This is a genomic window from Pseudooceanicola profundi, assembly GCF_050897955.1.
GTDB lineage: Bacteria > Pseudomonadota > Alphaproteobacteria > Rhodobacterales > Rhodobacteraceae > Pseudooceanicola.
This window is the reverse complement of record NZ_JBPAXZ010000001.1, coordinates 167,296-223,585: the sequence shown is the minus strand read 5'-3', so window position 1 is coordinate 223,585 and position 56,290 is coordinate 167,296. Positions and strand designations below refer to the sequence as shown.

The 56,290-nt window shown below is 63.9% G+C and carries 52 protein-coding genes and 2 tRNA genes (2 of these 54 running past the window's edge); 25 read left to right on the top strand and 29 right to left on the bottom strand.

The features are described from left to right. From ACRARG_RS01105 to ACRARG_RS01075, 7 genes are all read left to right on the top strand, one after another. A protein-coding gene (locus ACRARG_RS01105; RefSeq protein ID WP_432688131.1) for a cation:proton antiporter crosses the window boundary here: on the top strand, window positions 1–644 show its 3' end. Its footprint begins 1,225 nt before the window's first position; only the last 644 of its 1,869 coding nucleotides appear in the window; its start codon lies off the left edge, out of view; it ends in the stop codon at window positions 642–644. A 149-nt stretch (window positions 645–793) separates the two neighbouring features. After that, a complete protein-coding gene (gene argS, locus ACRARG_RS01100) occupies window positions 794–2,539 on the top strand; it encodes an arginine--tRNA ligase (RefSeq protein WP_432691295.1) in 1,746 nt (581 codons plus the stop codon). 69 nt (window positions 2,540–2,608) lie between these two features. After that, complete coding sequence (locus ACRARG_RS01095; protein ID WP_432688130.1) at window positions 2,609–3,706, top strand: SPOR domain-containing protein; 1,098 nt, start codon at window positions 2,609–2,611, stop codon at window positions 3,704–3,706. Beyond that, complete coding sequence (nagZ, locus tag ACRARG_RS01090; protein ID WP_432688129.1) at window positions 3,703–4,707, top strand: beta-N-acetylhexosaminidase; 1,005 nt, start codon at window positions 3,703–3,705, stop codon at window positions 4,705–4,707. Before ACRARG_RS01095 ends, nagZ begins: the two co-directional genes overlap by 4 nt. Beyond that, window positions 4,700–5,494: a segregation and condensation protein A gene (locus ACRARG_RS01085; RefSeq protein ID WP_432688128.1), complete on the top strand. Its 795-nt coding sequence runs from the start codon at window positions 4,700–4,702 to the stop codon at window positions 5,492–5,494. The genes nagZ and ACRARG_RS01085 overlap by 8 nt, the downstream gene beginning before the upstream one ends. A gap of 1 nt (window position 5,495) precedes the next feature. Next, window positions 5,496–6,179 carry an SMC-Scp complex subunit ScpB gene (gene scpB / locus ACRARG_RS01080; protein ID WP_432691294.1) on the top strand — a complete coding sequence of 228 codons (684 nt, stop codon included), beginning with the start codon at window positions 5,496–5,498 and terminating at the stop codon, window positions 6,177–6,179. Between the two features lie 3 nt (window positions 6,180–6,182). Next, a complete protein-coding gene (locus ACRARG_RS01075; protein WP_432688127.1) occupies window positions 6,183–6,377 on the top strand; it encodes a hypothetical protein in 195 nt (64 codons plus the stop codon). Here ACRARG_RS01075 and ACRARG_RS01070 read toward each other — a convergent pair. After that, window positions 6,352–7,509 carry an MFS transporter gene (locus tag ACRARG_RS01070; protein WP_432688126.1) on the bottom strand — a complete coding sequence of 386 codons (1,158 nt, stop codon included), beginning with the start codon at window positions 7,507–7,509 and terminating at the stop codon, window positions 6,352–6,354. The genes ACRARG_RS01075 and ACRARG_RS01070 overlap by 26 nt on opposite strands. A gap of 52 nt (window positions 7,510–7,561) precedes the next feature. Further along, complete coding sequence (locus ACRARG_RS01065) at window positions 7,562–8,638, bottom strand: 2'-deoxycytidine 5'-triphosphate deaminase (protein ID WP_432688125.1); 1,077 nt, start codon at window positions 8,636–8,638, stop codon at window positions 7,562–7,564. Between the two features lie 136 nt (window positions 8,639–8,774). Between ACRARG_RS01065 and ACRARG_RS01060 the strand changes: the two genes are divergently transcribed. Both ACRARG_RS01060 and ACRARG_RS01055 read left to right on the top strand, forming a co-directional pair. Further along, window positions 8,775–9,923: a thiolase family protein gene (locus ACRARG_RS01060; RefSeq protein WP_432688124.1), complete on the top strand. Its 1,149-nt coding sequence runs from the start codon at window positions 8,775–8,777 to the stop codon at window positions 9,921–9,923. After that, the gene (locus ACRARG_RS01055; RefSeq protein ID WP_432688123.1) at window positions 9,920–10,309 is read left to right on the top strand and encodes a Zn-ribbon domain-containing OB-fold protein; all 390 of its coding nucleotides are present in this window, start codon (window positions 9,920–9,922) and stop codon (window positions 10,307–10,309) included. Before ACRARG_RS01060 ends, ACRARG_RS01055 begins: the two co-directional genes overlap by 4 nt. Window positions 10,310–10,427: 118 nt before the next feature. Here the strand turns inward: ACRARG_RS01055 and ACRARG_RS01050 are convergent. From ACRARG_RS01050 to ACRARG_RS01020, 7 genes are all read right to left on the bottom strand, one after another. Then, window positions 10,428–10,504: transfer RNA gene (locus ACRARG_RS01050), tRNA-Pro, on the bottom strand. A gap of 83 nt (window positions 10,505–10,587) precedes the next feature. Further along, window positions 10,588–11,631 (bottom strand): MerR family transcriptional regulator, encoded by a 1,044-nt coding sequence (locus ACRARG_RS01045; RefSeq protein ID WP_432688122.1) that lies wholly within the window; start codon window positions 11,629–11,631, stop codon window positions 10,588–10,590. Between the two features lie 11 nt (window positions 11,632–11,642). Beyond that, entirely contained in the window at window positions 11,643–11,945 is a 303-nt protein-coding gene (gene ihfA, locus ACRARG_RS01040; protein WP_432688121.1) for an integration host factor subunit alpha, read from the bottom strand. A 143-nt stretch (window positions 11,946–12,088) separates the two neighbouring features. Next, window positions 12,089–13,063, bottom strand: a complete 975-nt coding sequence (locus ACRARG_RS01035) for a beta-ketoacyl-ACP synthase III (protein ID WP_432688120.1) — start codon at window positions 13,061–13,063, stop codon at window positions 12,089–12,091. Then, the gene (gene plsX, locus ACRARG_RS01030; RefSeq protein ID WP_432688119.1) at window positions 13,060–14,190 is read right to left on the bottom strand and encodes a phosphate acyltransferase PlsX; all 1,131 of its coding nucleotides are present in this window, start codon (window positions 14,188–14,190) and stop codon (window positions 13,060–13,062) included. Before plsX ends, ACRARG_RS01035 begins: the two co-directional genes overlap by 4 nt. A gap of 27 nt (window positions 14,191–14,217) precedes the next feature. Then, a complete protein-coding gene (rpmF, locus tag ACRARG_RS01025; protein ID WP_432688118.1) occupies window positions 14,218–14,424 on the bottom strand; it encodes a 50S ribosomal protein L32 in 207 nt (68 codons plus the stop codon). A gap of 209 nt (window positions 14,425–14,633) precedes the next feature. After that, window positions 14,634–15,212, bottom strand: a complete 579-nt coding sequence (locus tag ACRARG_RS01020) for a YceD family protein (RefSeq protein WP_432688117.1) — start codon at window positions 15,210–15,212, stop codon at window positions 14,634–14,636. A 119-nt stretch (window positions 15,213–15,331) separates the two neighbouring features. On the opposite strand from ACRARG_RS01020, the gene ACRARG_RS01015 reads away from it, so the two are divergent. The 3 genes from ACRARG_RS01015 to ACRARG_RS01005 all read left to right on the top strand — a co-directional run bounded on the left by ACRARG_RS01015 (window position 15,332) and on the right by ACRARG_RS01005 (window position 18,738). Beyond that, on the top strand, window positions 15,332–15,811 hold the full coding sequence (locus tag ACRARG_RS01015) for an outer membrane protein assembly factor BamE (RefSeq protein WP_432688116.1): 480 nt from the start codon (window positions 15,332–15,334) through the stop codon (window positions 15,809–15,811). A gap of 114 nt (window positions 15,812–15,925) precedes the next feature. Beyond that, a complete protein-coding gene (locus ACRARG_RS01010) occupies window positions 15,926–16,663 on the top strand; it encodes a GNAT family N-acetyltransferase (RefSeq protein WP_432688115.1) in 738 nt (245 codons plus the stop codon). A gap of 251 nt (window positions 16,664–16,914) precedes the next feature. Then, a complete protein-coding gene (locus ACRARG_RS01005) occupies window positions 16,915–18,738 on the top strand; it encodes an ABC-F family ATP-binding cassette domain-containing protein (RefSeq protein ID WP_432688114.1) in 1,824 nt (607 codons plus the stop codon). Window positions 18,739–18,758: 20 nt separating this feature from the next. Here the strand turns inward: ACRARG_RS01005 and ACRARG_RS01000 are convergent, their stop codons facing one another. The 6 genes from ACRARG_RS01000 to ACRARG_RS00975 form a co-directional block, all read right to left on the bottom strand. Beyond that, entirely contained in the window at window positions 18,759–19,820 is a 1,062-nt protein-coding gene (locus ACRARG_RS01000; protein WP_432688113.1) for an AbrB family protein, read from the bottom strand. Window positions 19,821–19,879: 59 nt separating this feature from the next. After that, window positions 19,880–19,953: transfer RNA gene (locus ACRARG_RS00995), tRNA-Gly, on the bottom strand. A 243-nt stretch (window positions 19,954–20,196) separates the two neighbouring features. Continuing rightward, complete coding sequence (locus tag ACRARG_RS00990) at window positions 20,197–22,245, bottom strand: ASKHA domain-containing protein (RefSeq protein WP_432688112.1); 2,049 nt, start codon at window positions 22,243–22,245, stop codon at window positions 20,197–20,199. A gap of 87 nt (window positions 22,246–22,332) precedes the next feature. After that, entirely contained in the window at window positions 22,333–24,174 is a 1,842-nt protein-coding gene (locus tag ACRARG_RS00985; RefSeq protein WP_432688111.1) for a peptidyl-prolyl cis-trans isomerase, read from the bottom strand. 135 nt (window positions 24,175–24,309) lie between these two features. Beyond that, a complete protein-coding gene (locus tag ACRARG_RS00980; RefSeq protein ID WP_432688110.1) occupies window positions 24,310–25,476 on the bottom strand; it encodes an aminotransferase in 1,167 nt (388 codons plus the stop codon). 303 nt (window positions 25,477–25,779) lie between these two features. Then, window positions 25,780–26,184, bottom strand: a complete 405-nt coding sequence (locus ACRARG_RS00975; protein ID WP_432688109.1) for a hypothetical protein — start codon at window positions 26,182–26,184, stop codon at window positions 25,780–25,782. A gap of 241 nt (window positions 26,185–26,425) precedes the next feature. Here ACRARG_RS00975 and ACRARG_RS00970 point away from each other — a divergent pair, with 241 nt between their 5' ends. Further along, window positions 26,426–27,484 carry a PQQ-dependent sugar dehydrogenase gene (locus tag ACRARG_RS00970; RefSeq protein WP_432691293.1) on the top strand — a complete coding sequence of 353 codons (1,059 nt, stop codon included), beginning with the start codon at window positions 26,426–26,428 and terminating at the stop codon, window positions 27,482–27,484. A 341-nt stretch (window positions 27,485–27,825) separates the two neighbouring features. Here ACRARG_RS00970 and bmt read toward each other — a convergent pair whose 3' ends face one another. From bmt to ACRARG_RS00955, 3 genes are all read right to left on the bottom strand, one after another. After that, window positions 27,826–28,842 (bottom strand): betaine--homocysteine S-methyltransferase, encoded by a 1,017-nt coding sequence (bmt, locus tag ACRARG_RS00965; protein ID WP_432688108.1) that lies wholly within the window; start codon window positions 28,840–28,842, stop codon window positions 27,826–27,828. An 88-nt stretch (window positions 28,843–28,930) separates the two neighbouring features. After that, window positions 28,931–30,778 carry a phosphatidylglycerol lysyltransferase domain-containing protein gene (locus ACRARG_RS00960; protein WP_432688107.1) on the bottom strand — a complete coding sequence of 616 codons (1,848 nt, stop codon included), beginning with the start codon at window positions 30,776–30,778 and terminating at the stop codon, window positions 28,931–28,933. A gap of 260 nt (window positions 30,779–31,038) precedes the next feature. Next, the gene (locus tag ACRARG_RS00955) at window positions 31,039–31,350 is read right to left on the bottom strand and encodes a DUF1476 domain-containing protein (protein ID WP_432688106.1); all 312 of its coding nucleotides are present in this window, start codon (window positions 31,348–31,350) and stop codon (window positions 31,039–31,041) included. A gap of 157 nt (window positions 31,351–31,507) precedes the next feature. On the opposite strand from ACRARG_RS00955, the gene purC reads away from it, so the two are divergent. The 6 genes from purC to ACRARG_RS00925 all read left to right on the top strand — a co-directional run bounded on the left by purC (window position 31,508) and on the right by ACRARG_RS00925 (window position 39,754). Beyond that, a complete protein-coding gene (purC, locus tag ACRARG_RS00950; protein WP_432688105.1) occupies window positions 31,508–32,266 on the top strand; it encodes a phosphoribosylaminoimidazolesuccinocarboxamide synthase in 759 nt (252 codons plus the stop codon). A gap of 24 nt (window positions 32,267–32,290) precedes the next feature. After that, a complete protein-coding gene (gene purS, locus ACRARG_RS00945) occupies window positions 32,291–32,521 on the top strand; it encodes a phosphoribosylformylglycinamidine synthase subunit PurS (RefSeq protein ID WP_432688104.1) in 231 nt (76 codons plus the stop codon). Between the two features lie 210 nt (window positions 32,522–32,731). Further along, a complete protein-coding gene (gene purQ / locus ACRARG_RS00940) occupies window positions 32,732–33,400 on the top strand; it encodes a phosphoribosylformylglycinamidine synthase subunit PurQ (protein ID WP_432688103.1) in 669 nt (222 codons plus the stop codon). Window positions 33,401–33,460: 60 nt separating this feature from the next. After that, window positions 33,461–35,230: a sensor histidine kinase gene (locus tag ACRARG_RS00935; RefSeq protein WP_432688102.1), complete on the top strand. Its 1,770-nt coding sequence runs from the start codon at window positions 33,461–33,463 to the stop codon at window positions 35,228–35,230. Between the two features lie 18 nt (window positions 35,231–35,248). Continuing rightward, the gene (locus ACRARG_RS00930) at window positions 35,249–36,586 is read left to right on the top strand and encodes a sigma-54-dependent transcriptional regulator (protein ID WP_432688101.1); all 1,338 of its coding nucleotides are present in this window, start codon (window positions 35,249–35,251) and stop codon (window positions 36,584–36,586) included. Between the two features lie 513 nt (window positions 36,587–37,099). Further along, window positions 37,100–39,754, top strand: a complete 2,655-nt coding sequence (locus ACRARG_RS00925) for an Rne/Rng family ribonuclease (RefSeq protein ID WP_432688100.1) — start codon at window positions 37,100–37,102, stop codon at window positions 39,752–39,754. 72 nt (window positions 39,755–39,826) lie between these two features. On the opposite strand, the gene ACRARG_RS00920 is transcribed toward ACRARG_RS00925, so the two are convergent. Then, complete coding sequence (locus ACRARG_RS00920; RefSeq protein ID WP_432688099.1) at window positions 39,827–40,057, bottom strand: sulfurtransferase TusA family protein; 231 nt, start codon at window positions 40,055–40,057, stop codon at window positions 39,827–39,829. Window positions 40,058–40,150: 93 nt separating this feature from the next. On the opposite strand from ACRARG_RS00920, the gene ACRARG_RS00915 reads away from it, so the two are divergent. Genes ACRARG_RS00915 through ACRARG_RS00905 form a run of 3 tightly spaced genes read left to right on the top strand, consistent with a single transcriptional unit; the run spans window position 40,151 to window position 43,547 of the window. Next, window positions 40,151–40,900: a cytochrome c biogenesis CcdA family protein gene (locus tag ACRARG_RS00915; protein ID WP_432688098.1), complete on the top strand. Its 750-nt coding sequence runs from the start codon at window positions 40,151–40,153 to the stop codon at window positions 40,898–40,900. A gap of 59 nt (window positions 40,901–40,959) precedes the next feature. Continuing rightward, entirely contained in the window at window positions 40,960–42,198 is a 1,239-nt protein-coding gene (locus ACRARG_RS00910) for a hypothetical protein (RefSeq protein ID WP_432688097.1), read from the top strand. After that, window positions 42,195–43,547, top strand: coding sequence for a cytochrome P450 (locus ACRARG_RS00905; RefSeq protein ID WP_432688096.1), 1,353 nt, complete (start codon window positions 42,195–42,197; stop codon window positions 43,545–43,547). The genes ACRARG_RS00910 and ACRARG_RS00905 overlap by 4 nt, the downstream gene beginning before the upstream one ends. Here ACRARG_RS00905 and ACRARG_RS00900 read toward each other — a convergent pair. Next, window positions 43,544–44,848: an ATP-binding protein gene (locus tag ACRARG_RS00900; RefSeq protein ID WP_432688095.1), complete on the bottom strand. Its 1,305-nt coding sequence runs from the start codon at window positions 44,846–44,848 to the stop codon at window positions 43,544–43,546. The genes ACRARG_RS00905 and ACRARG_RS00900 overlap by 4 nt on opposite strands. 2 nt (window positions 44,849–44,850) lie before the next feature. Then, a complete protein-coding gene (locus tag ACRARG_RS00895; protein WP_432688094.1) occupies window positions 44,851–45,531 on the bottom strand; it encodes a response regulator in 681 nt (226 codons plus the stop codon). A 185-nt stretch (window positions 45,532–45,716) separates the two neighbouring features. Between ACRARG_RS00895 and ACRARG_RS00890 the strand changes: the two genes are divergently transcribed. Continuing rightward, the gene (locus tag ACRARG_RS00890; protein WP_432688093.1) at window positions 45,717–46,277 is read left to right on the top strand and encodes a L,D-transpeptidase; all 561 of its coding nucleotides are present in this window, start codon (window positions 45,717–45,719) and stop codon (window positions 46,275–46,277) included. 81 nt (window positions 46,278–46,358) lie between these two features. Here ACRARG_RS00890 and rsmA read toward each other — a convergent pair whose 3' ends face one another. Genes rsmA through lptF form a run of 5 tightly spaced genes read right to left on the bottom strand, consistent with a single transcriptional unit; the run spans window position 46,359 to window position 52,823 of the window. Continuing rightward, on the bottom strand, window positions 46,359–47,198 hold the full coding sequence (rsmA, locus tag ACRARG_RS00885) for a 16S rRNA (adenine(1518)-N(6)/adenine(1519)-N(6))-dimethyltransferase RsmA (RefSeq protein ID WP_432688092.1): 840 nt from the start codon (window positions 47,196–47,198) through the stop codon (window positions 46,359–46,361). 1 nt (window position 47,199) lies between these two features. Next, a complete protein-coding gene (locus ACRARG_RS00880; RefSeq protein WP_432688091.1) occupies window positions 47,200–48,432 on the bottom strand; it encodes a peptidylprolyl isomerase in 1,233 nt (410 codons plus the stop codon). A gap of 22 nt (window positions 48,433–48,454) precedes the next feature. Next, a complete protein-coding gene (locus ACRARG_RS00875) occupies window positions 48,455–50,590 on the bottom strand; it encodes an LPS-assembly protein LptD (RefSeq protein WP_432688090.1) in 2,136 nt (711 codons plus the stop codon). Continuing rightward, window positions 50,590–51,687 carry an LPS export ABC transporter permease LptG gene (gene lptG / locus ACRARG_RS00870; RefSeq protein ID WP_432688089.1) on the bottom strand — a complete coding sequence of 366 codons (1,098 nt, stop codon included), beginning with the start codon at window positions 51,685–51,687 and terminating at the stop codon, window positions 50,590–50,592. The genes ACRARG_RS00875 and lptG overlap by 1 nt, the downstream gene beginning before the upstream one ends. After that, window positions 51,684–52,823 (bottom strand): LPS export ABC transporter permease LptF, encoded by a 1,140-nt coding sequence (gene lptF / locus ACRARG_RS00865; RefSeq protein ID WP_432688088.1) that lies wholly within the window; start codon window positions 52,821–52,823, stop codon window positions 51,684–51,686. Before lptF ends, lptG begins: the two co-directional genes overlap by 4 nt. A 162-nt stretch (window positions 52,824–52,985) precedes the next feature. On the opposite strand from lptF, the gene ACRARG_RS00860 reads away from it, so the two are divergent. After that, window positions 52,986–54,455 carry a leucyl aminopeptidase gene (locus ACRARG_RS00860; protein WP_432688087.1) on the top strand — a complete coding sequence of 490 codons (1,470 nt, stop codon included), beginning with the start codon at window positions 52,986–52,988 and terminating at the stop codon, window positions 54,453–54,455. Continuing rightward, complete coding sequence (locus tag ACRARG_RS00855; RefSeq protein WP_432688086.1) at window positions 54,455–54,919, top strand: DNA polymerase III subunit chi; 465 nt, start codon at window positions 54,455–54,457, stop codon at window positions 54,917–54,919. Before ACRARG_RS00860 ends, ACRARG_RS00855 begins: the two co-directional genes overlap by 1 nt. A 15-nt stretch (window positions 54,920–54,934) precedes the next feature. Here ACRARG_RS00855 and ACRARG_RS00850 read toward each other — a convergent pair whose 3' ends face one another. The 3 genes in view from ACRARG_RS00850 to ACRARG_RS00840 are tightly spaced (at most 50 nt apart) and all read right to left on the bottom strand, a layout consistent with a single transcriptional unit that may run on beyond the window. Beyond that, on the bottom strand, window positions 54,935–55,495 hold the full coding sequence (locus tag ACRARG_RS00850; protein ID WP_432688085.1) for a retropepsin-like aspartic protease family protein: 561 nt from the start codon (window positions 55,493–55,495) through the stop codon (window positions 54,935–54,937). A gap of 50 nt (window positions 55,496–55,545) precedes the next feature. Next, complete coding sequence (locus ACRARG_RS00845; RefSeq protein ID WP_432688084.1) at window positions 55,546–56,163, bottom strand: MarC family protein; 618 nt, start codon at window positions 56,161–56,163, stop codon at window positions 55,546–55,548. Between the two features lies 1 nt (window position 56,164). Continuing rightward, window positions 56,165–56,290, bottom strand: partial view of an ABC-F family ATP-binding cassette domain-containing protein gene (locus ACRARG_RS00840; RefSeq protein ID WP_432691292.1) — the 3' portion only. Its footprint extends 1,731 nt past the window's final position; the window shows 126 of its 1,857 coding nt (coding positions 1,732–1,857); the start codon falls outside the window, past its right edge; its stop codon occupies window positions 56,165–56,167.

Sequence of the window (56,290 nt, the reverse complement as noted above, 5' to 3'; positions counted from 1 at the left end):
TCGGTGGCAGCCGCTTTTCAACCGCGCTCGGCAAGCTCTTGAAAGATCAGGAAATCCCCGTGCTCATCGCCGATCCCAACCATGGCAAACTCCGCGCCGCCCGCCGCGAAGGCGTGCCCACCTACTACGGCGATATCCTGGCGGAGGCCGCCGAACACCGGCTCGACCTTGTCAGCTATGCTACGCTGCTCGCCGCCACCGATAATGACGCCTACAATACGCTGGTCGCCACCGACCTCGCGCATCACTTCGGCCGCGACGCGGTCTACCAGCTGGCCCGCGAAAAGGATAACAACACCCGCCACGCGCTGCCCTCCACCCTCGGCGGCAAACCGGCGATCCAGTCACTGCCCCACGATGCGCTCGAACAAAAGCTCTACGAAGGCTGGCGCTTCCGCATCTCCCGCCTGACGGAGGAATTCACCCTCGACGACTGGCGCGATGAAAACCCCGACAGCCTGCTCATCGCCGCACAGCGCAAGGGTCAGTCCATCCGCATCCTCAATACCGGCGAGACGCTCAAAACCCAGCCCGACCTGCGCCTGATCCACCTCGCCCCCGCCAAAGACGCCTCCGAAGCCCGCGCCAATTCGCGCCAGGCCACAAGGGACGATCCCGCTGCCGAAGGCCCCTCCGCCAAATAACGCCGCTCCCCCCTTCATCTTGGCAAAAATACTCCCGCCGGAGGCATCTGCCGCTTTCGCCCGCGCCAATCCCCGGTGGGACAGCACCACAGCCGTTGACGCCCAAGTCCGCCGTGATAAACCCGCGCCAGATGAAAGGACCGGGACAGATGAACCTCTTCGCCGATATCCGCGCCACCGTGCTGGACGCGCTGACCGCCATGCAGGGCGAGGGCCAGCTGCCCGCAGGCCTCGACTTTGCCAATGTCACGGTCGAACCGCCGCGCGACAAGGGGCATGGCGATATGGCCACCAATGCCGCCATGGTCCTGGCCAAGCCCGCCGGGCTCAAGCCGCGCGATATCGCCGAAACCCTGGCGGTGAAGCTCGCCGCCGATCCCCGCATCACCTCGGCAGAGGTCGCGGGGCCGGGCTTTCTCAACCTGCGGCTCGATCCCGCTGTCTGGGGCGGCATTGTCAAATCCGTGCTGACCGACGGCACAGCCTATGGCCGGTCCGACATGGGGCAGGGGCTCAAGGTCAATGTCGAATATGTCTCCGCCAACCCCACCGGCCCGCTGCACGTGGGCCATACGCGGGGCGCCGTCTTCGGCGATGCGCTGGCCTCCCTGCTGGCCTATGCAGGCTATGACGTCACCCGCGAATATTACATCAACGACGGCGGTGCCCAGGTCGATGTGCTCGCCCGGTCCGTCTACCTGCGCTACCTCGAAGCGCATGGGCAGGAGGTCGTCTTCGAAGGCGGCACCTATCCCGGCGACTACCTGATCGCCGTGGGCGAGGCGCTCAAGGACAAGGTCGGCGACGCCTATGTCGACGAGCCCGAAGAGGTCTGGCTGACCGAGATCCGCGAATATGCCACCGAGGCGATGATGGCTCTCATCCGCGAGGATCTGCAGCTTCTGGGCGTCGAGATGGACCATTTCTTCTCCGAGAAATCCCTCTATGGCACAGGAAAGATCGAAGCCGCGATCGAGGACCTGAATTCAAAGGGCCTGATCTACAAAGGCGTGCTGGAGCCGCCCAAGGGCAAGGTGCCCGAGGATTGGGAGCCGCGCGAACAGACCCTCTTCAAATCCACCGACCATGGCGATGACGTCGACCGTCCGATCATGAAATCGGATGGCGCCTGGACCTATTTTGCCCCCGATATCGCCTATCACTATGACAAGATCAGCCGGGGCTATGATCTGCTGATCGACGTCTTCGGGGCCGATCACGGCGGCTATGTGAAACGGATGAAGGCGGCTGTCTCCGCGCTGTCGGACGGTAAAGTGCCCGTAGACATCAAGCTCTGCCAGCTCGTGAAGCTCTTCAAGAACGGCGAACCCTTTAAGATGTCCAAACGGGCAGGGACCTTCATCATGCTGCGCGATGTGGTGGAAGAGGTCGGCCCCGACGTCACCCGTTTCGTCATGCTGACCCGCAAGAACGACGCGCCGCTCGATTTCGACTTCGACAAGGTGCTGGAACAATCGCGCGAGAACCCGGTGTTCTACGTGCAATACGCCCATGCCCGCGTCTGTTCGGTCCTGCGCAAGGCCGGAGAGGCCGGAATCGCCCATGACGATTCCACACTCGCCGCCGCCGATCTGTCGAAAACGACCGATGAGGCAGAGATCGAGGTTGCCAAAAAGCTGGCCGAATGGCCACGGCTTGTAGAAATCGCGGCCCGCACGAACGAGCCGCACCGGGTGGCCTTCTTCCTCTACGATCTGGCCTCCGACCTGCATACATTGTGGAATCGCGGCAATGAGAAGCCGGAGCTCCGCTTCCTACAAGAAGATGACGCGACCACTAGCCAAGGTAAAATGGCCCTGGCCCGTGCCGTAAATGTTGTCATTTCCGCTGGTCTTGGTATCCTTGGCGTAACCCCGGCGGAAGAGATGCGATAAACGCGCCACCGTCTCGGGCTTGAGCAGTCTGAAAATACCGGCCCGACCCATGGCCGGCAGCGAGGCGAAATGGCACAGATACAGGCGGACTCCGCAGCCGAGCATTCCCCGATCCCCGTCGGCACGATTCTGAATGTCGTGGGCGGTCTGCTGTCGCTGGGGCTATTGGCGGGTGTCGGCGTCTGGGGATACCGCACCGTCACAACAGATGTCAGCGAAATCCCGGTGATCCATGCTGCCAAAGACCCGATGCGGGTCCAGCCCGAAGAACCGGGGGGGCGGCTTTCGGGCAATCTCGGCTTCGCGGTGAACCGCGTTGCTGCCGACGGGGTGGCCGAAAAACCTGCAGACAGGCTGATCCTCGCCCCGGCACCGATCGAATTGTCGAAAGAAGATATCGCGCCACTGACGCGGGCCGAACAGGAAAAAATCGCGGCTGAACATGCTGCAGCGGCCGGTCGTGCCGCGGCGGAGTTTTCGCTTGAATCCCGGACGGTCGAGGCGGTCCTGAATTCCGAGACGGGGCAGGACGGGATGGATCCGGCCCTGGCCCTGGCCGAAGAGCTGCTGAAGAACGCCAAGCCGCTGTCGGATGAGCTGGCGCCGATGCCGGATCAGAACAGCGCCATCGCCGTTGCATTGCTTCGCGCCCAGGAAGAGGTCGACGGCCGCCGCCGGGCTGCGCCTCAAAATGGGGCCGACAGCGCATCCGGGCCGGACGGTACAGCCTCTGCGGCGGAGGACGACGAGATTGTGACGATCACCCCCAAAGTGGCGCCCGGTACCTCCCTGCGCCCGCGCGCCCGGCCCGCAGCTGTCCGCGCCTTTGTCGAGGCGCGGGAGACGGTGGAAAAGGCGCTGACAACCTCTGCCCCGGCAGCCGATGTCATTGATGCCGATCCCGCCAGCATCGCCAGCGGAACCTTCCTGGCGCAGCTTGGCGCCTATGACAGCGTCGAGACGGCGCGCAAGGAATGGGACCGCACGGCCCTCCGGTTCCGCGATTTCATGACCGAGAAACAGCGGGTGATCCAGCAGGCAAGCTCTAACGGACGCGCGTTTTTCCGTCTGAGGGTCAAGGGCTTTGACGATATCTCCGATGCGCGGCATTTCTGCGCGGCGCTTGTGGCAGAAAATGCCGAATGTATCCCGCTGGAGACAAAATGAACTTTGGTGCGACGATCCTGGATGCCGAAGGGCTCCGTCTGACGCCGGACGAAAAGGCGCTGTTCCGCGACGGCAATCCTTTTGGCTTTATTCTGTTTTCGCGCAATATCGAGGACGGTAACCAGCTTCGCGCGCTCTGCGATGAGATGCGCGAGGCCGTGGGCCGCGACGCGCCCATTCTGATCGATCAGGAAGGCGGCCGGGTTCAGCGCCTGCGCCCGCCGCTGGCCCGCGACTGGGCTCCGCCGCTCGACTTCGCGCGTGCCGCCGGTGACCGTGCGACAGAGGCGATGTTCCTGCGCTACCAGATCATCGCACTGGAACTGCGCGACTACGGCATCGACGTCGATTGCGCGCCGATGGTTGACGTCCCGCGCCCGCAGACACACGAATTTCTGACCAACCGCTGCTACGGCAACACGCCCGCCGCCGCCGCCGGTCTTGGTCGCGCCGTCGCCATGGGGCTGATGGCGGGGGGCGTCCTGCCGGTGGTCAAACATATCCCCGGCCACGGCCTTGCTACAGCCGATAGCCACCATGACCTCCCGCGGGTGACAGCCCCCGTGACAGAGCTGGATCAGATCGACTTTGCCCCTTTCAAAGTCCTGAACGACCTGCCCATGGCGATGACCGCGCATGTTGTCTACGAGGCGCTGGATGACCTTCCGGCCACCCTGTCGCCGCGTATGATCCAGGTGATCCGCAATGATATCGGGTTCGACGGTCTGCTGATGACCGACGATATCTCGATGAAGGCGCTGACCGGCAGCTTTGGCGATATCTCGCGTGAAAGCCTGTCTGCGGGCTGCGATGTCATCCTGCTGTGCAACGCGACTTTGGCGGAGCGGGCGGAGACGATAGACGCCGCCGGCCTCATGTCCGACACGGCCCAGACACGGGCAGAACATGCGCTCAGCCTGCGCAATCAGGCCACTGCGGTTGACATTCGCGCCGTTGAGGAGAAGCTGGACGCTCTTCTCAACGGTGCCACGGATGTCTGACGAAACCCAGCAGGACAATGAACTCAGCGTTACGGAGCGGCTCGCCGCCGAGGCGCTGATCGTCGATGTCGACGGGTTCGAAGGCCCGCTCGACCTGCTTCTGACGCTGGCACGGACGCAGAAGGTCGACCTGCTCAAGATCTCCGTCCTGCATCTGGCCGAGCAATATCTGATCTTCGTCGAAAAGGCGCGGGAGCTGCGCATTGAACTGGCCGCCGACTACCTCGTCATGGCGGCCTGGCTGGCCTTCCTGAAATCCCGCCTCCTGCTCCCCCCCGATCCGGAGGAGGATGGCCCTTCAGGCGAGGAACTGGCGGCGCATCTGGCCTTCCAGCTCGAACGCCTCGCCGCCATGCGGGAGATGGCTGCGCGTCTGATGGCCCGTGACCAGCTGGGCCGCGATTTCTTTGCCCGTGGTGCCGCGCAGCATGTCGAACGGCTGCGCACCGTGGAATATTCAGCCAATCTGCTGGACCTGATGCAGGCCTATGCCCGCATCCGCACCCGCGACGAATTCCGCCCCTACGTCATGGACCGCGACAATGTCTTTACCATGGAGCAGGCGCTGGACCGGATGCGCCCCATGATCGGCTTTGCGGGCCAGTGGACCGATATCCTGTCCTATATGCCGCAGGGCTGGGACAATGACCCGGGCCGACGCCGCTCTGCCACCGCCGCCACCTTTGCCGCAGCGCTTGAACTGGTTAAGGAGGGCCATGCGGAGATCCGCCAGACCGGCACCTTCGAACCCATCCACCTCCGCAGCCGGACGCGCGACAATGAGTGATATGAGCAAGGCCCCCGGCGAGCCCGCGAACGAGCCGACCCGGCCCAAGAACGACACCCTCTTTGAAACGCCCCCCATGGCAGAGCAGGAGCGCATGGTGGAGGCGATCCTTTTTGCCTCGCCCGAACCTGTCACGGTGGCAGAGATGAACGCCCGCATGCCGCATGGCTGCGATGGGGCTGAGGCGGTGACCCTGCTGCGCCAGCGTTACGAGGATCGCGGTGTCCGCGTCGTGCAGGTCGGCGACGCCTGGGCCATCCGCACCGCGCCCGACCTTGGCCACCTCATGCAGAAGGAGATCGTGGAGCAAAGGAAACTCTCCCGCGCCGCGATCGAGACGCTGGCGATCATCGCCTATCACCAGCCCGTCACACGGGCGGAGATCGAGGAGATTCGCGGCGTCTCCGTCTCTCGCGGGACAATCGACCTGTTGCTGGAGATGGACTGGATCCGCTTTGGCCGCCGTCGCATGACCCCGGGCCGTCCGGTGACCTTTGTCGTGACCCCCGTCTTCCTTGATCACTTCGGGCTTGAAACCGCACGGGACCTTCCGGGGTTAAAGGAGCTGAGGGCCGCCGGTCTTCTCGACAACCGCCCGCCACCGGGTCTTGCCGGCGGGCTCGACACCTATGACGAGGTCGAAGACGGTGATGACGACACCCAGACCGAACTTTTCGAGGACTGAGTTATGAATATGGACCGACTGCTGCGCATGCTGTTCCGCCGTTTCTTCAATCAGGCGGTCAACAAGGGCATCGACACGGCCTTTGACAAGGCGGGCAAGGACAAGGGCAAGGGGCAGGGCGCCCATCCCCAATCCCGCCAGAATGCAAAACGCGCCAAACAGGCGCTGCGCGTCATGCGTCGGACGGGGCGCTTCTGATCGTCTCTTTCGGCGCGGTCAGGCTTTCGACAAAGGCCACCGTGACACAGAAGGTGGAGATCACGTTCACCAGCCCCAGCCCGCCTGCCTCATAGACCGGGCGGAAGGCCAGCGCCCCGCCCGAGACGGCGATATAGGTCACTGCCGAATTCAGCCCGAGGATCGCGCCCCGCTGCGTCACATCCAGCGCCGACAGGCGGGAGACAACGAAGTTCAGCCCCAGATGCTGCACGATCCCCCAGACAAAGGCCACGATGCAGAACAGCGCAAATTGCAGGCTTACCATGAAGAATGCGATGTAAGTTACTGCAAGACAAGCGAAACTGACCATGCCTGCATGTCGTTGTTCCAGTCGGTCAACGTATCGGTCGAAGAATGTTCCGACGCCGAAACCGACCCCGTAGAACAGCGTGATGATCCCCGCGCCATCCGTCCCCCGTTCCAGCGCGTCATGCACATGCGCCCCGATGAACCCGAAGGTGCCGTAGAAGCCCAGCATGAAAAGAAACGCGGTCAGCAACCCCCGGAAGATGCCCGGTACTTGCAATGCCGTCAGCGGTGTTGTCGCTTTCCGGGATTTGACTTCCACTGTAAGGTCGACCACGCGCATCCCGACGAAAACTACGCAAATCGCAATGAAAAGAATGGCATAGACCGCACGCCACCCGGCCCATTCCGCCAGGAACCCCGACCCGGCCACACCGCCGACCAGTGCCAGGGTCCAGCCCGACAGGACCAGCCCCATGGACTTTTTCTCCTGCCCCTTCGGCCCCAGCTGCGGCGCCAGCGCATAGATCGCCGGGATCGCCATGCCCGCGCCGATACCGCCCAACCCCTGCGCCCCGATCAGCGCCCATTTGTTCCACGCGAGGACCGAGGCGATCATCGACACCATCAGCACCAGAACCGCCTGATGCAGCGCCCTGTGGGCCCCGATCACATCGGCCCGGGGCGCCAGAAAGATCGCCGAAATGGCCGTAGTTACACCGTAAGCCGCTGCCGCCTGCATCATCTCCGCCGGGGTGCCGCCAAGGTCGAGCGACACCGCGCCGGTGATCGGCGCCAGCACCATACTATTGGCCCCAACCACGGCGATGGCGATGGTCAGGAGGGCGATCGGACGGGAGAGCATGTGAGGTATTACAATCTGTTAGGGATGAGAGTTAAAGTGACGGATGCGCCGCCTAACTGCCGCGGAAATGCTTCGCCAGTTTCAACCCCTGACCCTGGTAATTCGACGAAATCCCCGCGCCATAAAGTGTCTCGGGCACCTCAGCCATCCGCTCATAGACCAGCCGCCCCACGATCTGCCCATGTTCCAGCACAAACGGCGCCTCGTGACAGCGCACCTCCAGCACCCCGCGCGACCCGGCGCCGCCGGAGGCCGCATGCCCGAACCCCGGATCGAAGAATCCGGCGTAATGCACCCGGAATTCGCCGACCATCGCCACATAGGGCGCCATCTCCGCCGCGTGGTCGGGCGGGATCGTGACCGCCTCCCGGCTGACAAGGATGTAAAACGCGCCCGGATCAAGGATGATCCGCTCTTCCCTCGTCCGGACCCGGTCCCAGAATTCCGAAGGATCGTAATGGTTTATAAGGTCAAGATCGACCACCCCGGTATGCGGCTTCGCGCGGTATCCCACGACATTCTCGGCCCCCGGCCGCAGATCCACCGAAAACCCCAGCCCTTCGTCGATATGCGGTGCGCCATCGACCAGCGGCACCCGCGCATGCAGCGCCCGCAACGCGTCATCGTCCAGCGCGGCCTCACCGGCCCGAAACCGGATCTGGTTGAGCCGCATCCCCGGCCGCACCAGCACCGAAAAGCTACGCGGGCAAATTTCCGCATAGAGCGGCCCGGTATAGCCCGCCGGGATCCGGTCGAACTCCGTCCCGCCATCGACGATGCAGCGCGTCAGCAGGTCCAGCCGCCCGGTGGAGCTCTTGGCATTCGCCGTCGCCTGTACCCCCTCGGGCAGGGCCAGCCGCTCCATCAAGGGCACCACGTAGACACAGCCTTTCTCCAGCACCGCGCCATCGGTCAGGTCGATTTGATGCATGGTAAACTCTTGCAAACGATCAGAAACCGCCCGACCGCCGCCCGCCAGGAAAGACGCCCTTACCCTGTAAGCCACTGTCCCCAGACGCAGGTCGATGGAGGCCGGCTGGATCTGCGGCTCCGTGATCTCTGGCGTGCCGGAGATCTCTCCGCGTGCGATCATCTCGCGCAAGGTCTGGCTGGGTATGATGCCGGTCAAAGGGGCCTCCGTGGTCTTCGACCGGCACGTTAATCCGCGCGCGCGGGGAAGAAAAGAGAGGCCGCCAGATACATGCTCTGGACATGTTTTCAATGGACCGTAAGATGCATCCTGACAGCTATCAGGGAGGACCGTCTTGAGTATCAAAGGCGTGGCCAGCATCGTCGGCATCTATGAACATCCGCTGCGCAAGGCGCCGGACAAATCCACCCCGCAACTCCATGCCGAATGCGCCCGTGGTGCGCTGGCCGATGCGGGCCTGACATTCGATGATGTCGACGGCTTCTTCTGCGCCGGGGATGCTGGCTGGGCCATGTCGCTGGTCGACTATATGGGCCTGACAAACCTCACCTATTTCGACGCCACCGATATCGGCGGCTCCTCCTATATCGCCCATCTGAACGACGCCGCGACAGCCATCGCCATGGGCCGCTGCAAGATCTGCCTCGTCACCCTGGCGGGCCGCCCCAGGAACGACCCGCCTGCGCCGCGCCCCAAGGGCCCCGAAGCAGGCTGGGAAACCCCCTATGGCGGCTCCCCTCCCAATATCTACGCCCTCGCCGCGCATCGCCACATGTATGAATACGGCACCACCTCCGAACAGCTGGCCTGGATCAAGGTCGCGGCCTCCCATCATGCCCAGCACAATCCCCATGCCATGCTGCGCGACGTCGTCACGGTGGAGGAAGTGCTCGCCAGCCCCATGATCGCCGACCCGCTGCACCGGATGGACTGCTGCGTCGTCTCCGAAGGCGGCGGCGCCTTCATCGTCACCACGCCGGAGATCGCCAGAAGCCTCGGCAAGGCCGATGTCCGCCTGCAGGGCGCCGCCCAGGCGATCAAGGGCCAGAACGGCGGCAAGATCGACCTGACCTATTCCGGCGCCGCCATCACGGGGCCAAAAGCGATGGAGGAGGCAGGCGTCACACCTGCCGATTTCAAATATGCCTCCATCTACGACAGCTTCACCATCACCGTGCTGATGCAGCTGGAAGACTGCGGTTTCTGCGAAAAGGGCAAGGGCGGTGCCTTCGTTTCCGACGGCAACCTGATCTCGGGGCAGGGCAGCCTCGCCTTCAACACCGATGGCGGCGGGCTCTGCAACAACCACCCCGTCAATCGCGGCGGCCTGACCAAGGTGCTCGAAGCCGTCCGCCAGCTGCGCGGCGAAGCGCATCCCGCCGTGCAGGTCCCCGACTGCCACCTCGCCTTTGTCACCGGCATCGGGGGGACGCTCGCCGTCCGCCACGGCGCCGCCTCCGCCGTTCTGGAGCGTATCGCATGAGCCTCGACAAGATCGCCGCCCCCGACATCAATCCCGAATCGAAACCCTTCTGGGACGCCGCCGAAGAGGGCCGCTTCCTCCTCCGCCGCTGCCCCGCCTGTGGGGAGGCGCATTTCTGGCCCCGCACCATCTGCCCGCTCTGCCACAAGGCCGATACCGAATGGGAGGAAAGCCCCGGCGAAGGCACCATCTACACCTGGACCCTGATGCGCAAATCTCCCCGCGGCCCCTTTGCCCTGGCCTATCTGGAGCTTGACGAAGGCCCCCGCGTTTACGTCCAGTTTGTACCGGAGGACAACGAAAACCTCGCCATCGGCAAACGCGCCAAGATCACGTTTCAGAAGGTCCGCGACGACAGGCTGATGATGTTCGCCAAACTCATCTGACGCCGCGCCCCCCTTCATCTTTCCGAAAAATACTCCCGCGCGGCGCGCGTCGCAACACCGCCGTCGGCCCGTCACCGGGTCGGCATACCGTCGATCGACACAGATTTCAGAGAAGAAGTGGTCGGGCTAGCAGGACTCGAACCTGCGACCTTCCGTCCCCCAGACGGACGCGCTACCAGGCTGCGCTATAGCCCGACGGTCCGGCCTACATACCGCTTCCTGCGCGAGGAGCAAGAGCCAATCTGACCCTCGACAGATTTTCCGGGCATTCGGCAGGGTCAGCCGGCGTGCCGGTCAAGCCACCCCTGCAATCGCGCCGACAAGACCCGCACCTCGGCCAATTCAGCGCGCTCCAGCGGCGCGGTCCGGTCGCAGATCATCGCAAGAAGCGGTTTGTGCGGCTCCACCGGCACCGCCCTCGTGACCGAAGCCACGGGCGCCGGGCGCCGGGGCTGCTCGGGGGCGGTGGACGCATTGTCCTCACCCGGTCCGGCAGACGGCTCGGCCATCGGTGCATCGGAGGCGGAGACGGGTCCCTCTGCTGCCGCAACGGCCGCTTCTGCCGGTTTGACGTCGGATACCGCCATCAGGGGGCGCGGGACTTCGGTCACCGTGGCGGGCGCCATGTCGTCGCTGTCCTGGGGCACATCCACGGCCATCGGCGCCTCGGGGATATCCTCCTCCGACGAGGCGAAAAGATCGCCCGCGGCCGGTCTCTCGTCTCCGGTCAGCGCCTCTTGCGGCTCGGCCAGGTCGGCAGCGGGGGTATCAGCCCGCCGCTGCTCCGCGCTGACGTCCGCGAGAGGCTGTTCCGGCACGTCCTCCGCCTGGTGCGACGTCGCAGCCTCCACTGAAGGATGCGGCAGATTGGCATTGGACGGAATGGTTGGCGCAACCGCCGGCCCGGGCGCAGTGGTCGCAACGGGAGCAGGTTTAGGCTCCGGAGCCGGGACAGAGGTCAATTCAGGGGCAGGGGTCGGCGCAGGGTCCGCCTGCGGCTGCGAGGCTTTCGCCTCCATCGCATTGGCAACGGCCTGTGTGACATCGTCCAGAGGCTGGGACAGCGCGGCGACATGGCCGATGCCCTTGTCGCGCAACAGTTTCTGCACGCCCTTGATGGTCATCCCATCGTCGTGCAGCAGGCGTTTGATCCCACCCAGCAATTCCATATCGGATGGGCGGTAATACCGCCGTCCACCGGCACGTTTCACCGGTTTCACCTGGGTGAATTTACTCTCCCAGAAGCGCAGGACATGGGCTGGCGTATCCAGCCATTCTGACACTTCGGAAATGGTGCGGAACGCGTCAGCCGATTTCGCCATCAGGCAGCTCCTCAGCCTTTATTGCCCTTTGCGACGCGGTCCTTCATCAGATGCGACGGCCGGAAAGTCAGGACCCGGCGGGGGCTGATCGGCACTTCCTCGCCCGTTTTCGGATTGCGACCGACGCGCGCGGCCTTGTCGCGGACCGAAAATGTGCCGAAGGACGAAATCTTGACCTGTTCGCCGCTGACAAGCGCGTCGGACATATGCGTCAGCACGCTTTCGACAAGCTGGGCGGAATCGTTTCGCGACAATCCGACTTCCCGGAACACCGCTTCACTCAGGTCAAGCCTCGTCAAAGTCTTGTCGCTCATTCCCGTCCTCCGCTATGGCCACGGCTTTCACAGCCGCGTTATCTCCATGAAAATTCATCCTGCGGCAGGGAGGTCGCTGAGTCAATAACGAGCAATGGCGTCAATACCTTGCGCCGCGCAGCAGCAAAAACTGTGGTCGTGGTCTACCAGCGCAGAACAACCGCGCCCCATGCCAGACCGCCGCCGATCGCCTCGGCCACCAGCAGATCGCCGGTTTTTATCTTGCCATCTGCCACGCCCACCGACAGCGCCAGCGGGATCGAGGCGGCAGAGGTATTGCCGTGATCCTGAACGGTCACGATCACCTTCTCCATCGGCACGCCCATCTTCTTGGCCGTGCCCTGAATGATGCGGATATTTGCCTGATGCGGCACGATCCAGTCGACATTGTCGGAGGTCAGATGCGCCTTCGTCAGGGCCGCGTCGGCGGTCGAGCTCAGCTTTTCGACGGCCTGCCGGAACAGCGGATTGCCCTGCATACGAAGCTTGCCCGAGGTGCCGGAGGTCGACACACCGCCGTCGACATACAGCATGTCGCGATACCGCCCGTCGGAATTCAGATCGACCGAAAGAATACCCCGGTCGTCGCTATGCCCCGTGCCCGTCCGCGCCTCCAGCACCAGCGCGCCGGCCCCATCGCCAAACAGCACGCAGGTAGACCGATCGGTCCAGTCCATGATGCGGGAGAACGTTTCCGCCCCGATGACAAGCACCCGCTGCGCCTGTCCCGACAAGATCATGCCATTGGCATTGGCCAGTGCAAAAATGAACCCGGCGCAGACCGCCTGCACGTCAAACCCGAAGCCACGGGTCATGCCCAGCCCGTCCTGCACCATCGTCGCGACAGAAGGGAAGGTCAGGTCCGGCGTAGAGGTGGCGACGATGACGGCATCGATGTCATCGGGCCCGATTTCCGCCATCGCCAGCGCGTTCTTCGCCGCTTTGACAGCCATTTGACTGGTTGTTTCCCCATCCGCCGCAAAGTGCCGGCGTTCGATGCCGGACCGCGTCCGGATCCATTCGTCCGACGTATCGAGAGTCTGTTCGAATTCAGAATTTGGCACGATCCGGTCGGGCAGGTAATGCCCGATTCCGGTCGGCACGGCACGTGTCGTCATTCCGCCACCTTGGTCTCTGCCGAGGCATCCTGTGCCGGGAAAGCCGGGGATGCAACCCGCGCGGCGATCTTGTTGGTCAGGTCCTGCTGCGCCAGCTGAAACGCAAGTTTCACGGCAGCTGCCACGCCGGTGGCATCGGCAGAGCCATGCGATTTCACAACCGTTCCGTTCAAACCGAGGAAAACACCGCCATTCACCCGGCGCGGGTCAATCCGCTTTTGCAGCCGCCGCAGCGATGTCAGGGCCAGAAGGGCGGCGATCCGCGACAGCGGGGAATACTGGAAGGCTTCTTTCAGCAGGTCGCCGATCAGTTTCGCGGTGCCTTCGCCGGTCTTGATCGCAACATTGCCCGTGAACCCATCCGTGACAATCACGTCACAGGTATCCCCCGGAATGTCCCCGCCTTCGACAAAACCGACAAAATCGAAACCGGCGCCAGGGGCGGCTTTTTCGATCAGGTCATGCGCGGCTTTCAGCTCTGCCCGGCCCTTGTTTTCTTCGGTACCGACGTTCAGAAGCCCGATCCGGGGTCGATCCAGACCCATGCCATTGCGCGCGTAGGAGGCGCCCATCTGGGCAAATTGCAGCAGGTCTTCCTCATCGGCACGGACATCCGCCCCGACATCCAGCATCACATTGAACCCGGAGGCACTTCGCGACGGCCAGAGCACGGCAATGGCAGGCCGGTTCACACCGGGCAGCTTGCGCAGCCGGATCATCGACAGCGCCATCAGCGCGCCGGTATTGCCGCAGGAGACAGCCACGGTCGCCTCGCCGTCGCGCACCGATTCGAGACAGGACCACATCGAGGTGCCCTTGCCATGTCGCATGACCTGGCTGGGCTTGTCGGTCATTTCGACAACGCTCTGCGCATCCCTGATCTCGCAGCGCCCGCGCAGGTGCTTGCGACGCATGACAAGCTTTTTCAGCTGGGCCTCGGGCCCATGCAGGATAAAGCCGATATCGGGATTTTTCTTGGCAGAACGCGATATACCACCGACGACGGCGCCGGGTCCCCGGTCGCCGCCCATTGCGTCGACAGAAATGATGATCCGGCCTGCTTTATTCGGGGCCGATGGAGCCCCGGCAGTGGGTCCCGCCGGCGTCTTGATAGTCACGTCGCTCATGCGGGTATGCCCAGATCAATCGTCGTTTCAGGCCGCGTCTTCGTCCAGGTCGATCTCGTCGGCCATGGCGATCACTTCGCGATCTGCATAGGTGCCGCAGGAGGGGCACACGTGATGCGGACGCTTCAGCTCGCCGCAGGACGGGCATTCGTTGGGGTTTGCAGCCACGAGAGCGTCATGGGCGCGGCGGTTGTTGCGCCGGGACTTCGAGACTTTGTTCTGTTGGACAGCCATGTCGCAACCTTTGTTCCAGGGGGGCCGTGCGCGGGGCGCCGCATTGGGCGCCGGTCCGTATCAGGCCCGAGTTTCGTCTGATGCGAGGTCCATATTCGCACATGGACCGCTCGTTCAAGCTCAAATCGGATGAGCGCGCGAAAATACTCCACATTCGTGAAAGCGCAAGCGATTCGTTCCGGCCGGAACTCGGGGGCCGCGCGGGTGCCTCACCCCTCTGGATCGTTCTCGCCGGACAACTTGTCGCGCAGCGCCGAAAGCCCGGCGAAGGGCTTGAGATCGGCGTCGCTCAGCGGCGTGCGACCGGGTTCGGTTACGCTGATTTCACCGCTCCCGGCATCCTCTGCTCGCGGATAATCGGGCAGGGCGAGCGCCAGCGCCTCTATGATCACACTGTCCAGCTCCAGCACCGGGCGCAGCGGCTCCAGGCTGTCATCTTCCGGGATCGGCATGCCGTCGCTGTCCGGTTCCGCCGAAAGCGGCGTTGCGTCCACATCCTTTTTGTAACGACGCAGAACGTCTTCCTCAATGCGGGTGGTGACCGGGGCGAGGGTCACGACACAGGGCTGCACGACCGTTGCGCCCAGATGCGCGGTCAGCGCCCAGCCATCTGTCCCGTCGGGCCGGAACTGGCCGACGAACCGAAGCTTGCGCAGGGCCAATAATCCCAGATCCGCAGCCATGCGATCCAGATCCTCTTGCGGCAGGTGCAGCGAGAAAGAGGCGCCGCCGCTTCCGGCGAGATCCGTGATCCGGAAACGGCGAGGCGCGGCCATGTCGGAGGCCATGTCACGATCCTTTCTTGAACCGGAGGAAGAGTTTGATGTAATCGGGATAAAAGCCGTGGACCCGTGTGACAAGAGGGTCCTGAGGGAAGCATGTCTTCCTGGGGAATTTGGGGGCAGGAATGCGCACTACTATTTTGGCTGCTGCACGCACGGGCGGGGCCGTTCTACGCGGGGTGCTTGTGCTGACCGCTTTTCTTGCGCTCGCCGGTTGCTCTGAGCGGATCCGGAGCCATGGCTACGTGCCGCAGGACGATGATCTTGAGCAGATCACCGTCGGTGTCGATACCCGCGACACGGTGACCGACATTCTGGGGTCGCCGTCCACATCGGGGATGAGCGACGACAGTGGCCTCTACTATGTGCGCAGCCGTGTCCGGCATTACCTCTATCTTGAGCCCAAGGTGATCGACCGGGAGGTGGTGGCCGTCAGCTTTGACCCCGACGGCGTTGTCAGCAATGTCGAACGGTTCGGACTGGAAGACGGCCGGCCTGTTGTCCTGTCGCGACGTGTGACGACGAACGAGGCTGGCAATAACGGGCTTGTCGCGCAGCTCCTGCGCAATATTCAGAATTTCAATCCCGGCGCTTTCCTCGACTGACCGAAGCGGGCGCGCAGGCAGGGAATGCGGTCCGCCTTCATTAAAACGACACATCTTGTATGCAAAGCAGAGTCACCCTAGATTCTGGTCCGGGCGACCGGCGGAGGTGACGTGATGCTGTCGTTGAAAAAGGGTCGTTACGAGGTTCGCTTTGCCATGACGGCAGCGGATATCCGGGCGGCGCAGGAACTCAGAACGCTTGCCTTCCGCGGCACTCCGGATGCCGAGATTGACGCCGATGCCTTCGACGCGCGGTGTGAGCATGTGCTGGTCGAAGAAACCCGCACCGGCACCCTGGTCTGCTGTTTCCGGTTTCTTCCGATCGCCGGCGGGCGCGAGATTTCCAGCAGCTATTCCGCCCAGTATTACGAACTGTCCGGCCTGGAAGATTTCGCGGGCCCTATGGTGGAGATGGGCCGGTTCTGCATTCACCCGGCCTATCGGGATCCGGACATTCTTCGGGTCGCATGGGGCGCGATGACGGCCTATGTCGATGAGCAGGGCGTGGAGATGCTGTTTGGCTGTTCCTCGTTTCACGGGACAGACACCAGCGAATACCTCGATGCGTTTGCCGTTCTCAAACACCGTCACCTGGCCCCGAAACGGTGGCTGCCCAAGGTCAAGGCGCCAAGCGTGTTCCGTTTTGCCCAGAAGCTGCGCCGCAAACCGGATGCCAAAAAGGCGATGCTGAAAATGCCGCCTCTGCTGCGGACCTATCTGATCATGGGCGGCTGGGTCAGTGATCACGCCGTGGTCGACCGCCATATGAATACGCTTCACGTCTTCACGGGGCTTGAGATCAACGCAATCCCCAGTGCCCGCAAACGGCTTCTCAGGGCCGGGGCCGCCTGATCCGGGCGTTCTGGCTGCCTCGCGTGATACCAACGACCTGACTCGGACCTCTTCCCCCGGACCTGCGATAACTCCGGCAAAGCTCAGCCGAGGACACGCCGGTTCCGGACCCATCGCCCCCCGGCGGGCGCCCGGCTTGCACCGTCATCGACCCGTCTCTGCCCTAAACCCCTGTCAACTGTTGCAGGCGCAGCGCAGGCAATGAACGGCGGCGCTTGACGGCGATGAAACGGCGGCGTAGCGCATGCCGCATGGCACGCGCTCCTCTTTTACAACTGTCCGATATCTCCCTGACTTTTGGGGGCAACCCGGTTTTCGACGGCCTGTCCTTGGTCGTGCAGCCAGAGGATCGCCTCGCTCTGGTCGGACGAAACGGGTCCGGAAAATCCACCTTGATGAAGGTCATGGCAGCCCTGGTTGAACCCGACCGGGGCAGCCGGGTTGTGTCGCCCGGGCGGGCCGTGGGCTACATGGATCAGGATCCCGATCTGTCCGCCTTTGAAACCCTGCGCGACTTTGCTGTGGCCGGGCTCGATCTCGGCGAAGAATACAAGGTCGACATGGCGGGCGAGGGGCTGAAAGTCGATCTCGACCGGCCTGTGGCCACGGCGTCCGGCGGCGAACGCCGGCGCGCCGCGCTGGTCAGGCTGCTGGCCGCCGAACCCGATCTCATGCTGCTCGACGAGCCGACCAACCACCTCGATATCCAGGCGATCGCCTGGCTGGAGGCAGAGCTCAAGCAGACCCGCGCCGCCTATGTTCTGATTTCCCACGACCGTGCCTTTCTGCGCGCCCTAACGCGCGGCACGCTCTGGATCGACCGCGGGCAGGTCCGTCGTCAGGAAGAAGGCTTTGCCGGGTTCGAGGCCTGGCGTGACAAGATCTGGGAAGAAGAAGACATCGCCCGCCACAAGCTTGACCGCAAGATCAAGGCAGAGGCGAAATGGGCGGTGGAGGGCATCTCTGCCCGGCGCAAACGCAATCAGGGCCGTGTCAGGGCGCTGGCCGCGCTGCGAGAGGAACGATCCTCCCAGATCCGCCGCCAGGGTGTCGCGGCGATGGAGCTCGACTCAGGCCCGAAATCCGGGCGCCGCGTGATCGAGGCGCAGGCGATCACCAAAATCTTTGGCGACAGGCCCATCATCCGCGATTTTGACCTGCGCGTCATGCGTGGTGACCGGGTGGCCTTTGTCGGACCGAACGGCGCCGGGAAGACGACGCTCATCAAGATGCTGACCGGAGAGATCGCGCCCGACAGCGGCAGCGTCACGCTTGGCTCCAACCTGATGACGGCCGTTTTCGACCAGGCGCGTATGCAGCTCGATCCGGATCAGAGCCTGTGGGAGAACCTGCTGGGCGACCGCGAGATGCGCGTGTCGGGCCGCGCGGATCAGGTGCTGGTGCGTGGCCAGCCCAAACATGTCGTCGCCTATCTCAAGGATTTCCTGTTCGACGAGGCCCAGGCCCGTGCGCCGGTCCGGTCGCTGTCGGGTGGCGAAAAGGCGCGGCTGCTTCTGGCCAAGCTGATGGCGCGGGAAAGCAACCTGCTGGTGCTGGACGAACCGACCAACGATCTGGATGTCGAAACCCTGGACCTGCTTCAGGAGCTTCTCGACGATTACGACGGCACCGTGCTGCTGGTCAGCCACGACCGGGATTTCATCGACCGCGTGGCGACAACCACCGTGGCCCTCGAAGGGGGCGGGCGGGCGACGGCCTATGCGGGGGGCTGGTCCGACTACCAGTCGCAGAAATCGCCGGACATGCCAGAGGCGCCCCGGGACGGCCCCGACACAAGCATCAAACAGGTCCCTGCCAGCAAACCCGCGCCGGCCAAAACGTCGTCGTCTCTGTCGTTCACCGAAAAGCACCGGCTGGACGCATTGCCCGGCATCATCGACAGGCTGACCGCCGAGATTGCCAAGCTGGAGGAATTTCTGGCGCAGCCCGATCTCTATTCCAGCGAGCCGGTCAAATTCGCCAAGGGCACAGAGGCGCTGGCAGAGCGTCAGCAGGCCCTGACCGAGGCTGAAGAGGAATGGATGCAGCTGGAAGAAAAGGCCGAGGGCGCCTGACGGCCGCGGCGCCCGGCCTGTCAGCTTTTGCCCTGCCGGGCAGACATCCGCACGATCACGACCACTGTCAGAATGATCCGGTAGAGGTGATGCATTGTGACAAAGGCCGGATTGGCGTTCAGCGACAGGGCCACCAGCGCCATCTCCGTCACGCCTCCCGGCGCGAAAGATATCAACAGGACGTCAAAAGTCTCTCCCGTCAGCGGGATCAGGACAATCGCCATGAGCCCGCCCAGCACCAGCATGGCACCGACGCTCAGCAACCCGAGCCCCGCACCGCGCACAAGCATCCCGGGCCGGATGCCCGAAAACCGCGTGCCCAGCGTGGTGCCGATCACAAGCTGCGCGGCATTGATCACCCAGGCAGGCATATCGAGATTGGCCAGCCCCAGCACGGAGACCACCGCGCCGGCCACCAGCGGCCCGACCAGCTGCGGCGCCGGGAATTTCAGCCGGACCCCAAGGAACAGGCCTGTCATGGCCGTCAGGATCGCAAAGGGAATATGTTCAATACCAACGCCTTGCGGTGAAAAGCTCATGCCGCCTGATGACCCGACCGGATGTCCGACGTGAAAGGACAGACCAATCGGAAGCAGGGTGACGACGATGATGATCCGCAAGAACTGCGCCAGCATAAGCAGCCGCATATCGGCCCCGTACATCTCTCCGAAGGCAATGGATTCGTATAAGCCGCCCGGTGAGCCGGAGTAGAAGGCGGTCGCGCGATCATAGCCGCCGATCCGATGAAAAATCTGGTAATTCATCCAGAATGCGGCCGGGACGAACAGTGTAAGTCCGATGAAACTCGGGATCGCGGCGGGAATGCCGAGGATCACCTCCCAGGTGACCTGAGACCCGATCGCCATGCCGACAACAGCGATGAACAGGGCCCGGAATTTCTCATTGAACTTGAACCCGTCCGGCAGGCTGATACGGGCCGCCCGCGCGCCAAGCGCCTCGCAGGTCTGGACATATATCGCCACAGCCAGAAGGCTGCCGATGATATAGGGCAGCGGAAGGCCCAGAAGCTTTGCAACGGTGCCGCCCAGCGTCCCCAGGGCTATAAGTGCAAGGTGAATCAAGATCAGGCGCGGATTGAAGGCAGGTATCGGCAAAGCGCGAGATCGGGTCCGGTTTGGGATGGAGCGGGTGAAGGGAATCGAACCCTCGTCTTAAGCTTGGGAAGCTCCTGCTCTACCATTGAGCTACACCCGCAGTGCCGCGCTTGCTTACGGCAGCGCCCAAAACCCGTCAAGGCCCCTCTGCAATCCTGAGCGAATGCCCGACAGCACCGCGCCGCCGCCGCCGCCCCGCGCCGGCCGCCCGCTTCATCTTTCCCAAAATACTCCTGGGGTGAATTGGCCGCAGGCCAAGAGGGGGCAGCGCCCCCAAGACCAACCAGACCAACCAGACCAACCAGACCAGCCTCACCGGCCCTGAAACCCGGCAGGACAGCCCTCAGCCCTTTCGCCGCCGTCTCCGGCCGCCGCTCTCTGCACCGCCGGAATGAAACCGCACATCCGGCAGATCGACCACCGCAGACAGCTCCGGGAAATGGTCTGTCGCATGTGGTATGGCGTTGGCGGCGACGAAATGCTCCTGAAACCGTGGTGCAATTGCGGTTTCGATCTTGCTGATCCGTCCGACCTCGCGCTCGACCTGCCGCCTCGCGTCGACCGAACACAGGGCCATCCGCGCCCCGGTTCCCGCGGCATTCCCGGCCGACGTCACCTTCTCCAGCGGCGCATCGGGGATCATCCCCAGGACCATAGCGTGTTTGGCAGAGATATGGGCCCCGAAGGCCCCGGCCAGAACCACGCGATCCACCCGGTCGGCGCCACGTTCGTCCATCAGCAGCCGGGCACCCGCATAGAGCGCGGATTTTGCCAGTTGAATGGCGCGGATATCGCCCTGGGTCACACTGACACGGGCGCCGCCGGCCTCGGTCCCGTCATGCAACAGATAGGCATGCGTGCGCCCCTGCGCTTCGCAGCGCGGGCTGCCGGTCTGCTCTGCCGACCCGATCAGCCCGGTGGCATCAAGAAGCCCGGCCATGCGCATCTCCGCCACGGCTTCGATAATGCCAGAACCGCAGATGCCGGTGACGCCGGTTGCCGCGCTGGCCGCGGCAAAGCCCGGATCGTCGGACCAGAGATCGACGCCGATCACCCGGAACCGCGGCTCTTTGGTCACCGGATCGATCTCCACCCGTTCGATCGCCCCGGGCGCGGCCCTCTGACCGGAGGAAATCTGGGCCCCTTCAAAGGCCGGTCCGGTGGGGGAGGAGCAGGCCAGAACACGCGTCCGGTCGCCCAGCAATATTTCCGCATTGGTCCCGACATCGATGACCAGCATCAGCTCTTCTGACTGCTCCGGCGCCACGGCGAGCGACACAGCCGCCGCGTCTGCACCGACGTGACCTGCGATACAGGGCAGCATATAGACCTGCGCCCGCGGATTGATCCCGTTCAGGTCGAGCGTCGAGGCCGGGAACGACAAAGCCTCTGACACGGCCAAGGCAAAGGGCGCCTGTCCCAGTTCCGTCGGGTCGATCCCGAGCAGCAGATGATGCATGACCGGGTTGCAGACCACAGCGGCCTCGACAATCAGCGACGGATCGATCCCGGCCTCAGTCGCCAGCGCGTCTGAGAGCTGAGCCAATGCCTTACGCACCGCAGCTGTCAGCTCTTTCTCGCCGCCGGGGTTCATCATCACATAGGAGACGCGCGACATCAGATCCTCACCAAACCGGATCTGCGGGTTCATCAGCCCGGAGGCGGCGCGAACCTCGCCCGTCTCCAGATCGGTCAGATGCGCGGCGATGGTGGTCGACCCCAGATCGATGGCTAGACCGAACAGTCCAGCCTCATGCAGGCCTGGCCAGATCTCCAGCACGCGCGGCGCGGCGCCTGTGTGATCGGCGTAAACAGCCACCGTGACCTGCCACTCGCCCCGACGCAGCACCGACTGCAGCTTGGTCAGAAGCGACAGGTCGGCCACGACCCCCTCAACCTGCCACTGATCTTTCAGTGCCTGGGCCAGCCGTTCGAAATCACCCGAAGGTTCATGCATGTCCGGCTCGGCGACTTCGACGAAATAGAGACGCGTCGCCGGATCCATCACCATGGGCCGGCTGTCTGCGCTCTTCCGGATGACCTGCTTGTGAACCTGGCTCTCGGGCGGAACGTCCAGCACGATATCGCCCTGAATACAGGCCTGGCAGCCAAGGCGCCGCCCCTCTTTCAGACCACGCTTGTCATCATAGCGCTGCTCGACACTGTTCCAACCGCTCAGCGCATCCTCGCGTACGGTGATGCCATGTTTGGAGAATTCGCCGTAGGATGGCGTGACCTGGCATTTGGAACAGATGCCGCGCCCGCCACAGACCGAGTCCAGATCGACGCCCAGCTGCCGCGCGGCGGCCAGTACGCTTGTCCCCGGGGCCACGCGTCCGCGTTTGCCGGAAGGGGTGAAAACAACAAGCGGCTGAGGGGCTTCGCTGGTCATAAGAGCTCCGTCTGCATCTGGGCTGTCTGTCCGGTCAGGCCCCTGTCGGGCCACGCCAATGCGAACAGCCGCAGCAGGGGCACCGGATCACTGCAGGCTGGCATTGACCTGAGCGATCGCCTGCTGGTCGATATTCATACCGGCCCGGACCCGGGCATCCTCGGCATAAATCCGGAAAATGTCCTGCGAAATCGAATTCGACAGGTCCCGGGTAAGACCATCGCGCAACTGTTGCGTGGCACCATCCTCCAGGTTCGGAGGAAGGATTTCATCCAGCCGCATGATGACCACGGCCCCATACCCGTCCAATGTCCTGATCTCGCCCGGCTGCATGTCAAAGGCGGTCTCGGCAAAGGATTGCGGCGTACCCAGAACGGTGGCGGAGCGGGTCAGCGCCTCTTCGGTTTTGACCTCAAGACCCAGCGAGTCGAAATCGGCAGCCTCGGCCAGCCGGGCCTTGTAGGTGTCAGCCTCTGCCCGCAGCCGGTCCATATTGCGCCGTGTTTCCCAGATGCCAAGCACCCGGTCACGCACCTCGGCAAAGGGGATCGGCTCTGGCGGCAGGATCTCGTCCAGACGCATGGCGAAGATGCCGCCATCCGTCAGTTGCTTCACGGTTGGAAAATCGGAGTCCGTCAGCTCAGCTGCAGCGGCGTCGAATTCTTCATAGGCTGCGATCCCTTCGGTCTGTCCCGGGGCCCATTCGATGCTGCCCAGCTGCAGGTCCGTTTCTGCCGCCACTTCTTCCAATGTCGCACCGGAGGCAAGCAGATCCTCCACCGGCTCGGCCTGGGTGGCAGATTGCCGGGCGGCCCGATCAAAGGCCAGATCGTCGCGGATCATTGCCTCGGCATCCTCAAAATCGGTCACTTCCGCGGACAGGATCCCGTTCACCCGGAACAAGGCGGGGCCAAGATCGGTATCAACCGGCCCGACGACATCGCCGGTTTCGGCGGCAAACACAGCCTGTCCCGCCGCATCGCCCAGATCGGTCTGCGTCACGTCACCCATGTCCGTGTCGCTCAGCTGCAGGCCGCGCGCGCGCACCAGATCCTCGAAGGTGCTGCTGCCATCGTCGATCTGCCCGCGCGCCATGTCAGCCCGGCCCTGATCGGTAAAGACCAGCCGCTCGACCAGCCGGCGCTCGGGCTTGTTAAACTCGCCCTCGCGTTTCTGATATTCGGCCCGCAACAGCTCGTCGTCGAGCTCGACCTGATCGAGGATCATGGCGGGCGTCAGCCAGGCATAGGTGATAAGCTTGCGTTCCGGTCGCGTGAATTGGTCGATCTCTTCTTCGTAAAGCGCCTGCAGGTCTTCGTCCGACGCGCCCGTATCGAGGCCATCCGCAGGCGCGTTGTCCACCCTCACCCAGGTCACCCGGCGACGGGACGCGGCATAGTCGAGCATCGTATCGACATAGGTCTCCGGCACGATCCGGCCGGACAGAACCGCGCTCTGCAAGATTGCCCGCACGGTTTCCGAGCGCAGATCCTCTTCGAATTCGTTCTTCGTAAGCCCGGCCTGCTGCAGGGCAAAATTATAGGATTCGGGATCGAACTGACCGTCTATCCCGCGGAAGGCCGCAATACCGCGAAGCTGGTCTGCAAGCACCGGATCGCCGACGGACAGATCGGCCTGACTGGCCTCGTGATCCAGGGCCGCCTGAGTGATCAGCTCGCTCATCACCTGTTGCGACAGGCCAAACGCCTGCGCCTGTTCCATGGTAATCGCCTGTCCGGTCTGCTGCTGAAGAGAGCGCAGCTGCTGTTGCAGGGCGCGCACGTAATCATCAACCGAGATAGTCTCGTCACCGACGGAGCCGAGACTACGCAGCGAAGAGGAGAAACTGGTCGCGCCGAAGCCGCCCAGGCCAAGCACCAGCAGTGCCATCAAAATCCAGACCGCTGTCTTGCTGCCTTTGCTCGCCATGGATGCCTAACCTCCTGGGCCGCCCGGGCCCGTATCTGTGTCGGTTCTGTCTAGAGTGCACGCCGACCCGGGGCAAGAGCCGCCCAACCGGGATAACGGAGAACTGTAAAGGCCCCGGCAGGGCACCATCGCCTGTCAGGGACGCCACTCCGAAAGACGCTGTCCGAATTGCTGAATGCCGTCCTCGTTGAGGTTGGCAAAGGCCACGCGCATCTGCCTCTGTGCGGCAGCATCCGCCTCGGGGGCAAAAAAGCTGCCGGGCAACATGAGGATCCCGGCTTCGGCCACCAGACGCTTGGCCAGATCCTGCGATGTCAGGCCGAAATCATGTTCCAGATAGCCAAAATAGGCGCCCGACGATACCAGCCGCCAGCCCGCCGGGGGCGTTTCGTCAAACAGGCGGTGCAAAGCCTCGCCCCGCCGCAGGATCTCGGCCCGTTCGCCCGACAGCCACTGTGCCAGGTTCTGCATCCCCCAAAGCGCTGCATGCTGTCCGATCTGGGCCGGGCAGATGGTCACGGTATCGAGATATTTCTCGATCTCGACCAGCAGGGCAGGGTCGGCCACGATCGTGCCCAGCCTGTGACCCGTCAGCCGGTAAGATTTGGAAAAGGAATAGAGCTGGACCAGCGTCCCGCTCCAGTCGTCTTTTTGAAACAACCCATGCGCGCCAAGCTGGGCAAAATCGCGATAGGTCTCGTCCAGGATCAGCCGGATCCCGCGCGATTGGCACAGTGCATAAAACGCATCCAGCACGTCTGCGGGATATTCAACGCCCGTCGGATTGTTCGGGGAAACAAGGGCGATCGCCTTCACCCGGTCGGTCAGCAGCGCTTCGGCCCGCTCCGGATCGGGGATCATATCCGGGCCCAGAGGCAGGGGCAGGGCCTCCGCCCCGGCCATATCCAGCGCCATTTTATGATTGAAGTACCAGGGCACCGGCAGCATCACGGCATCGCCTTCACCCAGCAAGGCCGCGATGGTGCCGCAGAACGCCTGATTGCACCCGGCGGTGATCGCGACATTGGCCTGGCCTATCTGACCGCCATAGGATTGCGACCATTGCTGCGCGACCTCGGATCGCAGGGCGGGCAGGCCGAAGACCGGCCCGTACAGATGCGCCTCAGGCACATCCAGCGCAACGCGGGCGATTTCCTGCCTCATGGCTGTCGGCGGCGGCTCGACGGGGGCGGCCTGGCTTACATTGATCAGGGGCCGGCCGGCAGGCTGTTCGCTCTCCAGCAGCCATTTGCGGGATTCCACAATGGGCGAAGCAAAGGTCGAAGCGGTACGAGATGTCATGATGGCGGTCCGGAACTGGGTGTCACGTGGAGTATGCTGCCTGCCGGGCGGTCGTAAACCGGATTCTTCGGCGCCTCATCCCGTCGACATAAGGCTGTCTGTGCCGCGAGGTCTTGATTAGGTAATCTATGGCATGTTTGAAAAGTTAATTTAATACAGAGTGCTACAGTGCGAAGCTTATGCGAAGCTGAAACTCTTCAAAGGCTCGGACAGTAAACTTCCCGCACCTGACATTGGCCGGACCTATCTCAACTTACAAAGTAAGGTGACTGATCATTTCCGGGCACCATCCGGCATTCTCCGTCAAAAAATTATGCTGCAGCTAAGGAAACTGACAGTGGTCGCGTCAGGTGCGGACGGGTCGCGCGACACCAGCAGCGCGGCGCTTTCAGATAGGATCGTCAGGACGCGCTCTTGGCCAGACCGATCGGTCCAGACATAGGGGCCGGTTCTTGCGGTTCCCGTGGCGGGGCGTCGGTCGCCCCCATCGCTGCTGATGAGGTAATCCCCACGTCCATCCGCGTCGATCTCCTGTGGGGCCAGCGTAAACACGGTTTGCCCGTGGTCGGACTGGCAGGTTCCGTCTGACTGGCAAATGGCCGTCTCCCGGCAGTCAAAACGCAGGATCGCGCCCTCCGAAACAGCCGGCAGCACACTGACAGAGGCGAATATGAGGCCCTGCAGGAAGGTTACAAAGACGTGGCGCATTCAGAAGACCTTTCATCGTGCTGGACCCGATCTGGGTTTCGCGGCCCATTGGGCCCGGCCAAGAGTATTGCACCCTGCTATCCGCATGTCCCCCCTTGTGCCGCGCAGCGCCGGCGATTTGACCTGCGCCCACAGCAAAGTGATCTGGCTGTCATGTGGCCGTGCCCCCTGTTTCGGCTACCATCGGCCAAATCGCCAGGGGAGGAACGCCGTTTTGCGTAGATTTTTACTGACCATCCTCATGATTGGGGCAGGTATCGCAGCTTGGTCCGCAGCGCCTCTGACGGCGCAGACCTACAGGTTCCAGACCGTGGCAGAGGGGTTTCGCACCCCCTGGTCGCTGGGTTTTCTGCCGGACGGCAGCTTTCTGGTGACAGAAAAATCCGGCCGCCTACTTCTGGTCCGCGACGGCACGGTCCGGTCGGTCTCCGGTCTGCCGGAGGTTCATGTCGAAGGTCAGGGTGGATTGCTGGATGTGCTGGTTCCTGAGGACTTTTCACGCACAAGGGAGATCTATCTGACCCATGCAATCCGCCAGCCGGATGGGTCTGGAACAGCGCTGTCCCGGGGCAGGTTGTCCGCCGATGGTACGCGGCTCGAAGACACGAAAACCATCTTTCAGATGAAGCCGGGCAGTTCAGGCGGACGGCATTTCGGGTCGCGCCTGACCGAAGGGCGAGATGGCAAAATCTACATGACCATTGGCGAGAGGGGCGATCGCCCGGCCGCGCAGGACCTCAACCGGCACAATGGCTCGGTTCTGCGCCTGAACCGGGACGGGTCCGTGCCTGCGGAAAACCCGTTTGTCGGCAGAGCCGGAGCCCAGCCAGAGATCTGGTCCTACGGTCATCGCAATCCGCAGGGCATGGCGGTGGATGGCGACGGTCGTGTCTGGGTCAATGAACACGGCGCGCGCGGCGGCGATGAGGTGAACCTGATCCGCAAGGGCGCCAATTACGGCTGGCCGGTTATTGCTTACGGACGCCACTATTCCGGTGGCCGGATCGGGGAGGGCACGTCGAAAGCGGGGATGGAACAGCCGGTATTCTACTGGGACCCGTCCATCGCGCCCTCGGGCATGGCGTTTTACGACGGGCCTCTGGCGGCGTGGCAGGGCAGCGCCTTTGTCGGGGCGCTGAAGTTCGACTATATCGCCAGGCTGGCCGGTGATCCGCTGCGCGAGGTGGAGCAGATAAAGGGTGCTGAGACGCGGCGAGTGCGGGATGTCCGAATGGGGCCGGACGGGGCGATTTGGTTTGTTTCGGAGGATCGTGGGGCGGTGTATAGGATTTTGGAATAATTAGTAAATATTTATAGTTAAGTACCGTATTTAAAGTAAAACATTTACAGAGAGGCAGAGGGCGGTGCCTGACCGCGGGGAGACGCTCCGCATTCCGTGGTCGCCACTTTATCTACCCGTGAAAGCTCTAACTTTAATTCGCGCGCTAACGGTGACGAAGCGCCTGCCCGGGGGGCGGTCAGGCGCTGCCCGGCGGCCCTGCGGGCCTTGTTTCCGGGCGGGGTGAGATGGTTATTCGGTGCGCTGGCTTATAGCGTAAGTTTGGCCGGCTGTTCGGGTACGAAAAAAGCCCGGCACTTTCGCACCGGGCCCTAAACGTTCCAGACCTTACGCTGTAACCCTCAGCCGCGCTTGCGACGCCCGCCCCGCGACCGGCTCGGGCCGCTGTCCTCGCCTGTCCCGTCATGGGCCGACGAAAAACCGCCCAGCTTTGCCGCGATCTCCTCCAGCGTCGGCCGGGGGCCCGGCGCGCTCTTTTCCAGCGCCGCGTGCATCTTCTCCAGATGTTCGGGCATGGTGCCGCAGCAGCCGCCGATGATCGTGGCCCCGCAATGCCGCGCCATCACGGCATATTCGCCCATCAGCTCCGGCGTGCCGTCGTAATGGATATGGCCGTCGACATATTTCGGAATGCCGGCATTGCCCTTGGCAATGATTGGCCGCTCCACGCCCTGCGCGGCAAAGCCCAGAACGGTGCGCAGCAGGTCCGACGCGCCGACGCCGCAGTTGGCGCCATAGGCCAGCGGCGGGTTCGGCAGCTTCTCGATCATGGCCACCATCGCCTCGGAGGTCACGCCCATCATCGTCCGGCCCGCCGTGTCAAAGGACATCGTCCCGCACCAGGGCATGCCGGCCAGCGCAAAGGCCTCTGCCGCGGCCTTGTATTCCTCGGGGGCGGAGATCGTCTCAAGCCAGAGCACATCGGCCCCGCCTTCCTTCAACCCCTCGGCCTGTTCATGGAACATTTCCACCGCCAGCTCATGCGTCAGCGACCCCATTGGCACCATGATATCGCCTGTCGGCCCGACGGAGCCCGCGACCACCACCTTACGTCCCGAGGCATCGGCGATTTCCCGGCCCAGCTCCGCGCCCGCGCGGTTCAGCTCCCGCACGCGGTCCTGCGCATTGTGCAGTTTCAGGCGGGAGGCATTGCCGCCAAAGGTATTGGTCAGGAAGATGTCGGAACCGGCATTTACCGCATTGCGGTAGAGCGTGCGGATATTCTCGGGCTCATCAACATTCCAGAACTCTGGCGCATCGCCCGAGGACAGACCCATGTTGAAGAGGTTCGTCCCTGTCGCCCCGTCGGCCATGAGCCAGTCGCGGGTTTCCAGCAGTTGGGACAGGGCATTGGTCATGGGGTCCTCCTGGGCCAGTGGTCGGCTTGCGCCGCTCCCTGCCCACATAACGTGGCAGGGGCGCGGAAGGAAGGGGGCGGGGCCGAGATCACCGGCCGCGGCGGACCTCCAGCGCCAGATCGCCTGCGGTGAGGGCAAGGCTGATCGCACCGGGCGCGCAGAGGTAGAGCGGTTCGCGGCGCGGCGCGAAGGCCGTCTTGAACCGGGTCAGACCATCGCCGCCGCTGCGGCAGGCCACGCGGGCGCGCATTTTCTGCAGACGCTCGGGTTCGCGCGACGTATCCGGCGGCATGGCGGCAAGGCTCAGGCGGGGCAGGGCGCGGGCGCGTGCCTCCTCGATCGCGGCGGCGATCAGCAGGTACATCGTGCCGTCGGGCAGGTCCGCGCCGTGGCGCATCAGGTCGAGCACCATCTCCCGCGCACCGGCATGGAAGCTGGTGAAGGCAATCGGGGCGCCGTCCTTTTCGGCCACGAACAACGCCTGATGCCGCAGGTAATCGACATCGAACCGGCCCATGGAAAAGCCGCGCGCCCCGCCATGGTGGGCACACCAGCCCGCGTCGATCTCTGCCAGCGCCTCGGCCAGCCCGGGTTCGGACAGATCGGCCATCCGTACCGTCACCCCGGCCTTTTCGGCATGGCGCAGCTTGCGGCGCAGCTGCCGGTGCGCGGGCGTGTCGAGCGTAAAGCCCGGCACATCCACCACCGCCTCGTCCGAGACATGAAGAACGGCCCAGCCGCGCTGACGGGCTTTGACCGCCAGCGGTGCACCGCATTTGTAGATCGCCGGGGTCAACATGCGGCGGGCGGCTTCGGCCTCGAATTCGGTCAGCATGGACTGACAGGCCGTGCCGTTCATCGGGTCGAACATCATCACGAGGCTCTGGCCGGTGTCCACCGTCAGTGCGGAGGCGGAGCCGAGATAGAGCGCCTGACCACCATTCTGCCGGGCCAGACCGGTTTCGGCACGGGGCGCACGGGCGATCTGGGCCTCCGACGGGGCAAAATGCTCCGGCGCATCCGGAATGCGGTAGGGGAAGGCCATTGGAAGCAGGGCCAGCAGGGCAGGCACGCCGTAATAGACCAGACGCCAGCCGAGGATCGCGCCAAGCAGCGGCTCTGTCGCGGTGCCGGGCATCAGGGCCAGCAGGGTCAGTTCAAACGGGCCAGCGCCACCGGGGGTCGAAGAAAAGAGCCCGGCGCCAAGCGCGATGACAAACGCGGGCAGCAGGACGTGATAGCCGATGGCCATCTCCGGCGGCAGCATGACATGCAGCGCGGCGGCAGCAGCGGCCAGATCCAGCGCCGTCAGCATGAGGATCGCCCCCATGGACCGCAGGCTGGGCAGGCGCAGGCTGAAGCCGCCGATCCGCAGATTGGGCCGCAGCAGCGACAGTGCGGGCAGGCCGATGATCAGGGCCAGAACAAGCGGCGTAAAGAGGATGGGCAGGGCCTTGCCCGGCAGGAAACAGGCGGCGGCCACGGCCAGAACGGCCCAGGCGATCAGAAAGCTGGCAGAGACGGCGCCGGTCAGGGCGGCGGCCTGTTTCGGGCTGGTCCCCTGCAGCATGCGCCAGCGGGCCAGCGCCCCGGTCACAATCCCCATCCCCAGGACCTGTGCAATCGCGATGGAACCGGCCCCGGTGATCCGCGCCATGCGGGCGGGAACGCCGGTGCGCAGATGCCGGTGCAGCACCGCGTCATAGGTGCCGATGGCCCAGAAGGAGACAGCTGTCGCCAAAAGCGCCGCCACCCATTGCAGCGCAGAGGTATGGCGCACCACATCGGTTACGGCATGGAAATCCAGCCCGGCCAGCTTTTCCCGCAGCAGCCAGAGGCAGAGCCCCCCGACGACAAGGGGCAGGCCGCTTCTCAGCGTGCGTCGGGATGCAGCGGCACGAAGGATGGCCGCGCGGCCGGGGGTCTTGTCGCTCATAGGTCTCTCCACTCACTCTGATGGCGAGGTTTAATTTGGAAGTCCTACCCGGGTCTTAAATGACCCCGACGAAGGACCGCTCGTCCCCGGTCTATCGCCGGGATTGGCGGTGTCTTTAGCAATCAAAAGGTGGCGAAGATATGGCGTTTTCGCCAAAAAGTAGTAAATGTATACAGGCTGCTGCGCCGAAGACTCAGAATGCCAGATAAAAACGCCCGGCGGAGCCGGGCGTTGCTGTCTTTCAGGGTTTCGAGTGAAGATTACTCTTCCATCAGCTGCGCTTTGGCGACAGCCAGCAGCTGATCCATCTTGACCCGGATCTCCGCGTCCGAGGCCATGTCGCCCAGATCGCCGGAGACCTTCCGCACGACATCCTCGTGTCCGGCTTCCTCGAAATCCGATTTCACCACCTCGCGGGCATAGTCGGCGGCGGCCTCGCCCGTCTTGCCCATCAGTTCGGCAGCCCAGAGACCCAGCAGCTTGTTACGGCGCGCTTCGGCGCGGAACTGCATCTCCTGGTCGTGGGCATACTTGTTCTCGAAGGCGTTTTCGCGTTCGTCGAAAGTGCTCATGGGTGCTGTCCCCTGCAAATAATACCGTCTTAACCGATATGCCCGCGCCATCGGCATCGTGCAAGCCCCGAGCCGCGCTTGCGACAAACCCGCCCATGGACTAAGAGAGCGCGACACGGATACGGGGCCAGACGCGGCCCGCAGAGAGGGCGAGCCCATGGCACGGCGCAAGAAAATCTACGAAGGCAAGGCAAAGATCCTTTACGAAGGCCCCAAGCCCGGCACGATCGTTCAGTATTTCAAGGACGATGCCACCGCATTCAACGCCCAGAAAAAGGCCACGATCGAAGGCAAGGGCGTGCTGAACAACCGCCTGAGCGAGTTCTTCATGACCGGGCTGAACAACATCGGCGTGCCGACTCATTTCATCGAACGGCTCAATATGCGCGAACAGCTGGTCCGCGCCTGCGAGATCATTCCGCTGGAAATCATCGTGCGCAACTTCGCCGCAGGCTCGCTCTCCAAGCGTCTGGGCATCGAGGAGGGCACCGCCCTGCCGCGCCCGATCGTCGAATATTGCTACAAGGACGACAAGCTGGGCGATCCGCTGGTGACCGAGGAGCATATCGCGGCCTTTGGCTGGGCGTCGCAGCAGGATATGGACGATATCCTCGCGCTGGCGCTGCGGGTGAACGACTACCTCTCGGGCCTGATGTACGGCGTCGGCATCAAGCTGGTCGATTTCAAGATCGAGATCGGCCGCGTCTATGAGGGCGATTTCCAGCGTCTGGTCGTGGCCGATGAGATCAGCCCGGACAGCTGCCGTCTCTGGGACATGGAGACCGGCGCGCATCTCGACAAGGATGTGTTCCGCCGTGATCTGGGCAATCTGACTGATGCCTATACCGAAGTGGCCAAGCGTCTGGGCGTCATGCCCAAGTCCAACGGCCACACCAAGCCCACGCTCATCAACTGAAGATCGCCAGAAAGGACCCTGCCGATGAAAGCCCGCGTTCATGTCATGCTGAAGAACGGCGTTCTCGACCCGCAGGGGGAGGCGGTGCGCCATGCGCTCGGCTCTCTGGGCTTTGACGGCGTCTCGGGCGTGCGTCAGGGCAAGGTGATCGAGCTCGACCTCGCCGACGGCACCTCCGAGGAGACCGTCAAGGAAATGTGCGAGAAGCTGCTCGCCAATACCGTGATCGAGAGCTACTCGGTCGAGCTGGGCTGAGGGCTGCAGGCACCGGTCTGACGGACATTGTAGACGGAGAGTTCAGGGCATTGGAGGGGGGCTTTGCCCCCCGCCGTCACATGCGAGGCATGCGACGACTCCCCCCAGGATATTTTAGGACCAGAGAAAGCAAAGACGGGAAGCCGTTGATTGTAGGCCCGTGCAGGAGTATGCGGGGGCATCCCGACATGTCTTACCGGAGTCGTTCCCATGAAAGCCGCCATCCTCGTCTTCCCCGGATCGAACTGCGACCGTGACCTTCAGGTCGCCTTTGAAAAGGCCGGTGCCGAGGTCACGATGGTCTGGCACAAGGACAATGAGCTGCCCGCGGGGACCGATATCGTGGGCGTGCCCGGCGGCTTTTCCTACGGCGATTACCTGCGTTGCGGCGCCATCGCCGCCAATTCGCCGATCTGCAATTCGCTAAAGGCCCATGTCGAACGCGGCGGCTATGCGCTTGGCATCTGCAACGGCTTCCAGATCCTGACAGAGACGCGGATCCTGCCCGGCGCCCTGCTGCGCAATGCCAACCTCAAATACCTGTGCAAGACTGTGCCGCTGACCGTGCGCACCTCTGACAGCGATTTCACCCGCAACTGGAATGCGGGCACCGAATTGCACATCCCGATCGCCCATCACGAGGGGAATTACCGCGCCGATGCCGATCTGGTGAAGCAGTTGGAGGACGAGGATCGCATCGCCTTCACCTATAATGACAACCCCAACGGGGCGGCGGCGGATATCGCCGGTGTCCTCAGCACCAACCGCCGTGTGCTGGGCATGATGCCCCATCCGGAGCGGGCGGCGGACGAGGCGCTTGGCGGCACGGACGGGCGGGCGATGTTCCAGGGGCTGATGTCCGCGCTGGTTTCCGCCTGAAGCCACCGCCCCGGCGATCCGCATGCTTGAGCGGCGCAAAGAGCTGGCGTAGTTTCTGGTATGGCCGATGTGACCCAACCGCGCACCGGGCCTTCGATCCTCGGGGGCCGTTCCATCAGCTGGCGTATGCGTGCCGCGCTGGTGGTATTTGTCATACTTGCGGTTTCGGTCGTCTGGATCACCAACCGCGCGCTGACAGACAGGTTTACGGAAAACACCCGCAACCGGGCCGAGCTGCGGCTTGCGCTTTATGGCGGCAATCTGGTCAGCGAATTGCGGCGGAACGCGATCGTGCCCCAGCTTCTGTCGCGCGATCCAACCCTGATCGGCGCATTGAATTCGGCGGATTATTCGCAATCGACCCAGCGGCTGATCTCTTTCGTCGATGAAATCGGCGCGGCGTCGCTGATGCTTTTGGACAAGGACGGCAAAACCGTCGCCGCGACGGACCGCAATCGTCTGGGCGAAACCCATGCCGGCACGCGGCTTTTTGTCGATGCGCTGCGATCCTCCGGCACCATTTTCACCGTCGCCGAGCGGGAGGGGATCGGGTATCGATTCACCTATTCCCGCAGCATGGAAAGCCAGGGCGCGCCGGCGGGCGTGATCATGGTGGAAGTGGACCTGCAGAAATTCGAACGGGCCTGGGCCGGCATTTCGGATGCCGTTCTGGTCACCGACAGCACCGGCCAGATCATTCTGGCAACCGAACCGCGCTGGCGCGGCCTGACCGAAGCCGAGGCGCTGGTGCGCGAACCGCCCGACAGTGCCATTCAGCGTGCGATACAGGCGACGGCGGACTGGTCCGTTCTGCCCGCCGATGCCTATGTCAGAGGAGAGGCGGTGATGCGCGTATCCTCCCGCTTGCCATTCCGGGGATGGGAAATCGCATCCTTCACCACCTATGCCTCCGTCCGGGAGAAGGTGAACGGTGTTCTGGCGCTGGAGATCATGGGGTTTGCGCTGCTGCTCGCGGGCGCGTTTTACGCGCTGAACCGGCGCAATTCGCTGCGGATGGTCTTCTTTCAGCGTGAGTCGGCGGAACTTCGCCAGTTGAACCTGCGCCTCCAGCGCGAGATCGCCGAGCGGGAACGGATGCAGAAATCGCTCGATGTGGCCGAACAGACGCTGGCGCAATCCTCCAAGCTGGCCGCTCTGGGTGAGATGTCCGCCGCCGTCAGCCACGAGCTGAACCAGCCGCTGGCGGCGATGAAAACCTATCTCGCCGGCGCCGCCCTGCTGCTGCGCCGCAACCGGCCGGAGGAGGCGCTGTCGAGCTTCCAGCGGATCGACGATCTGATCGGCCGGATGGGCGCGATCACCCGTCAGCTGAAGAGCTACGCCCGCAAGGGCGGGGACAAGTTTACCCCTGTAAACGTGAGGGATGCGCTCAATTCCGCCCTGTCCATGATGGAGCCGCAGCTGCGCCAGCGGCAGGTCCGTGTGACCCGGATCATGCCCGATCAGAACGTCATGGTCATGGCCGACCGGCTGCGTCTGGAACAGGTGCTGATCAACCTCCTGCGCAATGCCATCGACGCCACGAATTCCGTCGACCAGCCCGAGATCGAGGTGATCCTGTCGGCGGGCGAGACGGCCCATATCTCGGTCCGCGACAATGGCACCGGCATCGAAAATCTCGACGATTTGTTTGAACCATTTTACACTACGAAGCAGCCCGGAGACGGGGTGGGCCTGGGGCTTGCCATTTCCTCCGGCATCGTCAACGACCTCGGCGGACGTCTGACCGCACGGAACGCAGAGGCCGGTGGGGCTGTTTTCGAAATACAGCTGCCTATCTTGTCCGAAGAGATAGAAGCAGCAGAGTAGTTTTGCGGAGACCCGTATATGCAGAAAGCAATGAAGATCGCCATCGTCGACGATGAACAGGACATGCGTCAGTCGATCAGCCAGTGGCTGGCCCTGTCGGGCTATGACACGGAAACCTTCCCCTCCGCGGAGGAGGCGCTGAAGACGCTGGGGCCGGATTACCCGGGCATCGTCATCTCCGACATCAAGATGCCGGGCATGGATGGCATGCAGTTCCTGCGCAAGCTTATGGGATCGGATTCGGCGCTGCCCGTCATCATGATCACCGGCCATGGCGACGTGCCCATGGCGGTGGAGGCGATGCGCATCGGCGCCTTCGATTTCCTCGAAAAGCCGTTCGATCCGGAAAAGATGAACCAGCTGGCCAAGAAGGCCGCCAATGCCCGCCGTCTGGTGATGGACAACCGGCAGCTGCGTCGTGAACTGTCGGACGGCTCGCAGCTGATGAAAAAGCTGATCGGTACGTCGCCCGCGATGGAACGTCTGCGCGAAGATATCCTCGATCTGGGCCAGGCCGAAGGCCATGTGCTGATCGATGGCGAGACCGGCACCGGCAAGACGCTGGTCGCCCATGCCCTGCATGCCGTGGGCGCGCGGGCGGGCAAGAAATTCGTCCTGCTTTCCTGCGCCGCGATGGACGAAGACACGCTGATGAAGCGGCTCTTCGGTCCGATGAACCCCGAAGACAGCACCCTTCCCGCGGTCGAAGAGGCGCGCGGCGGCACGCTGGTGCTGGAAGATGTCGAGGCGATGAGCGATGCCGTTCAGGGCCGTCTGCTGTCGATGATCAACGAACAGGGCACGCCGGGAGAGACCCGCATCGTCGCCATCTGCAACATGCAGGAGGCCGACCGGACCTGTGAGGATGCGCTGCGCTCTGACCTCTTCTACCGGCTGGCCGCCCTGCGCATCACCCTGCCGCCGCTGCGCCAGCGCGGCGAGGACGTGCTGACCATGTTCACCACCTTCACCGAGCAGTTCTCCGAAGAATACGGCTGCGAGGCGCCCAAGGTCGCTGCGCAGGAGGCCGCGCAGCTCCTGCAGGCACCCTGGCCAGGCAACGTCCGCCAGCTGATCAACGTGGCCGAACGCGCCGTGCTGCAGTCGCGCCGCGGCTCCGGCACGATCGCATCGCTCCTGATGACCGACCATGACGAGATGCAGGCGGTGGTGACGACAGAGGGCAAGCCGCTCAAGGAATATGTCGAGGCGTTTGAGCGCATGCTCATCGACAATACCATGCGGCGCCACAAGGGCTCCATCGCCTCGGTCATGGACGAGCTTTGCCTGCCGCGCCGGACGCTGAACGAAAAGATGGCGAAGTACAATCTGCAGCGGTCGGATTACCTGAACTGAGGCGACAGCCTGCGGGCGGGGGCGAACGCGCCCCCGTTCTGCACGCCTGGCGTGCATTCCGATAGGAATTTCCCGGCTGAAACTTACGCCCTGCAATTTTCGCCATTGTCATTTAATCGTCACCGGACGTATTGTGGACAAATGATCTGATGCCAGAAGGCGTCAGTCTGAAAAGTTTCTCTGCCCGGTCCTTCAGGTGGGATGATCCCCGCGATCGACCCCGGAGGCCCCGGACAGACCGAATGGACCCCGCAAGGGTCGAACCAACGCCAAGCCGCCCCGAGGGGCCGGCGCGGCACTAAACGGGTGGGGATGACGGACCCAAATCCGCATCACCCGCCGGAGAAGAACCGCGATGAGGCGCGACGGAGATTACGAGGGCAGGGGAGCGACGCATGTTCGTCGCCCATGCCATCTATCGCCGCACGCCCGCACAATCGCCCCTGACAGACACGCCATCTTAGGGTTCGGACCTCCTGGGTCCGGGCCTTCTGACGCGTGCAAACGGATACAATGGCAAAGAAAATGCTCATCGATGCCACCCACGCGGAGGAGACCCGCGTCGTGGTGGTGGACGGAAACAAGGTCGAGGAGTTCGACTTTGAATCTGAAAACAAGCGCCAGCTAGCCGGCAACATCTATCTCGCCAAGGTCACGCGCGTGGAGCCCTCGCTCCAGGCGGCCTTTGTGGACTATGGCGGCAACCGCCACGGCTTCCTCGCCTTCTCGGAAATCCACCCGGATTACTACCAGATCCCCGTCGCGGACCGTGAGGCCCTGATGGAGGAAGAGCGTGCCTATGCCGAGGCCATGAAGGCCAAGGACGAGGCCGACGAGGAAAAGAAAAAGACCCGCTCGCGCCGCCGTCGTCCCTCCAAGGCGGAAAAGACTGTTGCGGACGATGCGATCACCACGTCCGACGAGTCCGAAATCAACGGGATGGAGACCATCGACCTCGAAACCGAGGATGAAGGCCTGTCGCCCATGGAAACCGTGGCCGAAACGCCTGTAGAAGAGCCCGAGGGCTCTGCAGATGATGCGATCGACACCACGGACGACAGCTCTGACGAGGACGAGGATCACGACGACGGCATCGAATCCGTGGCCGATGACGATGATCACGAAGACATCCAGCTGCCGCGCAAACCCCGCGCGCGCCGCTACAAGATTCAGGAAGTCGTCAAGGTCCGTCAGATTCTGCTGGTGCAGGTCGTCAAGGAAGAGCGCGGCAACAAGGGCGCCGCGCTAACCACCTACCTCAGCCTGGCCGGCCGGTATTGCGTGCTGATGCCCAACACCGCCCGTGGCGGCGGCATCTCCCGCAAGATCACCAATGCTGCGGACCGCAAGAAGCTGAAGGAAACCGCGTCGGAGATCGACGTGCCCAAGGGCGCGGGCCTGATCGTGCGGACGGCCGGGGCCAAGCGCACCAAGACAGAGATCAAGCGCGACTACGAATACCTTCAGCGCATGTGGGAACAGATCCGTGAGCTGACGCTCAAGTCGATTGCACCCGCCAAGATCTATGAAGAGGGCGACCTCATCAAACGCTCGATCCGCGACCTCTATTCGCGCGATATCGACGAGGTGCTGGTGGAAGGCGAACGCGGCTACCGTAACGCCAAGGACTTCATGAAGATGATCATGCCGTCCCACGCCAAGAACGTGAAGCATTACGGCGATCAGATGCCGCTCTTTGCCCGCTATCAGGTGGAAACCTACCTGGGCGGCATGTTCAACCCGACCGTGCAGCTGAAATCCGGCGGCTATATCGTCATCGGCGTGACCGAGGCGCTGGTCGCCATCGACGTGAACTCCGGCCGTGCCACCAAAGAGGGCTCTATCGAGGAAACCGCGCTCAAGACCAACCTGGAGGCCGCCGAAGAGGTCGCCCGCCAGCTGCGTCTGCGTGATCTTGCGGGCCTGATTGTCATCGACTTCATCGACATGGACGAGCGTAAGAACAACGCCGCCGTCGAGAAGAAGCTGAAGGACAAGCTCAAGACCGACCGCGCCCGCATCCAGGTTGGCCGCATTTCCGGCTTTGGCCTGCTTGAGATGTCGCGCCAGCGTCTGCGCCCCGGCATGCTGGAGGCCACGACCCAGCCCTGCCACGTCTGCCACGGCACGGGCCTCATCCGGTCCGACGACAGCATGGCGCTGAACATCCTGCGCCAGATCGAGGAAGAGGGCACCCGTCGCCGGTCGCGCGAAGTGCTGCTGAAATGCCCGGTCGACATCGCCAACTACCTGATGAACCAGAAGCGCGAACATGTCGCCGCCGTCGAGGCGCGCTATGGCATGTCCGTCCGGATCGAGGGCGACCCGCATCTGATCTCTCCCGATTTCTCCATGGAGAAGTTCAAGACCGCGACCCGCGTCGTGCCGGAACCGACTGAATTCGTTTCGGCCAGTGCCGCGCTCTACGATCAGTCCGATGAGGACGAGGTTGAACCCGATGACAGCGAGATCCCGGAGGATATCGACGCCTCCGACGCGCGGGAGACCGCCTCCGAGGATGGCGACGAGCAGAAGCCCAAGAAGCGCCGTCGTCGTCGTCGTCGTCGGCGCGGCGGCTCCAAGGAGAATGGTGAGGGCGGCAATGACAATGGCTCCGGCGACGATCAGACGGAGGCCGAGGACACCGATGCTTCTGACGTGGAGGTCCCGGCTGAAGAGGTCGCTGCCGAGGCTGTGACCGAAGAGGCTGCTCCGGCGGAAGAACCCGCACCGAAGCCCAAGCGCACCCGCTCGCGGTCCCGCAAGAAGGCCGAAGAGCCGGCAGCGGAAGAGGCCGGCGCCGATGCGACGGCAGAGGTGGCAACTGCAGAGGTCGCCGAGGCGCCCGAGGCGGAGGAAAAGCCAAAGCCCAAGCGCAAATCGACGCCGCGCAAGAAGAAGGAGCCTGTGGCGGAAACACCTGCAGAGCCCGCGCCGCAGTCGGAACCGGTTGCGGAGACTCCGGCGGAGCCTGAGCCTGCTGCCGAGACCCCGGCAGAGCCCGAACCGCAGCCGGAACCGGTCGCAGAGACCCCGGCAGAGCCCGAGCCGCAGCCGGAACCGGTTGCAGAGGCCCCGGCACAGCCCGAGCCCGCCTTGGCAGAGGCCGAACCCGAAGATGACAGCAAGCCGAAACGGCGCGGCTGGTGGTCGCTCGGCAAGGGCTGAGGCTGACAGAGACTGAACGGGAAACCGCCGGGCGCTAGCGTCCGGCGGTTTTCTTATGACAGGTCGACGCGCTCAGCCGCCCTTGCGCACCTCAAAGAGCCGTCCGCCCTCGCGCGGCTCGTCCCGCAGCACCGCATGGCCTTCCTGCGCACAGAAATGCGGGATGTCGATCGCGGCCACGGGATCATCCGACAGGATCGTCAGCACCTCGCCCGCCGCAATCCCCTGCAGCCGTTTGCGCAGCCGCAGAACGGGCAGGGGGCAGAGCAGCCCAAGCGCGTCGATATCCACATCCACCGTCATGGCCCGCAGATAGCGCGCTCCTGCAACAAAGGTCCACGGCTTTGTGACAACGCGCCGCGTGACGGCGGTGGCAGAACCGGCTAATCGGGGATCATGTTCGGGATCGACATCATAGATGCGGGGCTTCTGCCTGCCATGATCGTGGCGCTGCTGGCGGGCGGGATTTCTTTCCTCAGCCCCTGCGTCCTGCCCATCGTGCCGCCCTATATCGCCTATATGTCCGGCGTGTCGCTGACCGATCTGGGGCAGGGTCAGGGTCGCAACCGGGCGCTGCCTGCCGCACTGATGTTCGTGCTGGGCCTTTCGACCGTCTTCCTGCTGCTGGGCTTTGCGGCCTCGTCCTTCGGGCGGCTCTTCCTTCAATACCAGGGCTATTTCAACACCATCGCCGGGGTTCTCGTGATGATCTTCGGCGCGCATTTCGTCGGCGTCTACCGCATCGGCTTCCTCGACCGGGAGGCGCGGCTGGATGCGGGCGACCGCGGCGGGTCGGCCTTTGGCGCCTATGTGCTGGGCCTGGCCTTCGCCTTTGGCTGGACGCCCTGCATTGGGCCGCAGCTGGGCGCGATCCTGTCGCTGGCGGCGTCAGAGGCGTCGATCACCCGGGGCACCGCACTACTCGCTGTCTATGCGCTTGGTCTCGGCATTCCCTTCCTGCTGGTCGCAGCCTTCCTGCCGCGCCTCGGCGGGGCGCTTAACTGGATGAAGCGGAACATGGAACGGATCGAGCGGATCATGGGCCTGCTGCTCTGGACCATCGGGCTCTTGATGCTGACGGGCGGTTTCTCCGCCATGTCCTTCTGGCTGCTGGAGACCTTTCCCGGCCTCGCAACCCTCGGATAATTTTCTTAATCTCGCCGCCTTTTGCCGCTATCCTTCCGGCAAAACGCATTGAGGCAGAGATGAGCAGCTCTCCCACCGAAGGCCCCATCGTCAGGCATCGCCGGGTGTTCTACATCCCCGGCTATGACCCGATCCATCCGCGCCGCTACCGCGAGCTCTACCGGAAGGAGAGCGCGGCGCAGGCGGAGATCTCGGGCTATTCCCTCACGCTCCGCCCCAAGACGACCAAGGGCCCCTATGGCTGGCATATCGAGGCGGAACAGGACGGGCAGGCCACCGGCACGGATATGGAGGTGCTTTACTGGTCCGACATCGTGCGCGACAGCATGGCCTCCTCGATCCCCGCCACCTATCTGCAACTGGTCTGGACGGCTTCGGCCTATATCTTCTCCGGCGCGCTGTTCCGGCTGATGCGGCTGCGCAAGGGGCCGGTGATTGCGGCGCTCTACCCGGTGGGCATGCTTCTGTTGCAGCTGGCGCTCTGCTGTCTGGTGGGCTGGGGCCTGGGGCGATTGGTCCAGCTGGGCGTCGCGCAGGTGGTTCCGATGGCCGCGCCCTGGGTCGGGCTGGCCGTCGGGCTGGCGGTGATCTGGGCCGGCCTCCGGTGGTTCAAGTCGAAGGACGCCAAGCTCTTCGCCTATTACCTGATGCACGACTATTCCTTCTCCGCTCGCACCCTCGGCGCCAATTCCCCGGCGTTGGAGGCGCGTATGGCCGAATTCGCCGATACCATCGCGGAGGCGTTGAAGACCGATGCCGGGGAGGTGCTGGTGGTCGGCCATTCCTCCGGCGCGCATCTGGCGGTGTCGATCCTGTCGGACCTGATCCGCGACGAGCGCGTGCCCGCGGATGGCCCGGTGCTCAGCTTCCTGTCGCTGGGGCAGGTGGTGCCCATGGTCTCCTTCCTGCCGCGCGCCAAACGCCTGCGCGCCGATCTCGCCTATCTGTCGGCCCGGCCGGAGCTCACCTGGGTAGATGTGACGGCGCCCGGCGACGGCTGCGCCTTTGCGCTCTGCGATCCGGTTGCGGTCACCGGCGTGGCGCCGGCGGACAAGCAATGGCCGCTCGTCTTCTCCGCCGCCTTCACTCAGACGCTGTCGCCCGAACGCTGGAAGGAGCTTCGCTGGCGCTTTTTCCGCCTGCATTTCCAGTATCTCTGCGCCTTTGACCGGCCTGGCGATTACGACTATTTCCGCATCACCGCCGGCCCCCTGACGCTGGCGGGCCGCTACGCCGGCAGACCGCCCTCCAAGACCCGGATCGAGACGCCCGTAAATCGCTTCCGGAGCATGGCATGATCCCCCCCAAACCGGCAGCCCGGCCCGACCGCGTCTCGCTCCGCCGTTACGTGCAGCTTTTCCGCGACGATATCCTCTCCGCCCAGCCCGCACGCCTCTACCGCGCTTGGATGGCGGAGTTCAAAACGCCCTTCTTCCGCTCTTACATGATCAACCAGCCCGACCTGATCGCCACGGTCCTCAAGGAACGGCCCGACGATTTCCCCAAATCCGACCGGATCAGCGAAGGCCTGCGCCCGCTGCTCGGCAACTCCGTCTTCCTGACCAATGGCGAGACCTGGAAACGCCAGCGCCGCATTATAGACCCGGCTTTCGAGGGCGGCCGCCTGAAGGATACCTTCCCCGCCATCCGCGACGCGGCAGAGGCCTGCATCGCCCGCCTCAAAACCCGCACCGGCACGCCGGTGGAGATCGAGGCGGAGACCTCCCATGCCGCCGCCGATGTGATCTTCCGCACGCTCTTCTCCATCCCTATCGAACATGAGATCGCGGCAGAGGTCTTCACCCGGTTCCGCGACTACCAGCGCTCCTCGCCCATCCTCAACATCGCAGCGTTCATCCCGCTGCCGCGCTGGCTGCCGCGCTTCCATTCCCGCCGCACGAAAAGCGCGGCGCGGGACATTCGCCAGCTTATCACCCGCCTGACCGACGCCCGCCAACAGGACATCGCGGCGGGAACGGCGCCCGACGACCTCGCGACCAAGATCATGACCACCGCCGATCCGCTGACCGGCGACCGTTTCGATACGGAGGAGATGGTCGATCAGGTCGCCATCTTCTTCCTCGCCGGGCACGAAACCTCCGCCTCAGCCCTGGCCTGGGCGCTCTACCTCATGGCGACGCACCCCGACTGGCAGCAGCGTGTGGCAGAGGAGGCGCGGGCGCTGGACGAGGATAGCGATTTCTCCGTCCTCTCCAAGCTCCGCCTCTCCCGCGATACCTTCCGGGAGACGCTGCGCCTCTATCCGCCCGTGCCCATGATGGTCCGCGAAACCACCCGGTCCGAGCATTTCCGCGACCGCGACCTGCCGAAGGGCGCGCAGGTGGTGATCAGCCCCTGGCACCTGCACCGGCACGAACGGCTCTGGGACAATCCCGATGGCTTCGATCCCGCCCGCTGGGGCACCGAAAAGGGCCGCCAATGCATGCGCGACGCCTATGTGCCCTTCTCCGCCGGCGCGCGGGTCTGCACCGGCGCGGGCTTTGCCATGGTCGAAGGCGTGCTGATCCTCTCCATGATCCTGCGCCATTTCAAGGTCACGACAGTCGAGGCCCCGCCAACCCCCATCGCCCATCTCACGGTCCGGTCCCGCGACGGCATCCGGCTGCAACTGCGACCCCGCGACTAACCGGGCAGACGCAGGCGCACCGTCTGGCCCGGCCCGCTGTCGAACTGGACCGACCCGTCCAGCCGCTCCATGGCGCTCGCGACAATTGCCAGCCCGAGCCCGCTGCCCTCCGGCCCGCCGGTTGGACCGCGGGTGAACCGCTCTGTCGCCCGGTCGCGCAGCGTGTCTGGGATGCCGGGCCCGGTGTCGGATACGGTTATCTCCAGCGGATCGCGGGACAGGCTCAGGCGTACGGTGGCGCCGTCCGGGCTGGCCTGCACGGCATTCTCCACGACGTTGCGAAGGGCTGTCCGCAACAGAAACGCATCGGTCACAATGGTGCGCCCGGCGTCTGCAGTCACGTCAAACCGCACCCGCCGGACCTGCGCCAGCGTCGCGAGGTCCTGCAACACCTCCTCAATGATGCGCGCAGGATCACAGTCCGCGCCGACCCGCTCCGCCCGATCGATCCGCGCCAGTTCCAGAAGTTGGCGCACCATCCGGTCGGTCCGGTCGACAGAGCGGGTGATGTTTTCGATCGCCGCCCCCCGCACCTCCGGATCATCTGACATCCGCAGGACCTGCGCCTGCGCGCGCAGTCCCGCCAGCGGCGTCTTCAGCTCATGGGCCGCAAAGGTCGTGAAATCCCGTTCCGCGTCGCGGGCCGCGCCGACCCGCGACATCAGCGCATTAAGCGCCTGCCGCACCGGCCGGATTTCCGACGGAACAGGGCCGGGCAGGGGAGAGAGGTCCTGCGGGCTGCGCGCCCGCAAACTCTCTGCCATCCGGTCAAGAGGGGCCAGCCCGCGTGACAGGCCGAACCAGATGAGAAGCGCCAGGGCAGGCAGCATGACGGCGGCAGGCAGCAGCAGCCCCTCGATCACATCGCGCACCAGCCGGTCTCTGACGGCAAGGCTGTCGCCGACCATGACCCGCAGACCCATCTCCGGGTTCAACACGGAAAAGACCCGCCACGGCTCTCCCTCTACGGTTGAGACGGAAAACCCCTCGGTCGCCATATCGGACAACCGGGTATCCGGCGCCCCCTGCGACCGGCCGACCAGCGCCCCGTCCAGAGACCAGATCTGACAGGACAGCTGGCGGGAATATCCCTCCGCCTCAGGCAGAGGCACGGCAACGGGCGCGTCTCCGGCGGCGGCCACCGCGATCCGGTGGTCGGTCAGAAGTGACGATACCATCCGCGCAGCCTCTGCCAGCCGCGCATCCAGCACATGCTCCACCTGCGCCCGCGTCGAATGTTCGATCCAGAGCGCGGCAGACATCCAAACAGCCCCGGTCGCCAGCGCCAGGATCAGAAACATTCTCAGACGGATCGAGATGGCGCGCCCTCCGCAGCAATCCGGTAGCCAAGCCCCCGCACCGTTTCGATAAAGTCGCGCCCCAGCTTGGCGCGCAGCTTGTGGACATGGACCTCCACCGTATTGCTCTCCACCTCCTCCTGCCAGCCATAGAGCCGCTCTTCCAGCGTGGCCTTGGACAGGATGTGGCCCGGATGTTCCATCAGCGCCAGCAGCACGGTGAACTCCCGGCGGGAAAACCCGACAGCCCTGCCGGACATCTGGCCCGAGAGGGTCGCCGGATCGACCACAAGCCCGCCACAGGACAAGGTGCCCTGAGCCCGCCCCTCGCGCCGCCGGAGCAGCGCGCGCAGCCGTGCGGCCAGCTCCTCCAGGTCGAAGGGCTTGCCCATATAATCGTCCGCACCAAGATCCAGCCCGCGCACCCGGTCGCGCACCTGATCCAGCGCCGTCAGCAGCAGCACGGGCAAAGTGTCCTCCCGCGCCCGCATCTCTGCCAGAAGATCGAGGCCGGAGCCGTCGGGCAACATCAGGTCCAGCACCATCCCGTCGAACCCGCCCGCCAACAACGCTGCCCGCGCATCGGCCAGCGTGGCGACCCTGTCCGGCGTAAAGCCCGACAGACGCAGCCCGACGCTCAGCCCGTCAGCCAGCACAGCATCATCTTCGACGATCAAAATCCGCATTCCGTCCCCGTATCGCGCGCCCTCTGCGCTGCCAAGCTTAAGTCAGTCTGAAGCAGGCTCAACCCGCCACCAACTATGACATCTGCGTGATCCGCTGCCGTGGTGGGTGTGCCTTAAGGTTCACTTAAGCCAGCCATGGTGACCCGTGGCATCTGCCCGAAGAGGCTCCGAAAGAAGGAGAGACCATGAGCATTAAACTCACCCGTCGTCAGGCCATGCTGGCCGCAACCGCCACAGCAACCCTCGCCACCCCCGGCATCCTGCGCGCTCAGGATGTAGAGCTCACGCGCCGCAACAGTTCCAGCTTCTCCATGCAGGACTGGCGCGATCATTTCGATGACCTCGGCAAGTCCACCATCGTGGCCGATACCGTCTCCCGCGCCTTGCACTACTGGTCGGCCGACGGGTCAGACTATCGCGTCTACCCGACCTCCGTTCCGCTGACGGATGCGCTGACCAAACGCGGCTATACCTCCATCGTACGCAAGAAGGTCGGGCCATCCTGGACCCCGACCGCATCCCAGATGCAGCGCTACCCGGACTGGAAGCCGATCCCGCCGGGCCCGGAAAACCCGCTTGGCACCCATGCCATGTATCTCAGCTGGCCCGCCTATATCATCCACGGCACCCACGACACCCGCAAGATCGGCCGCCGGTCCTCCGATGGCTGCATCGGGCTCTATAATGAAAAGATCGCGGAGCTCTTCCAGCTCTGCCCGGTTGGCACCCAGGTGCGCGTCATCTGACGCCGGGGGCCTCGGCCCCCTTCATCTTTCCAAAAATACTCCCGCCGGAGGCTTTGACCTGCGCCAGCAGGTCAACCCCGGCTAGCTGGCCACGGCCCGGGCCAGGGCGCAGAACTGTTCCAGCGATACCGTCTCCGCCCGGTCCGTCGGCTTGATCCCGGCGGCGAGCAGACGATCCTCGATATCCGGCGCCAGCCCCTTCAGCGCCGCCCGCAGCATCTTGCGCCGCTGGTTGAACGCCATGGCGACCACACGCTCCAGCACTTTCGCATCCGCGGCAAACCGCGGCGCGGGCAGGGCGGTCAGATGCACCACGGCAGAGCTCACCTTGGGCGGCGGCGTGAAGGCCTCGGGCGGAAGCGACAGGACAATCCGCGCCTCCGCCCGCCAGGAGGCCAGCAGGGCCAGCCGACCATAGGCCTTGCTCCCCGGCTGCGCCACGATCCGCTCCGCCACTTCGCGCTGGAACATCAGGGTCAGGCTCTGCCAGAAGGGCGGCCAGTCGGGCGGGGTCAGCCAGCGCACCAGCAGCTCGGTGCCGACATTATAGGGCAGGTTGGCCGCCACGCGGATAGGCGGGGTCAGCCGGGCCAGCGGGTCGATCTCCAGCGCATCGCCGTTGATCACCTCAAGCCGGCCGGGATAGGCCGCCGCGATGTCCGCCAGCGCCGGCAGGCAGCGGGCATCCTTTTCCACCGCCAGAACCCTGCGCGCCCCCTCGGCCAGCAGACCCCGGGTCAGACCGCCGGGCCCGGGCCCGATCTCCAGCACGTCACACCCGGCCAGCTCGCCGGCCTGTCGGGCGATTTTTGCCGTCAGGTTCAGATCCAGAAGGAAATTCTGTCCCAGCGATTTCTTCGCCGCCAGCCCATGCGTCGCGATGACTTCTCGCAGGGGCGGCAGACCGTCGATCGTGGCCATCTCAGCGCCGGACGATCCGCGCCTCGCTGCGAAGCTGGGCGAGGTAATCCTCGGAATAGGTCCCCAGCCGCCGGTTCTGGATATCCAGCGCCACGCCATCCCGCGACACCGCCCCCGACAGATCGAAGCTCCGGTCGCAGAGCATCAGAAAGACCAGTGTCTGACCATTGGCGCGCGTCAGCGCCGTGGAGACTTCACCGGGGTCGAGCTTCTCCAGCTCGGCGGCGATATCTGCGGGGATCTCACCGGGCGCTTTGACGCCGCGATCAAGAACGGATTCGGGCTGCCCCTTGGCAATGCCGTAAAGATCGTCACAGGTATCGACCCGCGCCTTGATTTTGGCCGCCTGCGCCAGCGTCGCCTCGGTCCGCCCGCCGGCGATGTAATAGGCGGCATATTCGATAGCGGCATATTGCGGCGCGCGGCTGTCGCTCTGTTGCAGATCACGCAGCAGGAAAAGCGCGATCTGGCCATTCTGTTCGATGGGCTGGCTGATCTGTCCCGGCCGCAGGCCAAGGATAACAGGCCGGATCTGCGGCCCGAGATTGGAGGCAGGCACCCAGTTTACACGCCCGCCAGCACCGGCAGAGGGCGCCGAGGAATATTCCCGTGCCGCGGCACCGAAGTTATTGGCGCCGCCGCGCCGTATCCGATCGGCAAGCGCGCGCGCCTCGTCTTCCTGTCCGGCTTCGACCGGAATGAAAATCTCGGAGATAAGGACCTGCACAGCGCCACCGCTGACGCCACCGCTGGCAATCGCGCGGTCGATCTCCTGTTCCGAAATCTGCACGCGCGGACCAAAGCGCGCCCGCACCACTTCGCGCCAGGCCACGCCTGCGGCAACAAAATCACGGAAGGATTCCGGCGCGACCCCGGCCTTGCTAAGCGCGGACAGAAACTGTTCGGCCGACAGATTGGCCCGGCCGGCAAATTCGCTCATACCGGCCTGAATTTCTTCAACGGCCGGTCGGATACCCATTTCCTTGGCGGCGGCGATCCTGAGCCGGTCGTCGATCAGCTGCGACTCCGCCAGCTCCCGGATGTCGCCCGGGGCGCGGAACAGCCGCAGCATCCGCATCCGCTGATCAAGCTCATATCGGGTCACGACCTGGTCATTGACCTTGACGACAGGGGTGAAATTCTGCGCCGGCGCCGCCACGGGCATCACAAGACCCAGAGCGACAAGGCTCAGGCGCAGAAGGAATGGCAGAACGGGGCGAAGTGTCAGGGTCATGTCAGTCTTTTCTTGTCTTGCGTCATCTGCAGGCCCGGGCGACGGTTCCGCCGTTTGACCTGGCAGAGAAGCCGCGCAGCCCGATCGTGAAACTGAAATCGGTGGCTGGGGAGACGATAGTGGAAGAGGTGAACCGGCGCGAGGCCGAAAGTGTCACGTCGAGACACTCGTTCGAATAGACAACGCCAAAGCCGGCCCGGATCGGTTCGTCCGCTGCGATGTCATAGCGGCCCGACAGCAGACCGCGCCAGTTGTCGTTGAAATCGAACCCGGAGGAAAACGACCACTCCGACACCGCCGTTGGCCGGTCTTCGTCCGGGTCGGGCGACAGCCAGACATAGCCCGCAGCGATATCGAAACGTTTGGCGTTCCACACGGCTTTGGCTTCGGCCTTGTTGACCTCAAGGCTGTAGTCGAACAGACCGCGTGCCGTCACCGAAAGACCGTTGCGGGCAAAAATCTGACCCGCGATGAGCAGGTCAGAGGTTTCGCCCCTCAGACCCGACGATTTGCTGAACGCGGTCTCCGGACGTTCCCGGAACACCGACCCGAGCGTGAACCGCGTGCTCCAGCCCGAAGGGTCCAGCCGCGTCCATGTGGCGCCAAGCGCGGCCCGGAGCCCGCGTTCCCGACGATCCACGGCGGAAAAGCGGGACAGGGACAGCAGATTGCCCTCGTCAAACTCTACCCGGGTGCTTTCATCATTGGCCACATTCAGCGCATCGCCGCCGGTCCAGGCAATCATCGCAACGGGTTCGACAATATTGGTGACGCCGGTGGCGCCGTGGCGCACCCAGGGCCAGCGCAGGGTCAGTGCGGCCGTGGGGCTCAGCCGGGCGTCCGATCCGGGCAGGCTGGCATCCTGGCTGGTGATGAATGCATCGCCCGCAACGCCTCCCAGCACCTGTGCACGCAGCCCTAGCGGCAGGGTCCAGCTGTTGCGCCAGTCCAGCCCGACGCTCATGCGCTGGACGTCACGCCCGTCGACAATTGTATCGGCATCGGCCCCATCGAAATCCAGATCGGACCGGCGCACATGGCTGTGCGTCTCGGCCGAGGCACGGATCTCTCCGCCCCACCGGGGAAAGAAGCGCCGCTCGAACATTGCATCGGCGGCAAGGAAGGGGATCGTATCATTGGTCTCGTTGACACGCAGCGTATGAAACAGGGCCAGTTCGGCTGCCAGGAAACTGTCGCGCCGGACCCGCGACAGGGTCACACTGCTTTCCAGCCGGTCCGCATCGGAATAATCGTAATCCGTCAGATAGGCGTCGTCATTGACGGCGGCGATCTTGAAATCGAGCTTGAAGTCCCGGCGCAGGTCGAAATGCCCGGTCCCTTCAATGAACGCACGCGTGCCAGATTGCAGATCATCCTGGGACAGGGCGCCGTTGAAGGAAATTTCACCCCGGGTGAACGCCTGCCGGTAGCGCCATTCCAGGGTCCGCGTCCGGGCCGAGATATACGGCGTAAGTGTCAGGTCCCGATGGTCGCCGAGCTTGATGAAATAAGGGATTTTCACCCCCGTGGCGAGTTGCGAGTTCCGCCGGATCGACGGAATCAGAAAGCCGGTCGCACGGGTCTGGGTCGGATCGGGCAGACGCAGCCGCGGGAACCAGAGGATCGGAACGCCGCGCACTTCCATCCGGGCATCGTCGAAATACAATTGCCGCTCTGTCTGATCATGCACCACTCTGCGCGCCCGGATTTGCCACAGTGGCGGGCGCGTCCCGCAGACCTGACAGGAACTGACCGTCGCGCGGGTCAGTTGCGAATAGCGCCCGTCCACCCGGTCCAGCCGTGCGGCGGCAAGCTGAAGCTGCTGATCCATCAACACCCGCGCACCGCGGATCAGCCCATTGCGAAGGTCGCGGTCCAGTGCGGCCGCATCGGCGATCAGAATCTGATCCGGGCCGTTCTGCAGCACGATCGGGCCGGTGATCTCCAGCCGGTCATCGGTCCGCGAATAGACAATGCGCTGCGCCCTCAGCCGGGTGTCACCGCGCAGCACTTCAACAGAACCTTCGGCAACCAATGTGTTGCGGTCGGCCAGCCGCAGATGATCCGCCACCAGCATGGAGGGGGCGTCGTCATTGCTCTGGGCCAAGGCCACAACGGGCAGCAGCCAGATGATGAGCGCGCATAACAGCCACCGCATCATCCGTCCTCCATATGCAGCAGCAACCCAAGCGCCAGCATCAGCGAGGCAAGCGGCGGCGCCCAGGCCGCAAGCGCGGCGGGCACCTGACCATTGTCACCCAGAATCTGAACGAAATTGCGGATGTAATAGAGTGCAAACCCAAGCATGACAGCCGCCAGCACGGAAACGCCCGTCTTGCCGAACCGCACATGCCGCATCGTAAAGGCGGCCGCAATCAGCACCATGGCAACCAGGAAGACTGGCTGAGCCAGTTCCATCTGGAACCAGACGGCATGCCGGCGCGCGGAAAACCCGGCCTGCTCCAGCTGCTCGATATATCGCGGCAGTTCCCAGATCGGTATGGCAGAGGGGTCGCCAAAGGTATCGCGAATACGCTCCTGCGTCAGCGTCGACGGAACTTCGAGCTGTTCGATCGCCTGACGCTGGGCTTCCGGGTTGAAATCCTGGTCCAGGGGCCAGCTCATGACGTCGCGCAGAACCCAGGCCCCGCTGGTCAGCTCCGCAACTTTGGCCTCAAGCCTCAGGTCTGGCCCGCCGCCGGGCGCATATCCGATCATCGTGACATCATAGAGCTCTGTTGCCTGTGGGTTCGCCCGCGCGGCACGGATAACCATCTGGCCGTCGTCGCCGCCCTGTCTCAGCCAGAGACCTTCGGCCGATACGGAAATGACGTCGCGCCCGCCGGACCGATAGCTCTCAAACAGCAGCGCATGGCGTTTGGACGTGCCCGCCACGATCGGGTTAACCAGCGCAACAGCCACGATCCCGATACCGGAGGCGACGATGACCGGCGCAACAAGCACACGCAGACCGGACCGCCCGGCGGCGCGAACGACCACCAATTCAGAAGACCGCGCGAGCCCGAGAAAAAGAGCGACGGTCGACAGCATCAGGATCAGCGGCAGGATCTGGTAAATGCCTTTGGGCGTATTCAGCAGGACCAGCTCCAGAAGCTGGCCGAAGCCGATGTTGGCCGCAGACAGGCGGCGGTTCTGTTCCACCATGTCGATCAGCATCGACATCGCCAGAAAGACGATCAGCAGGCCCAGGAACAGCCTCAGATACCGGCGTGCGAAATAAAGGTCCAGTTTCATGCCGTGGTCCTTCGGTGGAACAACCTCGGCCGGTTCAGACGCGTCGCCCGCCACAGCATGAACCATCCCAGGCAGAGCCCGGCCAGCGGCGGCAGATAGACAAGCGGCCATAGCGCCGCATTCCTGCGCACCGGATCCGTCACCACACCTTCCAGAAACTTGATGACCAGCATCAGAACCAGCGCCAGAACGATCTGCTGCCAGACGCCAAACCGGGAAAAGCCGGAGCTGATCAGTGTCCCGAAGGCAACCAGCGCCGCGGCCAGACAGAAGAGCGGCTGTTCAAACCGGATATGCGCCTCATAGGCAATCTCACCCCGGGTTGCGCCGGTCAGGGTCTCGGCCTGACTTGGGTTGGTCAGCAGCGTCCAGGTGGGCAGGTGCCGGACATTGGCCAGCTGCGGGCCCTCTTCTCCGAAAAGTCGCCCGATATCATAGGTAAAGTCCTTGAAATGCGTCGTGAAAAGCCGCTCGTCCTCGCGTTGCAAAGTCTGCGCCAGCCCGTCGATCATCACCAGTTTCGGCGTCCCGGCCTCGTCTTCGGCACGGTCCGCGACGATATAGGCGCGGGCTGCGGTAAAGGTCTGGACAGTGTTGCTGCGCCGATCCGACAGGAACACGTCATTCAGCGTTCCGTCAGCTGCGATATCCCGGATGTAGAAGGTGACGCCGTCGACCGGATGCAGGAACGTCCCCTCCGTCAACAGCCGCGCGGTGACGTTCTGCCGCAGATCGTTTTCCCGCTGCTTCAGCTGCGTCATCGAGGCAGGCACGAGGAAATGCGTCATGACCGCCATCATCAGACCGACAATCAGACCAAACCACAGGACAGGCCGCGCCAGACGCCAGGGCGAGAACCCGGTGGCCTGCATCACCACCAGCTCGCTCTCGCTCGACAGACGGTTGGTGACATAGACGGCGGCGGCAAAGACCGACATCGGCAGCACGATCCGGATCACATTCGGCAGCGACAGCGCGGTGAATTCCAGAAAGATAAAGGCCGACTGGCCATCGCCGATCAGCGTGTCGAACAATCGCACCGCCTGGTTGATCCAGTAGATCGACACCAGGACGAGCGAAAAAAATCCGAACAGCACCATGAATTGCGACAGCAGATATCTGTCGAAACGTGCCAAGAATTTCCCCCATTCCGTACCCGGTTGCCCCCGGAGCTTGGCGGACCGTAGCGGATTTGTCGGGGGTGGAAAACTGCTATCTGGCCAAACCGGCGGGGCAGCGCTAGCTTCCTGCGAACCCCGGCTTGGCCGGGCCCTGGACCAATTCCCAAGGAGATTGACGTGACCCAGACCGCCACCGTGACCTTTGCCGCGACCGACATCGAAACCATTGCCGTTACGGAAGGCAGCCTGGCCGTGATTGTCACCCCCGATGGCAAGCTGGGACCGGCGGCGCGGCGCATCAATCGTCTGACACGCGGCGCGCTGAAGCGGTATATCGACAGCGAAGCCTTTGAGAAAGCAGAGGCCGGCGTCGTGAAGACCCTCGCCTGGCCCGCCGGCATGGCGGCCGAGGCGCTGCATGTCGTGGTCCTGCCGCGCCGCGCCAATGTGGAGGCCTCGCGGACGGCGGGGGCCTCCCTTGGCAAGGCGCTGGACGAGAAGGGCCTTCTGCTTTTTGGCGGCAGCATCGCCTCGCTGACCGATCTGGTGGAGGCGACGGTTCTGCGCGCCTATGATTACGGGGCGGAGAAAACAGAGGCGCCCAAAGCTCCCGGCCCGATCACAGTTCAGTGTTCCGATCCGGAGAAGGCCGAAGCCGCCGCCCGTGACCGCCTGTCGGTGGCGGAAGGTGTGTTTTTCACCCGCGATCTGGTCAACGCCCCGGCCAATGTCCTGACCACCACCGAATTCGCCAACCGCCTGACAGAGCTGGGCGAATTGGGCGTGACGGTTGAAGTGCTGGAAGAGCCGGAGCTGGAGAAGCTCGGCATGGGGGCGCTCTTGGCCGTGGGGCAGGGTTCTGCCAGCCCCTCCAAGGTTGTGGTGATGCAATGGCAGGGCGGTGGCGACGAGGCGCCGTTGGCACTGATCGGCAAAGGCGTGGTCTTTGACACCGGCGGCATCTCCCTGAAGCCGGCGGCGGGCATGGAAGACATGACCATGGATATGGGCGGTGCGGGCACGGTGTCCGGCACGATGAAGGCGCTGGCCCTGCGCAAGGCCAAGGCCAATGTGGTTGGACTGGTCGGTCTGGTCGAAAACATGCCGTCGGGCGAGGCGATGCGCCCGGGCGATGTCATCACATCGATGAAGGGCGACACGATCGAGGTGACAAACACCGATGCAGAGGGGCGGCTCGTTCTCTGCGACGTGATGTGGTACGCGCAGGACCGGTTCTCGCCCTCCGGGATGATCGATCTGGCGACGCTGACCGGGGCCATCATCATCGGTCTGGGCCATGAAAATGCGGGCGTTTTCTCCAATGACGATGCGCTGTGCAACGGGGTGCTGCGGGCCGCAGGCGATGTGGGCGAGGGGGCCTGGCGCATGCCGCTGGGCAAGGCCTATGCCAAGCAGCTGAAGTCCCGAATCGCCGATACGAACAACGTCGGCGGCCGCCCGGCAGGCTCGATCACCGCAGCTGAGTTCCTCAAACGCTTCGTCAAGGAGGACACGCCCTGGTGCCATATCGACATCGCGGGCGTCGCCTCGGTCAAATCTGACACGGCATTCGCCCCCGCAGGCGCCACCGGCTGGGGCGTGCGCGCGCTAGACCAATTGGTCCGGAACAAGTTCGAGACGGAGTAATGGGCGAGGCCTATTTCTACCACCTGACCCGCACACCCCTTGAGGTCACACTGCCCATGTTGCTGGGCCGTGCGCTTCAGGCGGGCTGGCGGGTGGCGGTGCGGGGCGAAGACCCCGGCAGGCTCGACTGGCTGGACCAGAAGCTGTGGCTGGGGCGGGAGGAGGAGTTCCTCCCGCATGGTGTGGCAGGGGGCGAACACGATGCGCTGCAGCCGGTATTGCTGACGCCCGGCCCGCTGGCCAATGACCCGACCTGTCTGATGACAATCGACGGGGCGGCCCTGACTTCAGAAGAGGTCCAGAAGATGGAGCGGGCCTGCGTCCTGTTCGATGGCACCGACCCCGAAGCCATACAAACTGCCCGTATCCAATGGAAATCGCTGACAGACTCCGGATGTGCCGCAAAGTACTGGTCAGAGGAATCCGGCCGGTGGGAAATGAAGGCGGAAAGCGCCGGCAGGTGATCATCATCTCCGGATTTACGGCGTAAGTATCAACGCCCTGTCGCCGATCTTGATCTCGGAAAAGCGCTGAAGATAGCGCATGCCCAGCAGCGATTGGTTCATATCCCCGCTGTTGACCATGGCGCGGACACGGCGGTCCTGCATCGGCCCGAGCGCGACGCTCTCCAACACCACCGGCGCAATGCCGACCTCTCCGTTCGCCGACAGCGCTTTCCCTGAATAGACCAACTGGTCTGGCTTCAGACCAACCCGTTGCGCATCGTTCCGCGTCAGCACGATGTCCGTCGCGCCGGTATCCACCATAAACCGTAAAGGCGTGCCATTCACATCTGCCGTCAGGTAGAAGTGTCCGTCTGGCGATTGCGGCACAGAGATCGACCCGCTCTGTAAAACAGACTGGCTTGGCCTGACCGTCTGCCGGATATCGCCCCACAGGCCCACGGCCGCGATCACGCCGACAAAGATAAGCCCCCAGATCACGCCCTGCTGCAGCAATTTCCCAACGGATTCACGTCGTTGGAACACCATCCAACCGCCGACCGCGACCAGCAGCAGCACCAGATAGGCCAGGTTCATCGCACCATTTGTATCCATGGTGAATGATATAAGGGGCCGAGAGGCCCGCGTCACCCTGCCAGGCCAAAATCCCTGAGCCCGTCCAGCACGAATTGCACCGAAAGCGCCGCCAGTAGCATGCCCAACAACCGCGTGATGACGTTGATTCCGGTTTTGCCGGCAAAGCGTTCCAAGGGTGCTGCGGTCAGGAAAAAGCCGAAGACCAGAAACAGAAGCGCGGCTTCGACCGCCACTATGGCGGCAAGCCCGGCATAGCTATCCTGTTGACCGGCCAAAAGAATAACCGTCGTGATTGCACCGGGACCGGCAAGAAGGGGCGTCGCCAGCGGAAAGACAGACGGGTCGGGCAGCTCCTGCGGGCTGGCCTGACCTTCCCGCCGCTTGGTGCGTTTCTCAAACAGCATTTCCAGCGCGGTCAGGAACAGCAGCACACCCCCCGCGATACGGAAGGCCGGCATGGTGATGCCAACGAACCCCATCACGGCCTCTCCCAACAGGGTGAACAGCACGAGGATCCCAAAGGCGATGCCCAGCGACCGGACCGCAATCGCACGTCGCCCCGCCGGGGTCTGCCCCTGTGTCAACGAGGCATAGAGCGGCGTCAGACCGACCGGGTCGATGATGACAAACAGCGTGACAAAGGCAGAGACGAGTGCGCTCAGCTCCATGTCACGCCTCAGCCTCTTCCAGCTTCTGCTGCGCGGCGATCCACAGCCCTTCAGCCCGATCAATGGCTTCCGAGACCTCGGCGTATTTCTTGTTCCACACCTCCAGTTCGCCGACGCGCGAGTCTTC

What these genes read in the sequence shown, in the direction of transcription:
- ACRARG_RS00930 (WP_432688101.1), top strand. Translation starts at nt 35,249, where the DNA reads ATGCAGAAAGCAATGAAGATCGCCATCGTCGACGATGAACAGGACATG.
- plsX (WP_432688119.1), bottom strand. Translation starts at nt 14,190, where the DNA reads ATGAGCGACGTGACTATCAAGACGCCGGCGGGACCCACTGCCGGGGCT.
- ACRARG_RS00955 (WP_432688106.1), bottom strand. Translation starts at nt 31,350, where the DNA reads ATGAGCACTTTCGACGAACGCGAAAACGCCTTCGAGAACAAGTATGCC.
- ACRARG_RS00985 (WP_432688111.1), bottom strand. Translation starts at nt 24,174, where the DNA reads ATGGCGAGCAAAGGCAGCAAGACAGCGGTCTGGATTTTGATGGCACTG.
- purS (WP_432688104.1), top strand. Translation starts at nt 32,291, where the DNA reads ATGAAAGCCCGCGTTCATGTCATGCTGAAGAACGGCGTTCTCGACCCG.
- ACRARG_RS01070 (WP_432688126.1), bottom strand. Translation starts at nt 7,509, where the DNA reads ATGCTCTCCCGTCCGATCGCCCTCCTGACCATCGCCATCGCCGTGGTT.
- ACRARG_RS00855 (WP_432688086.1), top strand. Translation starts at nt 54,455, where the DNA reads ATGGGCGAGGCCTATTTCTACCACCTGACCCGCACACCCCTTGAGGTC.
- ihfA (WP_432688121.1), bottom strand. Translation starts at nt 11,945, where the DNA reads ATGAGCGACAAGACTTTGACGAGGCTTGACCTGAGTGAAGCGGTGTTC.
- ACRARG_RS00925 (WP_432688100.1), top strand. Translation starts at nt 37,100, where the DNA reads ATGGCAAAGAAAATGCTCATCGATGCCACCCACGCGGAGGAGACCCGC.
- nagZ (WP_432688129.1), top strand. Translation starts at nt 3,703, where the DNA reads ATGAACTTTGGTGCGACGATCCTGGATGCCGAAGGGCTCCGTCTGACG.
- ACRARG_RS00975 (WP_432688109.1), bottom strand. Translation starts at nt 26,184, where the DNA reads ATGCGCCACGTCTTTGTAACCTTCCTGCAGGGCCTCATATTCGCCTCT.
- ACRARG_RS01075 (WP_432688127.1), top strand. Translation starts at nt 6,183, where the DNA reads ATGAATATGGACCGACTGCTGCGCATGCTGTTCCGCCGTTTCTTCAAT.
- scpB (WP_432691294.1), top strand. Translation starts at nt 5,496, where the DNA reads ATGAGCAAGGCCCCCGGCGAGCCCGCGAACGAGCCGACCCGGCCCAAG.
- ACRARG_RS01055 (WP_432688123.1), top strand. Translation starts at nt 9,920, where the DNA reads ATGAGCCTCGACAAGATCGCCGCCCCCGACATCAATCCCGAATCGAAA.
- ACRARG_RS00845 (WP_432688084.1), bottom strand. Translation starts at nt 56,163, where the DNA reads ATGGAGCTGAGCGCACTCGTCTCTGCCTTTGTCACGCTGTTTGTCATC.
- ACRARG_RS00915 (WP_432688098.1), top strand. Translation starts at nt 40,151, where the DNA reads ATGTTCGGGATCGACATCATAGATGCGGGGCTTCTGCCTGCCATGATC.
- ACRARG_RS00970 (WP_432691293.1), top strand. Translation starts at nt 26,426, where the DNA reads ATGATTGGGGCAGGTATCGCAGCTTGGTCCGCAGCGCCTCTGACGGCG.
- ACRARG_RS00850 (WP_432688085.1), bottom strand. Translation starts at nt 55,495, where the DNA reads ATGAACCTGGCCTATCTGGTGCTGCTGCTGGTCGCGGTCGGCGGTTGG.
- ACRARG_RS00880 (WP_432688091.1), bottom strand. Translation starts at nt 48,432, where the DNA reads ATGACCCTGACACTTCGCCCCGTTCTGCCATTCCTTCTGCGCCTGAGC.
- ACRARG_RS00935 (WP_432688102.1), top strand. Translation starts at nt 33,461, where the DNA reads ATGGCCGATGTGACCCAACCGCGCACCGGGCCTTCGATCCTCGGGGGC.
- rpmF (WP_432688118.1), bottom strand. Translation starts at nt 14,424, where the DNA reads ATGGCTGTCCAACAGAACAAAGTCTCGAAGTCCCGGCGCAACAACCGC.
- ACRARG_RS01015 (WP_432688116.1), top strand. Translation starts at nt 15,332, where the DNA reads ATGCGCACTACTATTTTGGCTGCTGCACGCACGGGCGGGGCCGTTCTA.
- ACRARG_RS00960 (WP_432688107.1), bottom strand. Translation starts at nt 30,778, where the DNA reads ATGAGCGACAAGACCCCCGGCCGCGCGGCCATCCTTCGTGCCGCTGCA.
- ACRARG_RS00920 (WP_432688099.1), bottom strand. Translation starts at nt 40,057, where the DNA reads ATGACGGTGGATGTGGATATCGACGCGCTTGGGCTGCTCTGCCCCCTG.
- ACRARG_RS01085 (WP_432688128.1), top strand. Translation starts at nt 4,700, where the DNA reads ATGTCTGACGAAACCCAGCAGGACAATGAACTCAGCGTTACGGAGCGG.
- ACRARG_RS00900 (WP_432688095.1), bottom strand. Translation starts at nt 44,848, where the DNA reads ATGTTTCTGATCCTGGCGCTGGCGACCGGGGCTGTTTGGATGTCTGCC.
- ACRARG_RS00910 (WP_432688097.1), top strand. Translation starts at nt 40,960, where the DNA reads ATGAGCAGCTCTCCCACCGAAGGCCCCATCGTCAGGCATCGCCGGGTG.
- bmt (WP_432688108.1), bottom strand. Translation starts at nt 28,842, where the DNA reads ATGACCAATGCCCTGTCCCAACTGCTGGAAACCCGCGACTGGCTCATG.
- ACRARG_RS01010 (WP_432688115.1), top strand. Translation starts at nt 15,926, where the DNA reads ATGCTGTCGTTGAAAAAGGGTCGTTACGAGGTTCGCTTTGCCATGACG.
- ACRARG_RS01020 (WP_432688117.1), bottom strand. Translation starts at nt 15,212, where the DNA reads ATGGCCTCCGACATGGCCGCGCCTCGCCGTTTCCGGATCACGGATCTC.
- ACRARG_RS00895 (WP_432688094.1), bottom strand. Translation starts at nt 45,531, where the DNA reads ATGCGGATTTTGATCGTCGAAGATGATGCTGTGCTGGCTGACGGGCTG.
- ACRARG_RS00905 (WP_432688096.1), top strand. Translation starts at nt 42,195, where the DNA reads ATGATCCCCCCCAAACCGGCAGCCCGGCCCGACCGCGTCTCGCTCCGC.
- ACRARG_RS01095 (WP_432688130.1), top strand. Translation starts at nt 2,609, where the DNA reads ATGGCACAGATACAGGCGGACTCCGCAGCCGAGCATTCCCCGATCCCC.
- ACRARG_RS01005 (WP_432688114.1), top strand. Translation starts at nt 16,915, where the DNA reads ATGGCACGCGCTCCTCTTTTACAACTGTCCGATATCTCCCTGACTTTT.
- purC (WP_432688105.1), top strand. Translation starts at nt 31,508, where the DNA reads ATGGCACGGCGCAAGAAAATCTACGAAGGCAAGGCAAAGATCCTTTAC.
- purQ (WP_432688103.1), top strand. Translation starts at nt 32,732, where the DNA reads ATGAAAGCCGCCATCCTCGTCTTCCCCGGATCGAACTGCGACCGTGAC.
- ACRARG_RS00890 (WP_432688093.1), top strand. Translation starts at nt 45,717, where the DNA reads ATGAGCATTAAACTCACCCGTCGTCAGGCCATGCTGGCCGCAACCGCC.
- argS (WP_432691295.1), top strand. Translation starts at nt 794, where the DNA reads ATGAACCTCTTCGCCGATATCCGCGCCACCGTGCTGGACGCGCTGACC.
- lptG (WP_432688089.1), bottom strand. Translation starts at nt 51,687, where the DNA reads ATGAAACTGGACCTTTATTTCGCACGCCGGTATCTGAGGCTGTTCCTG.
- rsmA (WP_432688092.1), bottom strand. Translation starts at nt 47,198, where the DNA reads ATGGCCACGATCGACGGTCTGCCGCCCCTGCGAGAAGTCATCGCGACG.
- ACRARG_RS01035 (WP_432688120.1), bottom strand. Translation starts at nt 13,063, where the DNA reads ATGACGACACGTGCCGTGCCGACCGGAATCGGGCATTACCTGCCCGAC.
- ACRARG_RS00875 (WP_432688090.1), bottom strand. Translation starts at nt 50,590, where the DNA reads ATGCGGTGGCTGTTATGCGCGCTCATCATCTGGCTGCTGCCCGTTGTG.
- ACRARG_RS00980 (WP_432688110.1), bottom strand. Translation starts at nt 25,476, where the DNA reads ATGACATCTCGTACCGCTTCGACCTTTGCTTCGCCCATTGTGGAATCC.
- ACRARG_RS01045 (WP_432688122.1), bottom strand. Translation starts at nt 11,631, where the DNA reads ATGGCGAAATCGGCTGACGCGTTCCGCACCATTTCCGAAGTGTCAGAA.
- ACRARG_RS00990 (WP_432688112.1), bottom strand. Translation starts at nt 22,245, where the DNA reads ATGACCAGCGAAGCCCCTCAGCCGCTTGTTGTTTTCACCCCTTCCGGC.